Below are 55,341 nucleotides of genomic sequence, written 5' to 3'. Positions count from 1 at the left end.
CTTTTTTCCGTCCTCGCCCTGCTGGCCTTCCCTTTGCCCCCCCTCACCCGCTCGCGCTTCATAGCACTATGGTCGCGAATCATGCTGTGGTGGATGAAACTCACCTGCGGCCTGTCTTATCGGGTTATTGGAACGGAAAACATACCCGGTCATCCCTGCATCATTCTCGCCAAGCATCAGTCGGCATGGGAAACCATGGCATTCCAGTGTGTCTTCCCGCCGGTGGTATGGGTGATGAAAAGGGAATTGCTCAGAATTCCGTTTTTCGGCTGGGGCCTGGCCATGACCAGCCCGATCGCCATAGATCGCAGCGCCGGAAAAGAAGCGCTCAGGCAGATCACCGAGCAGGGCAAGGCACGGCTGGCAAAAGGCTTCTGGGTGGTGGTTTTTCCTGAAGGCACGCGGGTCAGGCCGGGCGTCAGCGGTAAATACAATATTGGCGGCGCCTTTCTCGCCACGCACAGCGACGCAACGGTCCTGCCGATAGCGCACAATGCCGGCGAGTTCTGGGGCAAGAATGCTTTCCTGAAACACCCTGGCACCATCACACTGAGCATTGGCAAACCCATTCAGGCAGGCGGGATGAAAGCCGGCGCGCTGAACAGCCAGGTGGAAACATGGATTGAACAGGAAATGCAGCACATCGCGCGCGACTTTGAACGTGGACCGCTTGCGCCACCGCCTCATTCTCGGTAACGAGGAAATATCCTACCTGCTGCTGCGCAGTTCGCGGCGGCGCAGCATCGGTCTCAGAATCGACCCCAGCGGATTGATCGTCAGCGTCCCCGCACGCCTGCCACAGCATGAAATGGAAAAAATTCTGGCGCAGAGATCCGCCTGGATTCTCGCCAGGCTCGATGCAATGCGCATCCGCGCCACCCCGCCCATCGTCTGGCAGACGGGCCAGATTCTGCCTTTCCTCGGCAGTCCGATCGAGTTGTCAGTCGAACATGGCGGCGCCAGGAGCAAATTGCTGCTCGCCGAAGGCGTGCTGCGCGTATTCATGCCGGAAAAGTGCGGCCCCGATGCGCTGGCAAGCAGGGTTCTGCAATGGTACCGGCGCGAAGCCCTGGCATTTTTTCAGCACCGGGTTAGCGCTTATGCCCGCCAGCTTGATGTCGAGGTGTCGAGGCTAAGCCTCAGCAACGCCCGTACCCGCTGGGGAAGCTGTACCAGCACAGGCGCCATCCGCCTCAACTGGCGCCTGATCAAGGCACCGCCGCCGGTCATCGATTATGTCGTGGTCCACGAACTGGCCCACCGCATCGAAATGAATCATTCGCCCGCCTTCTGGCGGACCGTGGAACAGGCGTGCCCGGATTTCAGCGAACTGCGCGGGCTCCTGAAAATTCATGGCTCGGACTACCACCAGTTCTGAACCTCACCCCCATCACCTTTACACCTGTTTACGACGGGGTTTTTTCTGCCCGCCAAGCGCGCTATGATGAAAAAAATCGCAGCGCACATCACCGTTACATCACCTGAGCGAGAACCCCTCACATGCGTCTCCTGCACACCATGATCCGCGTCGCCGATCTCGACAAATCCATTGCCTTCTATACCGAAGTCCTCGGCATGCGCCTGTTGCGGCGAAAAGACTATCCAGCGGGGCGCTTCACCCTGGCCTTCGTGGGCTATGGCGATGAAGCCGAAAACAGCGTGATCGAACTTACCCATAACTGGGACACAAGCGCTTATGATCAAGGTAACGCTTTCGGCCACCTGGCGATCGAGGTGGAAGACGCCACCCGGGCCTGCGAGGAAGCACGCGGGCATGGCGTCCGGGTGGTGCGCGAAGCCGGGCCGATGAACGCGGGCACCACCATCATCGCCTTCATCGAGGACCCGGACGGGTACCCGATCGAATTCATACAAAAAAGCAGTGCACACAAGTAACAACAGTTGGGGGGAGAATCAAAATGAAACCTAGCGTTCTGCGCAATCTGATGCTGTCATTCCTGGCACTTGGCCTGGTGATGGGCGGGGTGTTTCCGGTGTTTGCCAACCTGTTCGTGGAGTGGAAACCCGGCATGCTGGTGTGGTTCGTGGTCAGCGCACTGGCCGCGGGAGCCATTGTCGGGCTGGCCAATTACTGGCTGGTGAACTGGGTGCTGCTGTCCAAGCTGCGGCGCATCTCGCAAGTGGCCACGGCCATCAGCAACAAGGACATCAGCCATACCTGCGGCATGGAAAGCCACGACATGATCGGTGAAATCATCCATGGCTTCAACAAGATGGCAGAGAACCTGCGCGAGCTGATTGGCGAAGTGGCGACCATGAGCGGCCACGTCAACCGTGATGCCAACACCATTCAGGGACTCATGGCAGGGGTGCGCCAGCGCTTCGACGCCCAACAGCAGACCGTTGCCAGCATCAACTCCAGCACTGAAACCCTGTCGGAAACCGTGGCGCAAATTTCCGGTAGCGCCAGCCAGGTTTCCGAGGCAGCGCGCACAGCTTCCAATCTGGCCCAATCAGGCGGCAATATCGTGCAGGAAACCATTCAGGGCATGCGCCGGATCAACGAATCAGTCACCCTCGGTTCTTCAGCCGTGGATAGCCTGGGCCGCAAGTCCGATGAAATCGGCGCCATTGTAGCGGTGATCAATGGCATCGCCGAGCAAACCAATCTCCTCGCCCTGAATGCCGCCATCGAAGCAGCACGCGCTGGCGAGCAGGGCCGCGGTTTCGCGGTAGTGGCCGATGAAGTGCGCAAGCTGGCGGAAAAAACGGCCCAGGCCACCCAGGAAATCAGCGGCATGATCCAGAGCGTGCAGCAGGAAACCCAGAATGCCATTTCCACCATGCAAAGCGGCACCGAACAAGTGCGGGGCGGCGTGGAAAAGGCGACCGAAGCGGGCCGGGCATTACAGGAAATCGTTCTCAGCGTGGAACGGGTTTCGGAAATGATCGAACGTATCGCCACCGGAGCAGCATCGCAGAATCAGATGGTGTCCGAAGTTCGCGGCCATGTCGATGAGATCAGCCAGATGGTGCAGGACGCTTCCGTCGACACCATGAGCGGCGAGCAGGCCACGAGAGAACTGGCCAACCTCTCGGCGGAGCTAGATCAGGTGATCAAGCAATTCAAATTGCGCTAGCCCGGGCGGCAGGTCGCTGAAGAAGCAGACGTTGTTGCGGCCATTGCGCTTGGCCTGAAACATGGTGTGATCGGCGACGGCCATCAGCGACTCGGCGCTGCTGGCATCATCAGGGAATACGGCGAAACCGGCACTCAGCGTCGGCATGACTTCCTGCCCCTCCACCGCTATCGCCTGCCGCCCCGCCTCCATCAAGCGCTTGGCGATGTGCCGCACATCCGCTTCCTGTGCGGTATCCGGCAGTAGCGCCACAAACTCGTCCCCTCCCCAGCGGCAAAGCGTGTCCATTTCCCGCATGGCGCCCTGCAATCTTTGGCTCATGGTCAGCAATACGGCATCCCCGGCCTGATGCCCGAGCGTATCGTTGATCTGCTTGAAATGATCCAGATCGATAAAGCCCAGGGCAACTTTTGAACCGTTGCGCTGGGCACGGACAATCGCCTGCTGCAAGTGGTCATGCAGCAACACACGGTTTGGCAGGCTGGTCAGGGGATCATGCAGAGCCAGCCGGGTAATCCGCTTCTGCTCCAGATAGGATGCCGTGACATCGCGCAGGATGCCGCGCATGCAGGTGACCTGTCCCTGTGGCGAACGGTGCGCGAGCAGGCGCGCTTCGACCCACAAATATTCCCCGCTCTTTCTGCCCAGGCGGAATCGCAGGGTTTTTCCCGGCCCTTGCGGCGCGCCTTCCAGCTTGCCCAGCGTGGCGGTAACTTCCCCCTGGTCGTCGGGATGCACAAACTGCAGCAGCGACTGTTCATGCGGCACGCGCCCCGACTTCTCTCCGCCACGCAGTTTCTCCCAGCCGGCACTGACATTGGTCAGCTTGCCCTGTGGCGTCATATCAATAATCGCCTCTTCCAGCAGATCGAGCGTATCCAGCATGGTCTGGCGGCGTGCCTCGGCCTGCGTCTGAGCAGTCACGTCGCGGATCAGCGCGACCAGATGCATGTCCTGGCCGCTCTCGGAAGGAACGGTTTGCAGCCTGCCGGTAAAATACTGGTCGCCCAGCGCATCTTCGAGCGCAAAACTCACCACTTCGCTTTTACCGCTGCCCAGCACATCCGGAGCGGCATCCAGCAGGGTCCGCGCCATGCCGGCGGGCAAAGCCGAGCTCAGCGAGGTACCGGGCTGGCATGAAGAGGGCAACAGGCTGTGGTCAGACCAGAGATTGTGAATCTCTCCTCCGGCATTGAACTCGATCACGATATCTTCGGTGGCGCCCACCAGCACCCGCAAGCGCGACTCGCTGGCTCGCAGGCTATGTTCCATGCGCTGCCGTGCCAGCATGGCGGAGAAGTTGCTGGCCGCAACGCACAAGACATCGATCTCCATCGGCAGCCAGTCGCATTTCGCGCGCGGACTGAAGAAACCGAGAAATCCGGACATTTCTCCAGCCACCAGGAGGGGAATGCACATCACACTGCCGATGCGCATCCTTTTGAAAAGGTTGAACTCGGGCGCGGGCAGTTCAGACATGTTCTTGACCAGCACCATGCCGATATGCAGCGTATCGTTGAGCAGGTCATAATTTTCATAGTCCAGGCTCTGCAATCCGGTGCTGTCAAGCGGGCTGGCAGACCACAAGGAGCACAGCTGCGCCCGCGGGCTGCCATCCTCGCCAGGCTGGTTGAGATACAGGGCGCAATGGTTGATGCGCGCGGCGCCCGCCAATAGCCGCAGCACTTCCTCCCAGCTTTCTTCCCCCGGATCTTCGAGCAGCAGATTGGTGACACGCCCGAGGACATCGAGGTAAGAGCGGTACAATCCGAGCTCATCCGGCATGGCCTCGAAATCCAATGCATCCAGACCGGAAGGCCCGCTGCTCATGCCTTCCGGTCCAGGTGATTCACGATTCGCACATAATCCTGCACGCCCAGATTCTCGGCTCGCAACCCCGGGGCAATGCCTAACTGCTCGAAATCGGCTGGCTTCAAATAAGTGTGCAGCGTATTTTTCAGCGTCTTGCGCCGCATGGAGAATGCCGCAGTGACAACCTGCCCCAGCAGGCTTGCATCGCAAACCGGAAATGGCCGCTCGCTCCATGGAATCATGCGTACCACCGCCGAATCCACCTTGGGCGCGGGTGAAAAGGCCTGCGGCGGCACGTGCAGCAAATTTTCCATGGCAAAATAATATTGCAGCATCACCGACAGACGGCCATAGGCAGACGTGGACGGTTCCGCCACCATGCGCTCGACCACTTCCTTCTGCAGCATGAAGTGAAGGTCGCGAATTAAGGATACATGGTCAGCCAGATGGAACAGGAGCGGTGTCGAAATGTTGTAGGGCAGGTTGCCGGCCACACGCAGCCCGCCGCCCAGGCTGCCAAAGTCGAACTTGAGCGCATCGCAGGCATGCACCGTCAGACGTTCGGGCGCATATTCCCGATGCAGCCGCGCCACGATGTCACGGTCGATTTCCACCACGTGCAAGTGGCGCAAGGTCTTGAGCAGCGGCTGCGTGATCGCTCCCAGACCGGGCCCGATTTCCACCATCATGTCATCAGGCTGGGGCCGGATGAGCGCGACGATATCGGCAATGACCTGGCGGTCGATCAGGAAATTCTGGCCAAAACGTTTTCTGGGGATATGCTTCATTGCCGCACCATCGCACTTGCCATATCCAGCGCCGCCAGCAGGCTGCCCAGATCGGCCTTGCCGCTGCCGGCCAGGTCCAGCGCCGTGCCATGATCCACCGAAGTGCGGATGATGGGCAGACCCAGCGTCACATTCACGCCGCCGCCAAAGCTGGCGTGCTTGAGCACCGGCAGGCCCTGGTCATGGTACATCGCCAGCACGCAGTCGCATTCGGCCAGCATGCGGGGGGCAAACAGGGTATCTGCCGGCAATGGACCGCGCAGGTCCATCCCCTCTGCGCGCAAGGCTTCCAGCACGGGAGAAATGACCTCGATTTCCTCGCGCCCGAGATGTCCGCCTTCTCCGGCATGCGGATTGAGGCCCGCCACCAGGATGCGCGGGCGGGCAATGCCGAAGCGGGTAATGAGATCGTGATGCAGGATGCGAATGACCTCGGCCAGGCTTTCCCGCGTAATGGCGCCGGCAACGGCCCGGAGCGGCAAGTGCGTTGTCGCCAAGGCGACGCGCATCGCACCGCCGCAGGGCAGAGCAGGGGCCACACGAAGTGGGGATGCGACCCCGGAGGCGGCTGCAACGCCTGCGTCCGGCGGTGCCGAGCCATACTCGCGGACGCTCACATCCCGCTGCGCGGGGCCCTGCTCGCTGCTCGCAGGCGTCCCGCCCGCCAGCATCATCACCACCCGTGACGTGCCGGTTTTTTCAGCCAGAAACTCGGTATGCCCGGTAAAAGGGATGCCCGCATCGTTGATCACGCCCTTATGCACCGGTGCGGTCACCATGGCATCGAAAGAGCCGTTCAGGCATCCCTCCACCGCCAGGCGCAGGGTCTCCAGGACATAGGCGCTGTTGGCCGGATCAAGTTTACCGGGCTGGACTGGCGCAGCCATGGGGACATGCATCACCTCGAGTACGCCGGACGGAGCGGCCTGGTCGGCGAACGGCGCATAATCCATGATGGCCAGTGGCAATTTGAGCGCCTTGGCACGGGATGCCAGCAGGGCTTTGTCCGCCAGCACGATCACCCGCATCGGTACATGCTGCTGGGCGAGCAGCACGCACAGATCCGGGCCAATCCCGGCGGGTTCGCCTGCTGTGAGTGCAATAATCGGTGGGTTTGTGGCCAATGTTCGGGTTGCCCGGAATGTCTTTATTTCTCTTCCAGCCGGTACTCGACATAAGCCCGGTCACGCAACTGGCGCAGCCATTCCTGATAGGCCTCATCGGCCTTGCGGGCGCGAATTTCCTGGCGAGCCTGCAGGCGTTTGCGCTCCTTGCTGACATCTTCGTCGCGGCGTTCCTGCACCTGAATCAGATGCCAGCCGAAAGGAGAACGCACCGGCTCGGACAAAGCACCCAGCTTGAGGGCATTCATGGCCTTCTCGAACTCCGGCACCGTATCGCCGGGAGATAACCAGTTCAAGTCGCCGCCACGACTGGCCGATCCATCTTCGGAGTGAAGCCGCGCCTGTTCGGCAAAATCGGCTCCATTGTCCACGCGCTCCCTGATTTGCAGGGCGCGATTTTTGGCGTCCAGCTCGGACATGACTTCATTTACCTTGATCAGAATATGGCGGGCGCGGGTCTGCTGCACCACGAAAGGCGCATCCTTGCCGCGCTTGTCGAGTAGCTTCAGAATATGAAAACCGTTCGGGCTGCGCAGCACCTGGCTGCTATCGCCGGTTTTCAGCGCCTCCAGCGCCTCCACGAACAGGGCGGGCAACTGGCCGGCAGGACGCCAGCCGAGGACGCCACCCTGAATCGCATCGGCCGCATCGGAGTAGCTGGCGGCAACCTGCCTGAAATCCTTGCCTGCCCGCAGCTCATCCTGCGCCTGCTGCGCCTTTGCCTTGTATTTCTGCAACTGTTCCGGGCTTGCCTGTTCCGGCACCCGGATCAGGATGTGCGCCAGGTTGAACTCGTTGCCTCCGCCCAATGCTTCGCTGCGCGAGCTCAGGTAGTTTTCCACTTCCCCATCGCTTACTGCGATGCGGTTATCCACCTCCCGTTCCCGCAAGCGCGCCATGGTGATTTCCTTGCGGATTTCCTCGCGGAATTTGCCGAAATCCACGCCATCCTTTTCCAGGGCAGCGCGAAACTGCTCCTGGCTGAGCCGATTCTCCTGCGCGATACGCTGCAAGGCGGTTTCGAGTTGCGCGTCGTCCACCTTGACCCCGGTCTCCTGCGCGAACTGCAACTGTACGCGTTCCATGATGACGCGTTCCAGCAGTTGCTTTTCCAGCACTTCCCGCGGCGGCAGGGGCGTCCCCTGTTTCTGCAACTGTTGGGTCACCATGCGCAAACGCTCATTGAGTTCAAGCTGGGTAACGACATCACTGTTCACTACCGCCACGATGCGGTCGAGCGTGGTCACCCTGGCGGACACGGTGTCCGCGGCGGGGGAAAGCGCACTGGCCCCCAGCAGGGAAACGCCAAAATAGATGGAAAGCAGCTGTTTTCTAGTACTGTTCATAAGTTGTGGCCGGTGAAGAAAGTTGATGGGCCGGAGAAAATCCGGAAATGTTCCGTTTCAGTATATCCAGTGGATTGGAGCCGATTTTGCCCATGCCGAACAACTCAAGCTGGAACAAAATCGAATTGCTGGTCTCCGAAGTGGCGGTGGCAAACTGGTGTATCACCGCGCGTGCCGCCCAGCAACCGCCATTATATTCAAGCCCGGCCAGCCCCTCCAGAAGCCGGTTGTCGAGGAAGGAAAAATTTAAGCGTCCCACTCCATGCCAGCGGCCATGTATTGGCCATTGGGAGGAAATATCCACCTGCTCCAGCGCATCGCGGGTAAAGCGGTAGCCCAGATTAAGCACCTTGCCCACTTCAGGCTGGTAGCGCACGCCGATATTGCTCTTCTCGAATTGCTGCCGGCCAGTGTTGTACTGCAACCCGGTATCCACGCTCCAGGTTTGCGTCACCCGGCCGCTGAATGCGGCCAGGATATCGGAAGACTTGTCACTGCGCGCGACCCCGCCCGGCAAAACCACCTGCTGATCATTGAAGTAATAGCGCTGGCCGATGGTTGCGCGCATCCATTCCTGGCCGGAGGCCGGGTCGAGCAGGCGGGATGTCAGCGCGGCGGTCAGCTGGTTTGCGTCATTGATCCGGTCGCCGCCGATAAACTGGTTTTCCGAAAATATCTGCGCGTAGTTGAAATCCGCCAGCGCCGAGTCGAAATTGGGTAGCTGGCTTTGATCCTGATAGGGGACGTAAAGGTAGTACAGCCGAGGTTCCAGGGTCTGCAAATATTCGTTGCCGCGCAAAGCCCAATCCCGTTCCATGAAAAGTCCGCTATCAAGGCTGAGGATGGGCAGGGTACGGGTCAGGTCCGACACGCCACCGGGATTGTTTTCCGTCAGCGTATAGCGGGTATGGTGCACCCCGATCTTGGGTGTGACAAAGGCAAAGCTCTGATTCAAGGGCAGGCTGATGCTGGGATAGAAGGAAAAACGTTGGCCATTGAGCAGCGTGGGATGGCTAAAATCCGTCCACTCGCTGGCCAGGCCCAGATCCACTGCGGGAAAATTCCGCCACACACCATTGAGCAGCATCTGCGGCAAGCGGCTGTATGGCGGGGTAATGGGCGCCTCCGGATCCTGCAGGGTCTGGAAGCTCTGCACCCGCGTCAGGAAGCTCAGGCCATAACCGTTGTAAGCCAGCGTGCCCTCACGCGGCAGGTTGACCTGGGAAGTTGTGGCGATCGTACTATTCAGGTCGCGAAAATAATTGTCGTCCGAAACCTTCTGTATATTCAGCGCGCCCGACCAGCCCGCGCCCAGCGACTGCTGGTGATTGAGCAACAGATTGTAACGATCGGTTCCGCTCAGGCTGTCATTGGGCAGAAATTCGAGATTGCTTATGCCCGCATAGCGCTGATCCAGATAACGGTACTCGCCGCGCAGTTGCAGACCGCGCCTGCTCAGAATGCGCGGCGTCAGCGTGGCATCCCGCCCGGGTGCAATATTCCAGTAATAAGGGAGAGAAAACATGGCGCCGCTTTTGTCGCTGCTGCCAAAAGTGGGCGGCAAAAAACCCGACTTGCGTTGATTGTCGAGCGGAAACTCCATCCACGGCGTATAGAGGATCGGTACGCCCTTGAACACCACGCTGGCATGGTAAGCCGTTCCTACCTGGACAGTGCGGTCCAGTTCCATGGTGTTGCTGCGCATGAACCAGTCATTATTATCCGGGCTGCAAGTGGTGTAGGTTCCATCCGTAATGTTGTATTTGTTTTTCCCGGCGAATTCCAGGTTACCGGCTGCTCCGTGCGCATCAGGCTGTGTCATTTGATAAACCGGCTGACGCATGTAACCCTGGTGCGTACCCAGCTTCATCCTGAGCTCCGGCCCGGTCACCAGCGAATCTTCCTGTTCGATGCTCACATTGCCCAGGGCATGAACTTCGTCGTCCGCCTGGCGGTAGGTCAGGCGATCGGCATTCACCACCTGCCCCCGCTTGCGCAGTTCAACCTCGCCCTCCGCCTCGATCTCGACATCCTGCTGCCCCGACATGCGGTCGGCATCAAGAAAGACCGGCGTCTGCTCTTCTTGCGGAAAGACTGAAATGAGCGTGGTTTGCTGACGCAACTCAAGTGCGCCGTCTTCGGCATGAAGTGCGACAGGCACGGTCAGCAGGGCAATGACGGTAATAGGGAGGCGCGTGCGCATTATTATTGGAGTGCTTCGAAGAGGTGCTAAAATCGCACAATTTCACGAATTAAGCAAATCCACAAATGACGCGCACTGAACTCATGCAAGACTGGCTGCAGCAGCAATTTCCAGATGGCGGCTGGCGCATCGAACCGGCGTCGGCTGACGCCAGTTTTCGCCGCTACTTCCGCGTCACGGCCAATGGCGCCAGCCATATTGTCATGGATGCCCCGCCCCAGCACGAAGATTGCGCCCCATTCCTGCATGTGGCGCAGATTTTCGCAAGGGCCGGGGTGCATGTGCCGGAAATCATTGCCCAGAACCAGCAGCAGGGTTTTCTGCTGCTTTCCGATCTGGGGCACACCACTTACCTGGAGGCAATCGACGACAGCAATGCCGATAACCTTTACATGGATGCGATCGACGCCCTGATCAAAATCCAGTGCGCCAGCAGCCCAGGCATTCTGCCTGCCTATGACGATGCACTGCTGCGGCGCGAATTGCAGCTATTTCCGGAATGGTATGCAGGCAAACACGCCCGGATCGAATTGAGCAGTTCGCAGCGCGATGTGCTGGAGCGCAGCTTCTCCCTCATCGTGCTCAATAACCTGGCGCAGCCCCAGGTCTACGTCCACCGCGATTACCACTCGCGCAACCTGATGCAGTCCGCCCCCAACCCTGGCGTGCTCGATTTTCAGGACGCAGTGTACGGCCCCATCACCTACGACCTTGCCTCCCTGCTCAAGGACGCCTACATCCGCTGGGATGAAGAACACGTTCTGGACTGGTGCATCCGTTACTGGGAACGCGCCAGAAAAGCGGGCCTGCCGGTGAACACGGATTTCCATGATTTCTACCGCGATTTCGAATGGATGGGCGTACAGCGCCACATCAAGGTACTGGGCATCTTTGCCCGGCTCTGCCACCGTGATGGCAAGGACGGCTATCTCAAGGACATGCCGCTGGTCATGACCTACCTGCGCAAGGCGTGCGAACGTTACAGCGGCCTCGGCCCACTGCTGCGCCTGCTGGACGAACTGGAAAACCGCCAGGCAGCCGTGGGATACAGTTTTTGAAGGCCATGATTCTTGCCGCCGGGCGCGGCGAGCGCATGCGCCCGCTCACGGACATTACCCCCAAGCCGCTGCTGGAAGCCGGTGGCAAGCCGCTGATCGTATGGCACATCGAGAATCTCGCCCAAGCCGGGATTCGTGAACTGGTCATCAACCATGCCCATCTCGGCAGCCAGATCGAGGACTTTCTGGGTGATGGCAGCCGCTACAACGTAAGCATTCACTACTCCCCGGAAGCCGAAGCACTCGAAACCGCAGGCGGCATCGCAAATGCGCTGCCCCTGCTTGGCCACGCGCCTTTCCTGGTCGTCAACGGAGATGTGTTTTGCGATTTCGACTATGGAAAGCTGTGCCGCAAGGCAGCGCAGATGAATCAACAGACTGCCTGCCTGGTCATGGTGGATAACCCGCCCCACCACCCCGCGGGCGACTTTTTCCTGGATGGCGAAAAAATACGCGCGCAGGGCATGCCCCTGCTCACCTTCAGCGGCATTGGCCTCTATTGCCCGCAACTGTTCAGCGCCATTCCCCGTGGAAGCAAAGCCAAACTGGCACCTCTATTGCGCGAAGCCATGGACTGCGGCAAAGTGGGGGGCATGCACCATCATGGCCGCTGGGTGGACGTGGGCACGCCGCAGAGACTTGCCGAGCTGGATCAGGAAATAAGGGAAAATTGATGCAGGCCAGGAAACCCATTCTAATCACCATCAGCATCTTGGCACTGCTGGCGTGGTTAGCACTCACTCTGACCCAGAAGCCGGCAGCGCCATCCCTTTCCCTGACCACACTGGAAGGCCAGCAGATATCCCTCGACAGCTTGCGCGGCAAGGTGGTACTGGTCAACTTCTGGGCCACCAGCTGCCCCGGATGTATCAAGGAAATGCCTCAACTGGTTGAAACCTGGCGCCAGTACAACAAGCGCGGACTGGAGGTGATCGCTGTGGCAATGAGTTACGATCCGCCGGAATATGTGCGCAATTACACCCGCCGGAATGCCCTGCCTTTCAGCATTGTGCTGGATACAGACGGCAAGGCGGCTCATGCCTTCAATCAGGTTAAACTCACGCCTACCACCTTCCTTATCGGGAAGGATGGGCATATCCTCCAGCAAACCCTGGGTGAGCTGGATTTTGTCAAACTGCACGCGCTACTGGAACAACAGCTAGGAGCCTCTGATTAGTCAAACGCGGATCGTGTTTGACGCGACTGGAAGCCCAATCAGGAGAAGCCACATGATGACCACGTTGAAAAAGCATTTCGTTTACCAGGCCGATTACCAGCACTGGGCCAACGACGCCCTGTTCGCGACAGTAGACGTACTCGACGAAGCAGCGCGCCAGGGAAATCAGGGCATGATGTACGAAAACATCCACAAAACCCTCAACCACATCCTGCTGGTGACACGCAACTGGATGCTGCGTCTCAAGGGCGGCAGCCTGGACACAGGCCGGGAAGAGCTTTATGTGGCTGACTGGAAAGAACTCAAGAACGCGCTCCGGCTCGAGTTACGTGAAATGCAACGCTGGCTGGAAGCACAGCCGGAAGACTTCTTTGACGAGCAGATAAGCTATATCAACACGCAGGGCCAACCCCAACAGATCTGGGTACGCGATGCGCTCACCCACATCATGACCCACGCCGCCCACCTGCGCGGCCAGATCACCGCCGTGATTGTGCGCCTTGGCGCGCCAGCCCCGCAGATAGACTTTATTTTCTACAAACGCGAAATGGAAAAGAGTCTGGAAAACCTGCGCTCGGGCAACAAGCCCTGAATATCAATAGTCACTCTGCCAGCAAGGGTTCGACCAGCGCCTTGAGCCGGGCATAATGAACCTGGCCGCTGACCTTGTGACGCACCACGCCCCGTTTGTCGATCACGAAAGATGTCGGCAGACGGCTCACCCCGCCAAATGCCGCGGCGCTTGACGCATCCCCCATCGCCACCGGGAAGTGATAGTTCTCTCTGGCCATGAAATCAGCCACTGTGGCCGCATCATCATCCTGGCTCAAAGCCAGGATCTCGAACCCCTGAGCACGATAATCAAGATAGAACGCCTCCATCGCCGGCATTTCATGGCGGCAATATGGACACCAGGTTGCCCAGAAATTCACCAGCACCACCTTGCCGCGCAAATGCTCCATGCTCGCCACGCTTCCGTCCAGCAAATGGACCTGCAGTGCGGGGACCGGCTGATCGAGATCGCTGACCCAGGCCGGTGGCCGAAACCACACGTAAACAATGGCACCGAGCAGCAACAGGGTCCAGACATCCGGGCGCCATTTTCTGGCCGTGAAAAATGTACGCCAACTTTTCACAACAAAACCTGCTTGAGGCAGGAATCAGGCATCAGCACGAATGATGGCAGCGGCACTGCCAGAGCTGTCAGCAAGTCGGATTCAATAATCAAGAGGCGGGTTTGGAACATGTAAACCATCAGGGCGTATAATTTGCCCCCATCTTACCGCACAAGCGCATACCCCCCATGCTCTGGATTAAAGCCTTCCACATCATTTTTATTGTTTCCTGGTTTGCCGGACTGTTCTATCTTCCCAGGCTGTTCGTGAATCACGCCATGGACGTGGATGCCGCAACAGCAGAGCGCCTGACCCTGATGGAGCGCAAGCTGTACCGCTTCATGACCCCGCTGGCCATTCTGGCGCTGACACTCGGCACCTGGCTGTGGCTGGGTTATGGATTCAGTGGCGGCTGGCTGTATGCCAAGCTGGCGCTGGTGGTGGTTCTGATCATTTACCACCTCTACTGCGGCAAGCTGGTGGAGGATTTTGCCCGGCAGCGCAATCGCCGCAGCCATGTCTTCTACCGCTGGTTCAACGAATTACCCGTGCTGATACTGAGCGCATCGGTGATTCTGGTGGTGGTCAAGCCGTTTTAACCGAGACAATCCATTTAAGTCAAAACATTGCTGTAGGAGCGGCGCCCTCGCCGCGATTTGCGATTGCATTCGCGGCGAGGGCGCCGCTCCTACATGCACAAGCATTCCAATGGACAATCCGGGTTTAACGAACGGATTCCGCCACCCGTGCTTGTCAGGTCTGATAGAGCTGCTTGATTAGCTCCCCGTAGCGCGCCTCTACCGCGCTGCGCCGGACTTTCTGGGTCGGCGTGAGAAGCCCGTTCTCTATCGTCCATGGCTCCTTGACAGCAATCACACGGCGCACTCTCACGTAGCGGGGAAAGGCTTTCAATCGGGCGTTGGCGCGCCGGACGAGAATTTTCTCATCCTCCTCCTGGGTAACGGCCAGCAAGGAAAAGAAAGGTTTCCCTTCGCCAACCAGCATCACCTGCTCAAACAGCGGATCATCAAGAATGGCAATTTCCACATCCTGGGGCGATGCTTTCTCGCCGTTGGAAAGCACCAGAATATCCTTGCTGCGCCCCCTGATGATGATCTTGCCATCCTGCATTTCGGCCAGATCGCCGGTATTGAGCCAGCCATCGGCAGCAAGAATTTTTGCTGTCTCTTCCGGATTGTTCCAGTAGCCCAGCATGACAGAGGGTCCGCGTACCAGCAGTTCACCCGCTGCGTTGATGCAGGTTTCGACCTGTGACAGCGGCGCGCCAACGGTTACCGGATCATTGTCCCATTCACGATTTGCCGCCACCACTGGCGCCGCCTCGGTAAGGCCGTAACCTTGAATCATGTTGAGCCCAAGCCCAATGAACGTGCGTGCAATGCGCAACTCCACCTTTGCCCCGCCCACCACGGCAAGGGCCAGGCGCCCGCCCAGGCGTATCAGAACCGGCCTGGCCACCATATGGTGCAACAGGGCATACAGCATTTTTTCCAGCCGGCCGGCCCGGCCCTTGAAACGGCGCCAGCCGAGATGAACGGTAAGGCGGAACAGGACCCGCTTTACAAAGGATTCGGATAGCGATTTTTCCAGCCGCGCCAGAAAGCGCTCGAACACCCGGGGAACTGCAATCATCACCGTGGGCCGGTGATGAGCAAGGTCCTCGCCGATCTGCTGGATGCCACGCGCATAGGCCACTCTGATGCCCGCCGCCAGCGGCAGGTAATAGCCGCAAGTGCGCTCGAACATATGCGACAGGGGCAACAAGGAAAGCAGGCTGTCTTCACCATGCAGGTGCACCACCTCGCTTGAGGCCGAAACATTTGCCAGAATATTGCCATGCGAGAGCATGACCCCTTTCGGACGGCCGGAAGTGCCAGACGTGTAAACAATGGTGGCCAGCACCTCTGGTGCAACCGCCTGAACCTCGAAATCCGGCGTAGCCGCGGGCGGCAGCCAGTTTGCCAGCGCAATGCCACCTGCCGCCCCATCCAGCACGCATACGACAGGCGGCAATTCGGATGCACATGCCTGCAGCGCCTGAAACTGGCGCGCGTTCTCCAGCACCAGAAAACGCGCGCCCGAATCGCGCAGGCACCAGGCCATGTTTTCAGCGTTATCATCCAGATACAGCGGCACCACCACCAGCCCCAGCCCCAGGGCAGCCATATCCAGCGCCACCCAGTTCACGCCGTTTTTCAGGCACAGCGCCACCCGGTCACCGGCCAGCAAACCTTCCCGGCGCAGCGCCTGCTGCCAGCGCGCGGCTAACCGGACCACCTCAGCCGCAGAGTAATCGCGCCATGCGCCTTCCTCGAACTGGCTGTAGAGAATCCGGTCCGGCGTGGAAAGATGTTGGGCGAGTAGTTGAGCTAAATTCATAAAGCTTTTTACCACGGGGTACACGGGGGTAAGAAGCAATAAGTTTTCCCCGTGCTCCCCGTGTGTCCCGTGGTTGCATCGTCCTTGAAATCACAGGCAGCTGGATAGTGTATATTCCTGTTTCCTTCATCACCAGATTTTCGCATCATGTCTGAACATTTTTTTGCCCCTTGTCCACGTGGACTTGAAAGCGCGCTGGCAGCCGAACTGGAAGCGCTTGGCGCATCCGGGGTGCAAGCCACTGACGGCGGTGCCGGATTCAGCGGGCCATTCGAATTGTGCTACCGCGCCAACCTGGAAAGCCGCATCGCCAGCCGCATCCTGTGGCGCCTGGACAGTGGCCGCTACCGCCGAGAGGAAGACATTTACAAGGCTGCCTACGCGCTGCCCTGGCAGGACTGGTTCGACAGAACATGCACCATCATGGTCAAGGTCAGCGCCAAGCGCTGCCCCCTGCAAAGCCTGGACTTCATCACCCTGAAAATCAAGGATGCGGTTTGCGACAAGTTCCGCGACCAGACCGGCGAACGGCCAAGCATAGACACTCATGAGCCGGATCTGCGCATCCACGCCTTTCTCGAAGAGGAAAATTTTGCACTTTACCTCGACACCTCCGGCCCGGCGCTATTCAAGCGCGGCCTGCGCCGTTCATCCGTGGAAGCCCCGCTGCGCGAAAATCTTGCGGCAGGCATTCTGCACCTCTCAGGCTGGAAGCCGGGTGAAACCTTACTCGATCCAATGTGCGGCAGCGGCACTTTCCTCATGGAAGCGGCGCAAATGGCACTCGACATCGCCCCTGGCCTGGGACGCGAATTCGCCTTCAGCAAACTGCATCGCTTCGATGCCCAGGCCTGGGCAAAACTGCGCCAGGATGCCGAGGCACGACGCAAGCCGGTACAGTTCTGCCATATTTACGGCAGCGATTTATATGGCGACGTGCTGAAAGTGGCGCGCGAGAACCTTGAAACCGCCGGTCTGCTGGATGCAGTACAACTCAAGCAAGGCAATCTGCTGGAAATGCCTGCACCCGCACCAGAAGGCGTGCTGGTGACCAACCCGCCCTACGGCGTGAGAATCGGCGAACAGGAAGAACTGGCCGCCATGTACCCGGAACTGGGCCATGCATTGAAGCAGCGATTCACCGGCTGGCGCGCCTATTTTTTCACCGCTGATTTCCGCCTGGCGAAGCTGATCCGGCTTTCCGCGTCACGTCGCATACCGCTTTTCAACGGCCCGCTGGAATGCCGCCTGTTCGAATACAAGATGGTCGCGGGAGGAATGCGGCGGGAGAAACCGGTGAACGATAGGGGTGAGGGGTGAGGGGTGAGGGGTGAGGGGTGAGGGGCAAACCCAGGTTCGGTGCATGCTTGGGGGTTTGACTTTCCGCCTCACCCCTCACCTCTAACCCCTCACCTGATTTACACGATGCCAAGATGATCGATACCAGACATGAGATCCTTGTCCTTGGACTCCTGCCCATGCAGCTTGATCTTGAGGCGCAGGTCGTTGACCGAATCCGCGTTGCGCAAGGCGTCCTCGTAGCTGATCAGGCCTTCCTCATACAAAGTGAACAGCGACTGGTCGAAAGTCTGCATGCCCAGTTCGCGCGAGCGGCTCATGACATCCTTGATCTCGTGCACATCCCCCTTGAAAATCAGGTCCGAGATCAGCGGTGAATTGAGCATGATCTCGATCGCGGCGGCACGGCCCTTGCCCTCTTTCATCGGGATCAGGCGTTGCGAAACAAAGGCCTTGAGGTTGAGGGACAAATCCATCAGCAACTGGTCACGCCGCTCTTCCGGGAAAAAGTTGATAATCCGGTCCAGTGCCTGGTTGGTGCTGTTGGCATGCAGAGTGGAGAGGCACAGGTGGCCGGTCTCGGCGAAAGCAATGGCGTAATCCATGGTTTCGCGGTCGCGGATCTCGCCGATCAGGATCACATCCGGCGCCTGGCGCAGGGTATTTTTCAGCGCAGCAAACCAGTTATCGGTATCCACGCCGACCTCGCGCTGGGTCACGATGCAGTTCTTGTGGTCGTGCACATATTCCACCGGGTCCTCGATGGTGATGATGTGACCAAAGCTATTTTCGTTACGGTAACCCACCATCGCCGCCAGCGAGGTGGATTTACCGGAGCCCGTGCCGCCGACGAAAATCACCAGACCGCGCTTGGTCATGGCAACATCCTTGAGCACTTCGGGCAGGCCAAGCTCCTCGAATTTCGGAATCTTGGCCGTGATGGTGCGCAGGACAAGCCCCACGCGCGACTGCTGCACAAAAGCGTTAACCCGGAAACGGCCGATATCCGGCGGGCTGATGGCGAAGTTGCATTCCTTGGTGGACTCGAACTCGGAAGCCTGTTTGCTGTTCATGATCGCCATCGCCAGTTCCTGCGTATGCGCAGGCGTCAGGGTCTGGTTGGATACCGGCGTCACCTTGCCATCGACCTTGATGGCAGGCGGAAAACCGGCAGTGATAAACAGGTCGGATGCCTTCTTGCTGAGCATCAGCCGCAGCAGATCGTGCATGAATTTCTGTGCCTGTTCGCGTTCCATATTTTGTCCTCTTTATCGAACCCTCTCTCCCTGCTCTCTCCCGGGGGAGCACCCGGAAGGAGTGTCCCCGCCGGGATTGGCGGCAAAGCCGCTCAATCCGGCGAGAAGAGGGGCGCGGGATCGCTTTGTGATTCTGGTTATCAGCCGCCGAAACTGTCTTTGTTCATGGCCTTGGTGCGGGCTTCGTTCGGCGCCACGACATTGCGTCGCACCAGATCGGTCAGGCACTGGTCGAGCGTCTGCATGCCGAGGTTCTGGCCGGTCTGGATGGCGGAATACATCTGGGCGATCTTGTTTTCACGGATCAGGTTGCGGATCGCCGGCGTGCCGACCATGATTTCATGCGCGGCAACCCTTCCACTGCCATCCTTGGTTTTCAGCAGGGTCTGGGCAATGACCGCGCGCAGCGATTCGGACAGCATGGAACGCACCATTTCCTTTTCCGCGGCAGGGAACACGTCGATGATCCGGTCGATGGTCTTGGCCGCAGAGCTGGTATGCAGGGTACCAAACACCAGGTGGCCGGTTTCGGCCGCGGTCAGGGCCAGTCGGATCGTTTCCAGGTCGCGCATCTCACCCACCAGGATGATGTCCGGGTCTTCACGCAGCGCCGAGCGCAGTGCATTGGAAAATGACAGGGTATGCGGCCCGACTTCGCGCTGGTTGATCAGGCAACGCTTGCTTTCATGCACGAATTCGATCGGGTCTTCCACCGTCAGGATGTGGCCGTACTCGTTTTCGTTGATGTGGTTGATCATCGCCGCCAGGGTGGTGGACTTGCCGGAACCGGTTGGCCCGGTCACGAGCACGATACCGCGCGGCTGGTCAGCGATGTCCTTGAAGATGGGCGGACAATTGAGCTGTTCGAGCGTCAGCACCTTGGAGGGAATGGTACGGAAGACCGCTGCCGCACCCCGGTTCTGGTTGTAGGCATTGACGCGGAAGCGGGCCAGGCCGGGAATCTCGAAGGAAAAATCGACCTCGAGGTTTTCCTCGTAGAACTTGCGCTGGCCGTCGTTCATGATGTCGTACACCATGCCATGCACGCCCTTGTGATCCAGCGAATCGACGTTGATGCGCCGGACATCGCCGTTGACGCGGATCATCGGGGGCAGTCCCGCGGAGAGGTGCAGGTCGGAGGCCTTGTTCTTGACCGAGAAGGCGAGTAGATCCGAGATTTCCATTTATAATCCCCCAAGTGCGGCCACATGACCGCATGACCGAATAGAATAAGGTCATTATGACAACAATCATAAGCGCCTTGCAAGCCGTTAAACAGCGCATTGAAAGCACGGCCTTGCGGGCAGGAAGAGTACCACAGGACATCCGTCTGCTTGCGGTCAGCAAAACCTTTCCCGCGGAAGCAGTACGGGAGGCTTTCCGGGCCGGGCAAAACGCGTTCGGCGAGAGTTACGTGCAGGAAGCCGTGGGCAAAATCGCGGCGCTCTCCGATTTGCCGCTGGAATGGCATTTCATCGGCCCCTTGCAGAGCAACAAGACACGCCTGGTTGCCGAACATTTCAGCTGGGTGCACAGCGTGGACCGGGAAAAAACCGCCGACCGCCTGTCCTTCGCCAGACCCGCGCAACTCCCCCCGCTGCAAGTGTGTCTGGAAGTCAACGTAAGCGGCGAGGCCAGCAAAGGCGGGGTTGCCCCACAGGAGCTGGAAGCCCTGGCAGCCCATGTACGCACCTTGCCGCGCCTGCAACTGCGCGGGCTGATGGCCATTCCCGCAGCGACGGAAAATGCCGCTTTGCAACGCCAGCAATTCCGGGCAGTGCGCGAATTGCTCGACCAGCTGAATCGCAAGAACTTCCAGCTCGACACCCTGTCCATGGGCATGTCAAATGATCTGGAAGCCGCGATTGCCGAAGGCGCCACCATCGTCAGGATAGGAACGGCGATATTCGGCGCCCGGAATATGCGCAGATAGATAGAACCTTAGCCAGTGCCACCACTATAATAACCCCTTCATTGCCATAAGCAGCCGAACCCGCCATGTCAGATAGCCACCAAAACGCCCCGCGCGAAAGCGTTCAGGAAAGCCTGAAGCGCGTGGTCGAGCTTTTGCACAAACATGAGCTGGTGGAGTCGCTGGTGAACAAGCAGGATATGCCGCGCCACGATCTGGTGCAGCAACTGGTGCACAAGCAGAATCTGGCGGAATTGCAGAATACGCTGGACGCACTGCACCCAGCCGACGTCGCCTACATTCTCGAAGCGCTGCCGCTCGATCAGCGGCTGGTGGTTTGGGAACTCGTGCGGGCGGACCGCGACGGCGACATCCTGCTGGAAGTATCGGACGCGGTTCGCGAATCGCTCATCGCCACCATGGACACCGCCGAATTGCGGGCTGCGGCGGAACAGCTGGATACCGACGAGATCGCCGACCTTGCCGCCGACCTGCCGCGCGAAGTGATCGAAGAGCTGTTCAAATCGCTGGACAAGGAAGAACAGGCTCAACTGCAATCAGCCCTGTCCTATTCGGAAGGCACCGTGGGTTCGCTGATGGATTTCGACATGGTCACCATACGCGAAGACATCAGCCTGGAGCAGGTGCTGGCGGATTTGCGCAAACTTGGCGAACTGCCCAGCCATACCGACAAACTGTTCGTCGTGGACAACAAGGAAAAGCTGCGCGGCATACTGCCCCTGAAACGCCTTTTGCTGCACAACCCGGAAGCGCTGGTCTCGGCAGCCATGTCGGACGTCCCGGTGGTTTTCAACGGCAACGACAAGGCAAGCGATGCCGCGTCCGCCTTCGAGCGCTATGATTTGGTGACGGCGCCGGTGGTGAATTCCTACAACAAGCTGGTGGGGCGCCTGACCGTTGACGAAGTGATGGACTTCATCCGCGAAGAGGCGGAGAGCGATGTACTTGCCATGGCCGGCTTGCGCGAAGAGGAAGACATGTTCGCCTCGGTATGGAAATCCATGCAAAACCGCTGGACCTGGCTGGCCATCAATCTGGTGACCGCCTTTATCGCCTCGCGGGTGATCGGCGTGTTCGAAGGCTCGATCGAGAAAATTGTCGCCCTCGCGGCGCTGATGCCCATTGTCGCGGGCATTGGCGGAAACTCCGGCAACCAGACTATTACCATGATCGTGCGCGGCCTGGCGCTGGGGCAAATCCACCCCAGCAGCATGCGTAAACTGTTTATCAAGGAAATTGGCGTCAGCCTGGTCAACGGCCTGATCTGGGGCTCCATCCTTGGCCTGCTGGCCTACGCCCTGTACCAGAATGCGGCACTGGGCGCGGTCATGACTGGCGCCATGATTCTCAACCTGCTGCTGGCGGCCAGCATGGGCGTTTTCATCCCCCTGGCGATGCACAAATTCGGGCGCGACCCCGCTGTGGGGTCAAGCGTGCTGATTACCGCCGTCACCGATAGCGGGGGCTTCTTCATTTTCCTCGGCCTCGCCACCCTATTCCTGCTGTAGCGCATTGTTGCGCTTGTCGCAGCCAAAAGAACCGCCGGGTTGCCCCGATGCCGGGTGCGGCTCAGCCTTCATCCACCATTTCCGGGGTAAGATTGCACATCATCCCGCGAATCGCCTTTTCCATCAGCACCATGCCGGCGTGCGGCTGATCGAGGCCCGCATTGAAATAAAGAAATTCAAATACCTCATCCGCCTGCGCCACTGGCGCCAGCACGGTGATCACCTCTCGTTCCACATAGAACGGCGCATTATTGCCGCGCCTGCTGTCGACACCCGCGCCTCGTGCGTGATGCACAAAGCCGCTGTACACCCCTTTTTGCTTGCGCAGATCATCGAGCACCTCCTTGCCCTTGCCCGCAGGCAGGAAACAGGTGATCACCTTGTAAGATTGCAGCAAACCGGCATCACTCATGGCTGGCAATCCGGGCAACCAGATCATGCGGCACATGCGTTGCCATTTTTTCCAGATGGGTCATGTAAATCATTCCCATGCCGGGCGTATCGAGCTTGGCGGCAACGAATATCCGTTCGAAAATCCGGTCGGCCTGGTCAGTGGAAGCCACGATATACACCACTTCCTTTTCCGCATTGACCGCCACGCCAAGCACGCCCAGGTGGCGCTGGCGCACCCCGGTGCCGCGCGCATAGAAAATCGTCGCGCCCTGCGCCCCGGCCTTCTGGGCGGCCTGCACCACCGTATCCGCCACGCCACGCTGGACGATGACGGTAATCAGCACGACATCGGTCAATACAATGATGTCTTCATTCATCCGTGATTATCCATTTGTGACAAAACACCGCTGTGGGAGCGGCGCCCTCGCCGCGATTTGCGGCCAAATTCGCGCCGGGGGCGGCGCTCCTGCATGCCCATGCATTTAACCTAGAAACCTCAGTTCGATAACCACGGAGGGCACGGAGGGCACGGAGAAAGGCAGTTTGCGGTCATTTATGGCCTCACCCAACGGGTGAATGCCAAATATCATGCAATCTATGGTTTTTACTCCGTGTGCTCCGTGAACTCCGTGGTTAATTGCTTTTTATAGGTTTAATGGCCGATCTGGGTTCACCCGTGGTTTGTCCTTTCCATAGCCATACGACGCCTCTTCACCCGCCAGCGAATCCACAGCCCGGTCAGGAGCACGCTTAGAATCGGCCCGACCGAAGCCATCGCCAGGATGCCGAACCCATCCTGTGCGCCAACCGCCTTGCCCAATCCCAGTCCCAGGGCCAGAACCAGTGGCACGGTCACCGGGCCGGTGGTCACCCCGGCGCTATCCCAGGCCAGATTGACAAATTCCTCACTGGAAATCACCGTCAGGGCGAGGGCCAGCAGATAGGACGGGAGAATGAGCAGCACAATCGGGATTGCAAAAATCACCTTTGCCACGCCCAGGGCCACACCCAGGCCCACCCCCACCGCCACCGCATGCATCAGCAGTGTTTTGGTAAAAGCGCCATCGGTCAGGTTCTGTACCGTGACGCCCATGGCATTCAGCGCAGGTTCCGCCAGCGTGGCGCCAAAGCCGAGCAGCAGGGCAAACAGCAGGGCAAGTCCGATGCCCATCCAGTATGGATACAGCGGCGAACCCTGAATGTCCGGGAAAGTGGCAAAAGCGGCCGGCACCATCCCGCCCGCCTGTCCGCCCAGGGGCGTCAGGCCGTAATCCAGGCCAATATTGAAAAGCATCATGCCCAATACCGCCAGGGCGATGCCGTACAGCAGGATTTTTCCTTCCTTCACCGGGCTCTTCAGCCACCAGTGCTGCACCAGCCAGAGGAACAGGGTCAGCGGCAGAATGGCGCGCAGCGCAGCGATGATGTCATCAAAAGGGGAACGCTCATACCATGCCGTCTTGGCGGTAATTTTCAAAGCGCTATCCAGCACCGGAAAATCGCCCAATGAAAGCGCCAGGCCAAGCGACATCACCGCGATGGGCGGGAACAGCGAGGCCAGGGTGACAATACCGAAACCGGAAAGCGGGTTGTCTTCCTTGCTGGTGGCGGCAGACACGCCAATCCCGATGGCCAGTACCAGCGGCACCGTCACCGGTCCCGTGGTGATCGCACCGCAATCCCAGGCCAGCCCGATGATCGGCTCCAGCCGGCCATCCAGGGAGAAAAACAGGGTCATGCCGAGACATGGCACCAGGGTGGCGATAATCAGGGATTTGAGGCTCCAGCCGAAAATGAAACGCAGCACCCCGGCCAGAACGGCCAGGCCGACCCCGAAGCCCACCGATAACACCAGCAAATCCGAGCGCTCATTGAGCAAAAGATGCAAATATGGCGTTTCATCGCGGCTCACCAGACTGCCGGCCGCCCTGAGCGCACCGATGGCCGGCTCGGCAAGCGTGGCCATGAAACCCAGCACGAAGGCTACACCCAGGACCATCGGGGTGGAAAACTTGCCCGGCATGGTATAGCCGATATTCTCGCTGAATGGCATGAGGCCGCGCTTGACCCCTTCCATGAACAGCATCAGGCCAAGGATCACCGCCGCCATGCCCAGGGCAATGCCTTCCCAGCCGCTCACCGCCGAATCCAGCACAGCAACCTCGAAGAACACCAGAAACGCTGCCAGCGGCACGACTGCCATCAACTGTTCGGCAAAACGCACGCCAATATAGGGGGCAAGGAGACGATAAAAATCGCGCGGACGCAATTTGGTTTTACGCGGAGAGCGCCGGGTATGCGCGACAACTTCGTTGTAGCTGAGCTTGCGCTGCCGGTGCCGCACTGCGCCGAGATAATCACCGTAACGGAGTTTTTTCGCCATGAGTCTGATTATCCCGGATTATCTCCATTAGGGAGACGCTGATTTATTTCACAGTCCCGTCATCTCCCCACTGGGATTCCTGGCGCCAAAACACCGCCGTGGGAGCGGCGCCCTCGCCGCGATTTTTGCTTACATTCGCGCCGGGGGCGGCGCTCCTACCGCACATGCATTCCAATAAACAATCCGGGATTATAGCCAGAGCAAGGCGGAAGATTAAACCGGAATTGCAGGTCCGGTATTAATTCGGGGGTTGCTTACTTTACCTTTGCCGCGTTGACCTCGCTGGCCCGCTCGCTGGCAGCCAGCTTGTCGAGCACGCCGTTGACGTACTTGTAACCATCCGTTCCGCCAAAACACTTGGCCAGTTCGATGGCTTCGTTGATCACCACGCGGTAGGGGATTTCCAGGTGATGCACGAACTCGTAGGTCGCCACCAGCAGGACGGCGCGCTCAACCGGGCTCAGGCTTTCCATGGGCCGGTCGAGGCAGGGCTGGAGCTTGCTTTCCAGATTGGTCACATCCTTGATTGCGCCATGGAGTATGGCGGAAAAATGTTCCCCATCGATCTTTTCGAATTCTTCGTGCTCGCGCAGCTGAGCTTCGATTGTTTCCACTGCGTCGCCAGTAAGCTGGCGCTGGTAAAGCCCCTGAACAGCGAGTTCGCGCGCTTTGCGGCGGTTTTTTTTCATGTAGAGCCTATTTAAATTTTCTTCAGCAGATTAACCATCTCAACCACCACCCGCGCCGAATCGGCGCCTTTTTCCGCCATGCGGGCCAAGGCCTGTTCCTCGTTTTCCACAGTCAGGATAACGTTGGCGATGGGCATGCCGCTGTCCAGCATAATGCGGGTCACGCCGCTGCCGGATTCGTTGGCCACCAATTCAAAGTGGTAGGTCTCGCCGCGAATGATCGCGCCAAGGGCCACCAACGCGTCGAATTTGCCGCTTTTCGCCATCTTTTGCAGCGCCAGCGGAATTTCCAGCGCACCGGGCACGCTCGCCAGGTAAATATCTTCCTTGGCCACGCCCAGCTTGAGCAACTCGGTCACGCAGGCGCCCAGCAACCCCTCGCACACGTCGATATTGAAGCGGCTCATGGCGATGCCGATTTTCAGGCCGGCACCGTTCAGGTCGGGATGGAATTCAGGCAGTTTGTTGGAAATTCCCATTATCAGTTTTCCTGTTTCGGTTCGTAATAGCCAGTCACTTCCAGGTCGAAGCCCGTCATGCTCGGCATCTTGCGCGGCAGCGAGAGCAGACGCATTTTGGTGACATTGAGGTCGCGCAGGATCTGTGCGCCGATACCATAATTGCGCAAATCCACCTTGGCAGGGGCTTTGGGTTCGCTGCGCTGGATGCGCGCCAGCAGGCTGGCAGGGGACTCACCGCCGCGCCGCATCAGCACGATCACGCCCTTGCCCGCATCGGCCACGGCCTGCATTGCCTGGTGCACGCTGAAGGAATGCTCGAAACTGGTGGTGTCGATAAAATCCATCACCGACAGCGGCTCATGCACGCGCACCAGGGTTTCCTCTCCAGCCTTGATCTCGCCTTTCACCAGCGCCAGATGCACTTCGTTGGCGGTCTTGTCGTGATAGGTGACCAACTGGAATTCACCGTAGGCTGTCTGCACGGCTTTCTCCGCCACGCGCTCCACCAGGCTTTCGGTCTGGCTGCGGTAGTGAATCAGGTCGGCGATGGTACCGATCTTGAGATCATGTTTTTTGGCATATTCCAGCAGGTCGGGCAGACGAGCCATTTCGCCGTCTTCCTTGAGAATCTCGCAAATCACCGCGGCTGGTTCCAGCCCGGCCAGCGCAGCCAGATCACAGCCCGCCTCGGTATGCCCGGCACGCACCAGCACGCCGCCATTCTGCGCCTTGAGCGGAAAAATGTGTCCGGGCTGCACGATGTCATTCACGCTTGCATCCTTCTTCACCGCCGCCAGCACGGTCTTGGCGCGGTCGGCGGCGGAGATGCCCGTGGTTACGCCTTCCGCCGCCTCGATTGAAACGGTGAAATTGGTGCCCAGCGGCGCCTTGTTGCTCGACACCATGAGCGGCAGGTCGAGCTGGCGGCAGCGCGCCTCGGTCAGGGTCAGGCAGATCAGGCCACGGCCATGCCTGGCCATGAAATTGATGGCTTCCGGGGTGACGAATTCGGCCGCCAGCACCAGGTCGCCCTCGTTCTCGCGGTCTTCCTCGTCCACCAGGACGACCATCTTGCCGATTTTGAAGTCGGCGATTATGTCTTGTATCGGGCTTATATTCATATATTTATCCTTAAAACTAAATCTTAACCACGGGGATCACGGGGAAGGCAAGAGCGTTTGAGCCTGGGAATCCGTTCTCATAACGAATATTTACCCAATACTTCATAGTCCTCGATTTTACCCTGTGTACCCTGTGTGCCCCGTGGTTAACTGATTTTTCCAGGTTTATTCGTCCTTGCCGTAACTCAGCATGCGTTCCAGATAGCGCGCCACCAGGTCGACTTCCAGGTTGACCGGTTTGCCGGCGCGCAGATGTTTGAAATTGGTGGCTTGAATGGTGTGGGGAATCAGGTTGATGCTGAAGTCCTCGTCTTTCACCCAGTTGACCGTCAGGCTCACCCCGTTGACCGTGATCGAGCCCTTGTGGGCGATATAGCGTGCCAGGGCTTTGGGGGCGCGGATCACCAGTTCGTGCGACTCGCCCACTGGCGCGAACTTCACCACTTCGCCCACGCCATCCACGTGGCCGCTCACCAGGTGCCCGCCCAGCCGGTCGGACAGGCGCAGCGCCTTTTCCAGGTTGACTTCGCCGGGCTCGCCCAGCCCTGCGGTGCAGTTCAGCGTTTCGCGCGAGACATCGACCTGGTAGCCATTGGCGGTTTTCTCGATCACCGTCAGGCATACACCGTTGGCTGCGATGCTGTCGCCCAGCGCCACGTCGCTCATATCCAGGCCGCCCGCGTCGATGGAGAGGCGCACGCCCTGCTGCAAGGGTTCGATGGCGGTGATTTTCCCCACCGCCTGAATGATGCCGGTAAACATTATGATTTTTCCTTAATAAAACTCGCGCAGCGATACAGCGTCCCTCTCTCCCTCTGGGAGAGAGTTAGGAGAGAGGGGAACGGCCTTGGCCGTCAAACGCGCCGTAACGCGCATATCGCACCCGAGCATGCGTACATCCCTGAGGTCCAGTTCCAGGCGCTGCTCCATCGCCCCGATTTCCGGCAGGCCGAACATGCCCTGTGCCTTGTCGCCAAACAGCATGGGCGCCAGATACATCACCAGCTCATCCACCACACCGGCCTGCAGCAGCGCACCGTTGAGCCCCTTGCCCGCTTCCGCAGTCACTTCGTTGCAGCCCCGCCTGCCCAGTTCGCGCAGCAGTTGCACCAGGTCGATCCGGCCCTGCTGCGCCGGCAGCACCAGCACCTCGGCGCCGGCATCCTGCAAGGGCCGGATCAGAGCCTCGTCTGCGCAACCGGTCACGACCAGCGTTTTCGCGCCCTGCAAAATCTTCGCGTTCGGCGGCATGCGCAGTCCGGCGTCCACCACCACCTTGAGCGGCTGGCGCGAAGTCTCGACCTCGCGCACATTGAGCGCGGGGTCGTCCGCCAGCACCGTGCCGATCCCGGTCAGCATGGCGCAGGAACGGGCGCGCAGGCGGTGCGCATCGCGCCGCGCATCCGGCCCGGTGATCCATTGGCTGACGCCGTTATTCAGCGCCGTCTTGCCGTCCAGCGTGGCGGCCACCTTGAGCCGCAGCCAGGGCCGGCCACGCTCCATGCGCGAGATGAAACCGGCATTCAGTTCGCGCGCCTCGTTTTCCAGCAGCCCGCAGGCGGTGGGAATCCCCGCCAGTTCCAGCATGGCGATGCCCTGCCCGGACACCATGGGGTTGGGGTCGCGCATCGCCACCACCACCCGTCCCGCGCCCGCCCTGATCAGCGCCTCCGCGCAGGGCGGGGTACGGCCGTAATGGCTGCACGGCTCAAGCGTGACATACACCGTCGCGCCCCGCGCGGCTTCTCCGGCCCGTTTCAGGGCATGGACTTCGGCGTGCGGCTCGCCCGCGCGCTCGTGCCAGCCTTCCCCCACTACCTTGCCGCCTTGCACGATCACGCATCCCACGCGCGGATTGGGCGTGGTGGTGTAAAGCCCCTGCTGCGCCAACTGCAGTGACTGGGCCATATAAGCATGGTCGGCGGCGGAAAACACGGAAGCTATTTGTCCAGGTCCTTGATCACGTCGCGGAAGTCGTCCACGTCCTCGAAGCTGCGATACACCGAGGCAAAGCGGATATAGGCCACCTTGTCGAGCTTGCGCAGTTCGTTCATCACCATTTCACCCACCTTCAGGGAAGGGATTTCGCGCTCACCCAGGCTGAGCATTTTCTGCTCGATATGCTGGATGGCACCATCCACCAGACTGGTGGAAACCGGACGCTTGTTGAGGGCGCGCATGAAGCTGGTGCGGATCTTCTCGCGGCTGAACTCCTCGCGGCTGCCATTCTGCTTCACCACCGCCGGCATCCTGAGCTCCGCTGTTTCGTAGGTGGTAAAACGCTTCTCGCAGCTCGTGCAACGACGGCGGCGGCGCACGCTGACGCCTTCCTCGCTGATGCGCGAATCAATGACCTGGGTATCGGCTTCGCCGCAGAAGGGGCATTTCATTGAGCGGGTGAGGAGTGAGGGGTGAGGAGTGAGGAGTAAACCCCAGCCTCCTCACACCCCACGCCTATCTCGTCAAGCGCCATACACCGGAAACTTCGCGCACATCGCCTTGGCTTCGCTGGCCACGCGTGACAGCACGGCTTCATCGGTGGGGGCGGCCAGCACATCGGCGATCAGATTGGCCAGATGCTCGGCTTCGATCTCCCTGAAGCCGCGCGTGGTCATGGCCGGGGTGCCGAGGCGGATGCCGCTGGTGACGAAAGGTTTTTCCGGGTCGTTGGGGATGGCATTCTTGTTTACCGTGATGTGTGCCTTGCCCAGCGCAGCTTCGGCTTCCTTGCCAGTCAGCTTCATGGCACGCAGATCGACCAGGAAAACATGGGACTCGGTGCGGCCCGAGATGATGCGCAAGCCACGTTCGGTAAGCACCTTGCACATCACCAGCGCATTGGCGAGCACCTGCTCCTGGTAATGCTTGAAGTCCTTGCCCATGGCCTCGCGGAAAGCCACCGCCTTGCCGGCGATGACGTGCATCAGCGGCCCGCCCTGCAAGCCGGGGAAAATGGCCGAGTTGATGGCTTTTTCGTGCTCCGCCTTCATCAGGATAATGCCGCCCCTCGGGCCCCGCAGTGTCTTGTGGGTGGTGGAAGTGACCACGTCGGCATGCGGCACCGGGTTGGGGTAAACGCCGGCGGCGATCAGCCCTGCATAGTGCGCCATATCCACCATGAAAATTGCACCAACAGTCTTGGCCACCTTGGCGAAACGTTCGAAGTCGATCTTCAGTGAATAAGCCGATGCGCCGGCGATGATCAGTTTCGGCTTGTGCTCATGCGCCAGCGCTTCCATGCGGTCGTAGTCGATTTCTTCCTTTTCGTTCATGCCATAGGCGACGACATTGAACCACTTGCCGCTCATGTTGAGCGCCATGCCGTGGGTAAGGTGACCGCCCTCGGCCAGGCTCATGCCCATGATGGTGTCGCCGGGTTTGAGGAAAGCCATGAATACGGCCTGATTAGCCTGGGAGCCGGAGTTGGGCTGCACGTTGGCTGCCTCGGCGCCGAACAGTTTCTTGACGCGATCAATCGCAAGCTGCTCGGCAATGTCGACATACTCGCAACCGCCGTAGTAGCGCTTGCCGGGGTAACCCTCGGCGTACTTGTTGGTCAGCACCGAGCCCTGTGCTTCCATCACCGCCGGGCTGGTGTAGTTTTCGGAGGCAATCAGTTCGATGTGGTCTTCCTGGCGCTGGCGTTCCTGCTCGATCGCCTTCCACAGATCGGGATCATCCTTTGCAAGGGTATTTTTTGCGCTGAACATGGTGGCCTTTCACTCGGCTTTGGAAAAAACGGGAATTTTAGCATGACCGACAAGGGTTTATCCAATTACGGCAAACGCCCGATGAAACAGATGGTTCACTGGGGCCGTGACGATGAATTATGCTCTGTCACTTCCTTCGCCAGCAGTTCGGATAGTTCTGGTTTGCCAAATGGAGGGGTCTCTGTTGCCATGAAATACCGCCAAGACAACGATGCGGCTTTCCTCCGCACGAAAATAAACGCTGTACGGAAAATGATTGGCGACAACACGCCGAATGTCCTCACGAACAACGGCAAACTGGAGAGGGTGTTCAGATGCCAGCGACACGCAACGGTCAATCTCGGTCATGAAGTCAAGAGCAAGGCCAACTCGTTTGGTCTCATACCACGCACTTGCTTCGATGAACTCTGCACTGGCGGCACGATGAAAAGTGACGGGCAGGCTCATTGCCTGATTTTGGCAAGAGCGGCTGCTTTTACTTCGCCCCAGGAAACCACATCGTTTGGATTTGCCAGGTGATCTGCGAGGCGTCGGTCAAGTTCCGTTTTCTGCGCTTCGGTCAACGATGGCGCGGCACCACGACTAACGATACCGTCCCAGATGGCTTCAGCCAGTTCGATCTGCTCGTCGATGTCGAGCACACGAGCTTGCTGCAAGAGTGGCGTGTTCATGATCTGGACTCCATTCAAAACTAACGAGGCAATTCTAGCTCGCATCGCTACTCTATGTCGAACGTATGGGGCGCGCTTTTGCGCAACCCCGCTTGAGCACAGGGTTGGCGTCATTGGTGGGACTCCAATTGGCCGCACCAGTCAATGTAGGGGGTGATACACAAACGTCGTTCAGTCAGCTTCTTTTTTTGTCGCGCCCTGAACCGCGCCACCCGACTGTAGCTCCGAGCGCAACATCCCGATCTCCCTGCGCAGTTCCTGTATATCGTGATGCATTTCGTGGCGCAGCTTTTTTTCATCCTCGCCCACGAAAAAGGCGGAAATGCTCGCGGTGACCAGAGAAAGCACGGAAAACCCGACGATCACCATGATTACGGCCAAAAAGCGCGCGGGTGTGGAAGTCGGAACAAAATCTCCATAACCCACGGTCGCGCCGGTAATGAAGGCCAGCCACAAGCCTTCGCCGAAGCTGTGTATCGTCGGCTCCAGCCAGTAGAATCCTGCACCAGCGACGGTCAGGGCGATAATGCCGAGGATAAACGCGTAGGGAATGGCGTTGGTGGAGAGCAGGGTGCGCACGGATGTCAGCAGACGCGCCACGACCAGGGCCACGTAGGCAATTCGCAACAGACGCACCAGCGGCAGCCAATCGCTGGGCAGGCCGGCCAGGCCAAGTCCTGAGGCGCCGATAATCAGGGCATTGAGCCAGTTGTATTTCAGATAAGCCAGCTAGTCATGGCACAGGTACAGCATCCATGTCGTTTCAAGGCTGAAGGCCAGGAAAATGAACATGTCCAGTTCCCAGCCGATGTGTTGCAGGGGCGCATTGCTTTGCAGCACCTCCAGATAAAAGGCTGGCAAGGCGAGCAGCGCGACGACCACCATGATCCAGTGCAGGCGATGCTCCCAGACGTAGGCGCGTGGATTGTCGTGGGGCGGCACGCCCCCCATACCGAACCAGCGGCGCAAATCCATAGCCATGCAAACTCCTTACCTTCCCAGTTTCTCCGGATTTTACTATGGATCGCCCCCTCAACGCGCTCCCAAGTTGCCCACGCTATTGCTATCATTCGCCTGGTCTGGTTCCGGAAACTGTCCGCATGAACAATATTGCCGTGCGCGCTCTGGGATGGCTGCTGGTCGCCATTCTGGGCGCCTTTGCCCTGAGCGGCATCGCCCTTAACCGCGGCGAATCGATCAACGCCATCTGGCTGATCACCGCCGCCGCCTGCGTCTTTGCCCTGGCTTACCGCTTCTACGCCGCCTGGATTGCCGCCACCGTCCTCACCCTGGACGAAACCCGCGCCACCCCGGCGGAACGCTTCGACGACGGGCGCGATTTCGTTCCCACCAACCGCTGGATCGTGTTCGGCCACCACTTTGCCGCCATCGCCGGCCCCGGCCCGCTGATCGGCCCCACCCTCGCGGCGCAGTTCGGCTACCTGCCCGGCACCCTGTGGATTCTCATCGGCGCGGTGCTGGGCGGCTGCGTGCAGGACATGACCACGCTGTTCTTCTCCACCCGGCGCAATGGCCGCAGCCTGGGCCAGATGGCCCGCGACGAACTCGGCCCCATCGGCGGCATCGCGGCGCTGGTGGGCACCCTGATGATCATGATCATCCTCATCGCCGTGCTCGGGCTGGTGGTGGTCAACGCCATGAAACACAGCCCCTGGGCCACTTCCACCGTGGCCGCCACCATCCCCATCGCCATGCTGGTCGGCCTTTACATGCGCAGCATCCGCCCCGGCCGGGTGCTGGAAGGTTCGCTTCTCGGGCTCGTCCTGCTCCTGCTGGCCGTGGCCGGAGGGGGATGGATCGACGGCAACCCTGTACTGCGCCCGCTCTTCGATCACCCCGGCCTGACCCTGGCCTGGTTCGTCATCGGCTACGGTTTTCTCGCTGCCATCCTGCCGGTATGGATGCTGCTGGCGCCGCGTGACTATCTTTCCACCTTCATGAAACTGGGTACCATTCTGCTGCTGGCCATCGCCATCATCGTCATGCAGCCGGAAATCAGGATGCCCGCCGTGACCCAGTTCATCGACGGCAGCGGCCCGATCTTCGGCGGCAGCGTGTTCCCCTTCGTGTTCATTACCATCGCCTGCGGCGCGGTTTCCGGCTTCCATTCTCTGGTGGCTTCCGGCACCACACCCAAGCTGCTGGCCAATGAAAAAGATATCCGCATGATCGGCTATGGCGGCATGCTGCTCGAATCCTTCGTCGCCATCATGGCCATGATCGCCGCGACCGTGCTCGACCCCGGCGTATTCTTCGCCATCAACAGCCCGGCGGGCGTGGTCGGCAAGACGGCCGCCGAAGCCGTCGCCACCATCTCCTCCTGGGGCTATCCGGTCAGCGTGGCACAGATGGAACAGCTGGCGCGCGACATGGGCGAAACCACCCTGTTCGCCCGCACCGGCGGCGCGCCCTCGCTGGCGGTCGGCATGGCCAGTATTTTCGGCAGCGCCTTCGGGCAGGGTATGCTCGCCATGTGGTACCACTTTGCCATCATGTTCGAGGCGGTGTTCATCCTCACCACGCTGGATGCCGGCACGCGTGTCGGGCGCTTCATGCTGCAGGATTTCCTCGGCAACCTGTGGCCGCGCCTGGGCCAGACTTCGTGGTATCCCTCGGTGATTCTCAGCTCCGCCGTCATCGTTGCCGCCTGGGGCTATTTCCTCTATATCGGCGTGATCGACCCCAACGGCGGCGTCAACATCCTGTGGCCGCTGTTTGGCATCTCCAACCAGATGCTGGCGGCCATCGCCCTGTCGGTGGGCACCGGCATCCTGGTCAAATCCGGCAAACTCCGCTTCGCCTGGGTCACCGGCATTCCCCTCACCTGGCTCGCCATCATCACCAGCAGCGCCGCATGGGAAAAGCTCACCAGCGCTGACGTGCGCATCGGCTTCTTTGCCGCAGCCAACGACCTTGCAGCCAAACTGGCATCCGGCAAACTGCCGCCGGAGAAAGCCGCCGTCGCACCCCAGCTTATCTTCAACCAGCAACTCGACGCCTGGCTGACGCTATTCTTCGTCATCCTGCTATGGGTCATCATCTTCGACATGCTGCGCGTCTGCGGCCGGCATCTGCGGGGCAAGCCGGTGCCCCCCTCCACCGAATCTTCACATGAGCCCAGCCGTCTGGTGGAAAACTGGGTGCGCGACTGATGTGGCGTAAATTCTGGCCGACACTGCGGCGGCTGAGCGGCGACGATGCTTATGAGCGTTACCTTGCCCATCACGCCCAAGCCCACCCAGACGAACCGGCGTTAAACCGGAAAGAATTTTTTCAGCGCGAGCAGGAAAGAAAATGGAGCGGAGTCCGGCGATGCTGCTGAAACAGACGCCCGATTATTTGACGCCTTTATGTATAAAAGGCATAATTTGCGCCCTCGGTGGACCATTCCATGGTCCATTTTGGGCGGTTAGCTCAGCGGTAGAGCACTGCCTTCACACGGCAGGGGTCACTGGTTCGAACCCAGTATCGCCCACCAAATCACCAAGGGGTCAGGACTTTCCTGACCCCTTTCTCGTTGCGTCGGCTCTTTCGCGGAAAAGCTGGAATAGATCTAGTTCAATTGCGGGAGAAAAGCATGACTGATTCTGCCTGGCACGAACTGGCGCTGCTGCTGTGTTACTGGCTGGCTTATTTTGTCCTGCATTCCGTTTTGGCCTCGCTCGGGGCAAAACGCCGTGTAGCCGCCGTTCGCCCTGCACTGATGCCGATTTACCGGTTGGCATTCAATGGCCTGTCCGTGCTGCTGCTGTTGCCGATCCTGTGGCACATGTTTCAGCATCCTGGCCCGATGCTATGGCAGTGGCAAGGGGCCGAGGCATGGCTGGCGAATGGGCTCGCGCTTCTGGCCTGCCTGGGTTTTGTCCGCTCACTGAAATATTACGATACCCAGGAGTTTCTGGGCCTGCGCCAGTTACGCTCGCACACGCGGAACGTGGAAGACCAGGAGCATTTCCATCTCTCCCCTTTCCACCGCTTCGTCCGCCACCCCTGGTATTTCTTCGGGCTGGTTCTGGTCTGGACGCGCGACATGAATGCTTCGCTGCTGTTGTCCGGCGCAATGATCACGCTTTACTTCATCATTGGCTCCAGGCTGGAGGAGAAAAAACTGCTGATCTACCACGGGGACATTTACCGGCGCTATATGGAACGCGTGCCCGGCCTGCTCCCCCTGCCGTGGAAATTCCTCAGCGCCGGGGATGCGCAGGAACTGCTGGAGCAGCACTCAAGCAAATAATCCTATTAAAAAGCAGTTAACCACGGAGTTCACGGAGAACACGGAGTAAAAACAACAGATTGCATGATGTTTGGCAATCACCCGTTGGGTGAGGCCTTAAATGACCGCAAACTGCCTTTCTCCGTGCCCTCCGTGGTTATCGAACTGAGGTTTCTAGGATAATTCCAGGCTCTACCCTGCCCCCCCAGACCAGCAATCTGGTGGTCAGTTTCTCCGGCCGCCCAGTGGGGTACGGCCCAGAACAGGGGATGCGGGGACATGCTTGAATTCGTGCGTTTCTGCCTGACTTGGCAGCGCTTTCAGCGGCTCGGCAATGGGCATCGTTTTGGCATTTTGCGCATCCCTGATTATCGCGGCCACATCACCCGAAAGAACACCGCCTTCTTCTATGGTTAATGCGCCGTAGCGAATTTTTCCGATAACCCTTCCTGAAGCATAAATTACCAATTTCTTGCTTGCGGTCAACTCTCCCTCGAACAGCCCCCTTATTTCTGCCACCTCTATTTCAGCCTTGCCCGAGAACACCCCGCCTTCAGCGATGCGAATGTCACGGCTGTTCATGGATGCCTCGACGCTGCCTTCAACCACCAGAATTTCGCAATCGGTAATTTCCAGGCCTTTAAGCTTGATATTCGGACCCACGATCAGTTTATTGCCTTCTTCACCCGGTGCCGGTTTTTTGGGGGGCGCCGGAGTCTCTGGCTTGATTTCCAGCGGCGCCTTGGGAGGTTCCGCAGCCTGATTGTCAATTTCGTTGAAATTGTTTTTGGCCGTAGCGTGCATAAAAGTTTTAAACATGATTTATTCCTTCTTGAAATTTGCGTCCCGATAAGTGCCGCCAAGCCGTCCTGGTTGTTGAATCAAACAGCCGGTGATCAACGGGATATCGGGTTAATGCGAAATTGCGCAGCCAGCTGCACAGTAAAGGCATTCCGGCGCATTGGAGGCAACAGCTCTGGGTTCCTTGCGAACCTTCGCGGTCTTGCGGTGAAATGCCGTTTTTACGTTAAAAAAAGCTTTGGGCGCGGGCGTTATTGCACTGGGTAAAACCCAACCACGTGTCTGGAATATAGCGCTCTATTTATCCATTGCGGATGAAGAATAGTTAACCATCAGTTTAATTGGGGGGGGAGAAAAACGTGACAGCGGCGCGCAGGGCGGCCGAACAGGGCACCTGCTTGAATTACATTTCGGTTTCTTTATCTGCCGGGTACCGGTTGTAAATCGCCACAAACTCATCGATATTGGCGAGGAATATATCTACCAGCCGTGGATCAAAATGTATGCCGCGCTGTTCGCCAAACCAGTCAACCACTTTCTCGGCTGACCATGCTTCCTTATAAACGCGTGGCGAATAAAGCGCATCAAAGACGTCGGCCAGCGCCACGATGCGGCCAAAGACATGGATATTTTCACCGGCCAATCCCTGCGGATAGCCGGTACCATCCCACTTCTCCTGATGCTGGTGGGCAATAATGCCGGCCGCGACCAGCGTGTCGCGCTGCGAGTGCTTCAACATGGCGTAACCGATGGCGGGGTGGTTCATCATGATATTCCGCTCTTCTTCGGTGAAGCGCCCGGGCTTCATCAATACATCATCGGGAATCCCGAGTTTGCCAATATCATGCAGAGGTGACGCTGCGGCGATCAACTCCACCTCTCTCGGCGTCAACTCCGCCTTCTGCGCCAATAGCTGGCTGTAGAGCGAAACGCGCCGGGTATGATTGGCGGTCTCATGGGATCGTTTCTCTTCGATCACGCCCATGGTGTAGATGGTCTCCCGCAGCGTGCTTTCGATTTCGTCATTGAGGGCGAGCAGTTCCTCATTCTTTTTTTGCAGCATGTCCTGATGGGCAATAATCTCTGTATTGAAGAGGTTAATCTCATCGGCGACATTGGAAAACTCGCGGCTATCGAATTGATCCGGACTCACCGGCTGATGCTGCATGTAAGCAGTCTTGGCGTTATCAATAAGCGTCTCCAGCGGCTGCTGAACATGATTCCGGATGGTGCGGGCAGTGTTCACGAAGACCAGCGCAAAAGCCACTATGGATAGCGCCAGCAAACCCACCATTACCCATAAAGCATGATTTCGATACTCTTTGACATCAAGCTCAATATCTATCCCGCCAAGCACTGTACCCTCGGCAACATTATGGCAGGTGAGGCAGTTGAGCCCTCCCTGTTGCGATGCGATGTAGGGCACGATGACGCGGGCAGTTGGCTGGAGCGAAAACTCATTAAGGATAAATACCGGTTGTTTGGTATCAAAAGCCTGTTTGGCGATGCCATCCGCGACCTGCTCCTGGGCCTTTCCCGGACCAAACTGCCTCGTAACCACATCTCCACGAATAATGTTCAGGGTATTAACATGGAGCAGGTCCTTGATCTCGTCCAGATAGTAATCTCGCCGGTCCATAATGCCCGCCTTCATGTGGGCGGTCAGACCGGCCTTGACCAGTTCGGCATGCGCCAGCGCCTGGTTTTCGATGGCTTGAGTAGAGAGAGAACGGAAATTAAGTCCTGTGATCAGCAGCAATACCAGCGCCAGAACCGACAGCACATTGACCAGACTCTTGACCGTGATGGTTTTAATGCTTGGTTTTATTAACATCAATGACTGCCTTGCGCTCAAATGTCGGAATCCCCCTGAGGCAATGACCACTTGTTCAGTGGCTCCTTAACAGGGGTCAGTTGGAGCACTGCAATAAAACAAACTACTTCGCTTCAGGAGAAAAAACCCCACTCCAGCCACTGGTCGCTATTTTCAGCTGATCAGAGCCGATCCTTGTCAGGGTGAATTTTCCACCGTTGCCTAGCGCATAGCGCAAAACCCAGTTGGCCGCCGGCCCCAAGCGAATATCCTTTCCGCTGAAACGGGTTTCGATATCCGTTCCTGTTTTGCAAATGACCCCCGTGCTCTCCGCCCAAAGGCCTTCTCTGGTTTTGATGAATTCAAGAAGGAGATTTCCCTTGTTTTCACGGATTGAAACCACCAGGGGCTTCCCATCATCCATCGAGGTCTCTTCCCATTTCAGGGGGAAAGCCTGATCGGAAAGCATAACTCTCAATTCACTGATCGTAGTGGCGCATGTTTGCGACTCACGAGCTTCACTATTCAAGGGCAGCAGCAAGGGCAGCAAAAGCAAAACAAATTTTCGGCACATGGCAAGGCTCATATGATTTGGTGCGCGGAGAGTGAAGGGCATTCTACCCACATTAAAAGAAAACGGCCTAGCGAATTAGCTCTAAGCCGTTGTTTTTTCGGCAGTCGGCGTGACAAATCAATTTAGAAATGTAGCCTGGATTTCGCCACCCGAAAGCAGACAGACTCAAAGGACAATCATCGACAGACCGACACCATGCGATCACTCTGGTGCATCTGGATGCCACCGGCAGCAATGGCCGAGGAGCGGTCATTCCCTGCGGCAGCCTTGATCGACCGTTCATGGCGCAATGCTCTCTGACCGGCTTGGATTCACCCAAAAACCACGCAACGTCACCTTTTGATGAAGTACCAGTTTTATGTAAAATCACAAAGATTCTGGAGTGTCTGGCGCAAATAAGTTGATCCCCTCATCTTTGGCGATTGCGATGATTTTCTGTTCCATTTGCGGTAAATTCTGTTCGACGATGTTCCAGATGAGTGTCAAATCGACGCCTAGATATTGGTGTGCCAGAAAGTTCCTGGTAGCGGCGATTTGCGGCCAGGGTGTTTCGGGGTGTGAGGCCGTCAGGCTATCGGTTCCCAAATCCTTGACGGCTTGGCCGATGACTTCGAGGTTGCGGATAACGGCGTCTTGGGTTTTGCGGTCTTGAAAGAAGGCTTCCTTGCCTGCCTGCACGTATTCATTGATCCAGCCGATGCAATCGTAAATGTGGCGGATATAGACGGAGCGGTCTTTGGTCACAGAGGTGCAGCCTCGTGGAGGATGCGATCCTTTAGGTAGCGATTGATGCCGTTGGGGGTGAGCACGTCCACTTTCCTGCCGATGGCCTTCTCGATGTCCTGCTGCAGGCCGATCAAGTCGAACAGGCTGCGTGTTTCCTGCATGTCCACCAGAAAATCCACGTCGCTGTCTTCCCGGTCTTCACCGCGAACAACTGAGCCGAACAGGCGGACATTGCTTGCCCCGTGCTTGGCAGCAAGCGCCAGGATTTCGGCCCTTTTGCTTTGTAGGATATTGAGTGTACTGATCATTTTCTTATTGTAGTTTAAATCATATCGTTGAACACTCATTGCGACAGATTTATGCTGCCACGAGTATTTAGGAGCGCCTGATGCGAGAGACGACGCGTACCGAGAGACGGTGGCCAGCTTCGAGTACATCGAGGCTTCCTACAACCGGAAACGGTTGCATTCGACCCTCGGCTACAAGTCGCCAGCTCAGCTCTTGAATGACTGGGTCAGTGCTCCGAATGAGGAAAAACTGGTAGCATGAAACCCACCTCTTGGAAGACGAAAAACCGGGGAAACGCTTTTGAACTCCTTCGCGTTTCATTGCGCTCCTTGCGGTTCAACTGTTTTTCCCAGGATAAAATGAAAAATACGGATTACCTGCAGCGCAGCCTGCATTCGGTCTGGCACCCGTGCAGCCAGATGAAACAGTTCGAGACGCTACCGCTCATTCCCATCGCCCGGGGCGAGGGCATGTGGCTGTATGATTTCGAGGGCGGGCGCTATCTCGACGCCATCAGCTCGTGGTGGGTCAACCTGTTCGGCCACTGCAACCCGCGCATCAATGCAGCGCTCAAGGACCAGCTCGACCGGCTGGAGCATGTCATCCTGGCTGGCTTCACGCATGAGCCGGTGATCCAGCTTTCGGAACGCCTGTCGACTCTGACCGGCCTGGGGCACTGCTTTTACGGCTCGGATGGCGCTTCGGCGACCGAGATTGCGCTGAAGATGAGCTTCCATTACTGGCGCAACAGCGGTCAGCCGGAAAAGACCCGCTTCATCAGCTTGCAGAACAGTTACCACGGGGAAACGATTGGCGCGCTTTCGGTGACGGATGTCGCGCTGTTCAAGGACACTTACGCCCCGCTGCTGCGCCAGAGCACCCAGGTGCCAACGCCGGACTGGCGCCACGCCGAAACCGGGGAATCGCCCCGGGATTATGCCATCCGCTGCGCCGGCCACCTGCGCACCCACCTCGAACAGCACCATGCCGAAACGGCTGCCTTCATCATCGAACCGCTGGTGCAGGGTGCGGCGGGAATGGGCATGTACGACGCCGAATATCTGCGCCAGGCGCGGGCAATCTGCGACGAGTTCCAGGTCCACCTGATCGCCGACGAAATCGCCGTGGGTTTCGGCCGCACCGGAACAATGTTCGCCTTTGAGCAAGCCAATGTGCCTTCATCGGCAGATACGCATGCCGAAACCGCGTCCCCTTCCCGCACCCGGCGCTCCGCGCCCACCGAGTCCGGGGACAGCGTTTCTTGCCGCACCGGAACAATGTTCGCCTTTGAGCAAGCCAACGTGCCTTCATCGGCAGATACGCATACCGAAACCGCGTCCCCTTCCCGCACCCGGCGCTCCGCGCCCGCCGAGTCCGGGGACAGCGTTTCTTGCCGCACCGGAACAATGTTCGCCTTTGAGCAAGCCAACGTGCCTTCATCGGCAGATACGCATGCCGAAACCGCGTCCCCTTCCCGCACCCGGCGCTCCGCGCCCGCCGAGTCCGGGGACAGCGCTTCTTGCCGCACCGGAACAATGTTCGCCTGCGAACAAGCCGGCATCCGGCCCGATTTCATGTGCCTGTCGAAAGGTATCAGCGGCGGCTACCTGCCGCTCTCTGCCGTGCTGACGACGGATACTGTGTTTCAGGCCTTTTATCACGACGAAACCGCAAAAGGCTTCCTGCATTCCCATTCCTACACCGGCAACGCGCTGGCCTGCCGCGCCGCGCTGGCGACGCTGGACATTTTCGAGCAGGATGGCGTGATCGAGGCCAACCGCGCCAGGGCCGCTTACCTGACCCAGGCGGCACAACCGCTGCGCGACCACCCCAGGGTAAAGAATTTCCGCCACACCGGCATGATCTGGGCGTTTGAAGTCGAGAGCGGCACGCCGCACTTTTCGCGCGCTTTCTACCAGCAGGCGCTGCAACACGAATTGCTGCTGCGCCCCATGGGCAACACGGTGTATTTCATGCCGCCCTATATCATCAGCGAAGCTGAAATCGACCTGCTGATTGCCCGCACCCTCAAGATTGTGGATTGCGTATAATCACAAGCCTAAAAACCGCCACAGAGAACACAGAGAGTCCTTATCGGCGCGACAGGCGACGCCCCGCCAATCTCTGGTTTTTTCTCTGTGAACTCTGTGTTCTCTGTGGCTAAGTAAGTTTTCAGGATAATCCGCCCCATGCTAGTCCTCGGCATCGAATCCTCCTGCGACGAAACCGGCGTCGCGCTCTACCACACCGAACGCGGCCTGCTCGCCCACGCCCTGCATTCCCAGGTGGCGATGCATGCCGAATACGGCGGCGTGGTGCCGGAACTGGCCTCGCGCGACCATATCCGCCGCGTGCTGCCGCTCACCCGCCAGGTGCTGACCGAAGCCGGCTGCACCCTGCAGGACATCGAGGGCATCGCCTACACCGAAGGACCGGGGCTAGCCGGCGCGCTGCTGGTGGGCGCGAGCATTGCCGCCGCGCTGGCTTTCGCGCTCAAGGTGCCGACCGTCGGCGTGCATCATCTCGAAGGGCACCTGCTGGCCCCGCTGCTGGAGGAGAATCCACCCGAATTTCCCTTTATTGCCCTGCTGGTCTCCGGCGGCCACTCGCAGCTGATGGAAGTGACCGGCATCGGCCAGTATGCCACCCTGGGCGACACGCTCGACGATGCCGCTGGCGAAGCCTTCGACAAGACCGCCAAGCTGCTGGGACTGGGTTATCCGGGCGGCCCTGCGCTATCGAAGCTGGCGCTGCAGGGCACGCCGGGGCGCTTCACCCTGCCGCGCCCGATGCTCAAGAGTGGCGACCTGAACTTCAGCTTCAGCGGCCTCAAGACCGCAGTCCTGACCCTGGCCAGGCAACAGACGATGGACGGGAAACTTGATGAACAGACCCGCGCCGATATTTGCCTGGCCTTCCAGGAAGCCATCGTGGAAGTGCTGACCAAAAAGGCCGTTGCAGCACTCAGGCAAACCGGCCTTTCGCGCCTGGTCGTGGCGGGCGGCGTGGGCGCCAACAAACAGCTCAGGGACAGCCTCAGCCATGCCGCGGCCAAAAAGCGGTTCGAGGTGTTTTACCCCAAGCTGGAATTCTGCACCGACAACGGCGCCATGATCGCCTTTGCCGGCGCGATGCGTCTGCGGCATGAAGGCCGCCGCACCATGAACTTCCCCATCAAGCCAAGATGGGATCTGGAAACGCTGGAAGCGCCGAGCTAGTTATTTGGATGTAGGTCGGGCTTCAGCCCGGTATGTGTCGGGTTAAAACCCGACCTACATTTCAGGAAACGCCGAACTAACGCTTCAACTGTGCCGCCCAGTGCAACAGGGTTTCGCTGCCCAGCCAGCGCCCGAGATATTCCGGGAAGAACAGCAGCGCCCCAAAGACGAGCAGAACCACCGCCACCAGCGCGTGGCTGAACAAGCTCTCCGGCCGCAGGATGCCCCAGTATTTCATGGTGAGAAAGACGAAATCCTTGCGGTGCTCGGACATGCGGCGGTACTTGATCACCATGTTGACCAGCAGATACACCAGATAGCCGCCGCCAAGCGAGGCGAACACGATGCGGAAGATGCCCAGCATGTCCACGCGGCCTTCTCCGACACGGTGAAACATCAGCGACAGAATGCCCATCGCCAGAGAGGCCGTCACCGCGATCAACACGTTGGCGATCAGGCGGCGCCGCTCGCGCGCCAGGTCCTGCTGACGCTGAATAAAAAACGCATCTACTTCATGCTTGAGGTACTCGACCTTTTCCTGAATCAGGGAGGTGATTTCGGACTTCATCACACGGGTGCGTTCGTCCATGGCGACGCCCAGGCGATCCGCCGCGTAATCCACCATTTCCCTCACGTCCGACTTGGTGAACTGACGCTGGCTGTGCAGTTCGGCTGAAATCTTGTCGAGCTTGGCATCGACCTCCCGGCTCGCGCCCAGCACCACTTCGCGCATTTCGCCGCTCGCCTGGGCAATGCCTTCTCGTACCACGCCATCCAGCTTATCGCTGGCGTGGTCAATCGCAGTGCGGGAAACCTGCTCCAGGTTTTCCCGCGCATAGTCCATTTCTTTCTGGAACCAGGTCATGGCTGTACCTTTACTCCGGCGGAGAATCACCCGGTTTCGGCTTCCCGCCCAGACGGGTTTCCTTGCCGGACAACAGGTTCTGGATATTGGATTTGTGGCGCCACACCAGCAGCAACGAAAGCAGCAGGACCGCCAGGCTATAACTGTTGGCCCCGAGTATCGTGATGCCATAGAGCGGCGCAAAACCCGCTGCAATCAGCGCGGAGAGGGATGAAGTCCGCCACATGTAAGTCGCCAGCAGCCAGGTAGCAAGCACCGCCAGCCCCATCCACACATTGAGCGCCAGCAGGATGCCCAGCGCCGTGGCAACCCCCTTGCCGCCGTGGAAGCCAAAAAATACCGGGTACACATGCCCCACGAACACCGCCAGCGCCACGGCGGCAATCCCTGCCTCCCCGACACCATAATCAGCGCCGAATTTGAATGCCAGGAATACCGCCAGCCAGCCCTTGGCCGCATCGCCCAGCAAGGTCAGCGCCGCGGCCAGTTTTTTCCCGGTGCGCAATACGTTGGTAGCCCCCGGGTTCTTCGAACCAAACGAGCGCGGGTCGGCCAGGCCAAATGCCTTGCTGACAATGACGGCAAAGGAAAGCGAACCGATCAGGTAGGCGGCAACAACAAAAACTATCGAGGGCATAACAAATCACTTAAAATCGCAAGCTTCGAATTTTACGGCAAAACAGGGCGCACGCGTAATGGGCGCGCCCACATACCATGGACATCATTTTTCTTAGCGAATTCAGGGCCGAGACCATTATCGGCGTTTACCCATGGGAACGGGAAGTGCCGCAGACCATTCAGCTCGACCTGGAAATCGGCCTGCCTCACAGCCGTGCCGGCATCAGTGACGATGTGGCGGACACCATCGATTATGGCAAGGTGGCGGAGCGTATTCAGCAGGTGCTGGCCGAGAAACATTTTCTGCTGGTAGAGGCGCTGGCGGAACATATTGCGCAACTCGTGATGCAGGAATTCGGCACCCCGTGGATCAGGGTCAGCATTACCAAGCTCGGCCTCATTCGCGGCGTCAAGCGCCTGGGCATTACCATTGAGCGGGGCTCGAAATCCTGAGCGGATTTTTTCCCGATGTACCGAATACCGTACTTATCGCCGCGTTACTGATACTTTCGCTGGCCTATTTCATCCGCGGTATTTCAGGTTTTGGCTCGGGTCTGATAGCGGTACCGTTACTGGCGCACCTGCTGCCTTTGCAATTTGTTGTACCGTTCATTCTGCTGCTCGATTTCACCGCTTCGGCGGTGATGGGCCACAAGGCCAAACAGCACGTCAACTGGAAGGAAATCCGCCCCCTGCTCCCCTTCAGCCTGATCGGAATCGGGCTGGGCGTGGCACTCTTGATCAAGCTGCCCATGGAGCCCTTACTGACCGGGCTGGGCCTGTTCGTGATGGTCTTCGGGGTGCGCAACCTCCTCAATCTGCATGGCGACAAACCCGCTTCGCAATGGTGGGCGATCCCCGCGGGGCTGACCGGCGGCACGGTGGGCGCGCTGTTCGGCACCGGCGGGCCGCCTTTCATCATTTATCTTTCCCATCGTCTGCGCGACAAGGTCGAGCTGCGCGCCACGTTCTCGGGCTTGTTTCTGATCGACGGCGGGGTGCGCCTGATCATGTTCCTCGTCACCGGCTTGTTGCTGCAACCCGGCCTGCTGCTGGCTTACCTCGGCGCCCTGCCGATCATGGCCCTTGGCCTGAAAATGGGCCACAAGATCCATCTTGGCCTTTCCAACGAGCAGATGCTCAGGCTGATCGGCACTTTGCTGCTGGGAAGCGGGGTTTCGCTGCTGTGGAAGGCCTGGGCGTAGCCGCGCAAAAATGAAGAGAAGCTGCGGGGAATAAATAACGGCAGATAATGCCATGACCGCAACCCCCCTCAATCCCCCCTTGTCAGGGGGGAGGGCTCCATTGCCCCTCCCCGATCTGCTCCTCCCCTGACAAGGGGAGGCCGGGAGGGGTTAGGAGTTCAGGCAATGCCGGGATTGCCCTTCACGCCCACCAGCTTGGGCATGTTGAGTTTGCGCGGCGTGATCACTTTCTTGTCGCGCAGCCACGTTGACACCACATCCCAGACCGGTTCGCCCGTGACGCCTTCGCCCACTGGCGCCCAGCCAGCCACTTTGTAGGTTTTATTCGGGCTGACAGGCTTGCCCTTGAGCATCATGTTGCTGATGCGCTTGCCGATTTTCTGGCGCGGATCACAGGTGTACTGGATACCGCCCACGCGCACCATGTCGCCGCCCTGCTGGTAGTAGGGGTCCTCGTTGAAGAGGTTGTCGCACACGTCTTCCATGATGGTCTTGATGGTTTCGCCGCTCATTTCGGTCAGGGTGGTGGCCGGATAGGTGATGGCGGTCTGGTCCATCAGGCGTTCCATGGTAATGGCTTCGCCCGGCAGCAGCGTGGTGCCCCAGCGGAATCCGGGCGAGAAGGCCGCATCGGCGCCCTTCACATCCATCAGCGCGTCCAGGATCAGCTGGTCGAATGTGCCGTTGAAGTTGCCGCGGCGGTAGAGCAGGTCCTCGGTGACTGCCAGTTTCTCGTTCAGTTTGGCTTCGTAAGGCGCGCGGTGCTTGTTGATCAGCGCCGTCATGGCCGGATCGGCCTCAAGCAGGTTGGAGAATATTGGCAGCAGCTTGTAGCGGTAATCCACCACCTTGCCATTCTTTACATCGAAATCCAGCACGCCGAGGAACTTGCTGTTGGAGCCGGCGTTGGTCACCAGGGTCTGCCCCTTGGCGTTCTTGACGATGGAGGGCGCGGGGATGCCGTCGTGGGTATGGCCGCCCATGATGGCGTCGATGCCGGTGACGCGGCTGGCCATTTTCAGGTCCACGTCCATGCCGTTGTGGGACAGCACCACCACCACCTGGGCGCCCTTGGCACGCACTTCGTCCACGACCTTCTGCATGTTCTCGTCCTGGATGCCGAAGCTCCAGTCCGGCACCATCCAGCGCGGGTTGGCGATCGGCGTGTAGGGGAAGGACTGGCCGATGATGGCCACCGGCACGCCGTTGATTTCCTTCATGGTGTAGGGCTGGAAGACCTGGTCGCCGAAGTCGGTGGTCTTGATGTTCTGCGCCACGAAATCAATCTTGCCCTTGAAATCGTTGTCCACGATCTGCTTCACCCGCTCGGCGCCGAGGGTGAATTCCCAGTGGCCGGTCATCACGTCCACGCCCAGCAGCTTGCAGGCATCGACCATGTCCTGGCCGTTGCTCCACAGCGAGGTGGCCGAGCCCTGCCAGGTATCGCCGCCGTCCAGCAGCAGCGCGCCGGGGCGCGATGCGCGCAGCTTCTTCACCAGGGTGGAAAGATGCGCGAAGCCGCCGACTTTGCCGTAGGTTTTAGCAGCAGCGGAGAAATCGAGATAGGTAAAGGCATGCGCCTCGGAGGTGCCGGGACGGATACCAAAATTCTTGAGCAGTTTCTCACCCACCAGATGCGGCGCCCTGCCCAGACTGGAGCCCAGGCCGATGTTCACGTTCGGCTCGCGAAAATAAATCGGCGTCAGTTGCGCATGACAATCGGTGAAATGCAACAGGCTGACGTTACCGAATTTGGGCACATCATAAAACTGGCCGCCTTGTGCCGAGGCCAGTGCAAATTTGCTGTTGAGTGCAAATCCGGTGGCACTCGCTGCAGCCAGCAGTTGCAGAAATTCGCGGCGGTTCATGGACATGCAACGCTCCTATGCCTTTGTTTATACTATTTTTTTATATACCCAGAGATGACGGGCAAAAAAGAAGCCGCAGCACGAACGCGCCGCGGCCCACTGCGATTACTTGCGGAATACGGAAGCCTTGAGCGGCAAACCGTTGTCCAGATAGGACAGGAAATATTCCAGGTTGTTGAACTCTTCGCTGCCGGGTTCGAACGGTGTTGCGCGCACCTGGCTGTTGCAACCCTTGTAGCGCACCTGTAGCGTCGTCAGGCGCTCGCCGGCACGAAACACCGGCCAGTGAGTGGTTTGACCCAGAGTGGGGGATAATATTTCGGCGCGAATACGGTTGCCGGCATTATCCACATGGCAGGTAGCACAGGAGAAATTCAACTGGCCACGGCGCTGAAAGTAGAAATTCTTGCCATCCTCGTAAGCGGCCTGTGCCGCGGCGCCTTCAACCTTGACATTCATTTTCATGCCATCGGACAAGGTACGCGCATAGGCAGTCAGAATTCCCATGGTATTCACGTCCGCGAATTTGAACTCGGCTTCACCGTTGGCCTTGAGGCACTGGTTGATGTCCGCCTCGAACGTCACCACCTTGTTAAGGGATGCGTCGAAACGGGGGTAGTTCCCGGCCACGTTCTTTCCGCCATTCGGGAAACAGCTGGCAAAGGTCTTGCCATTCTTGAACGGCTTGTTCCACATCTCCTTGCCGGCTTCAATCACGCCTTCAAATGGAGGGAATTCCATAATGCTGTCATATTGCGACTTGCTGTCTTTATCCAGCGCCAGCGCGCCATAAATGTAATCCTGATGCTTGACCCCAGGCAACTTGCTCTTGAAATGGGCAATCATCTGCTTGCGGTCATCTTCGGGTCCGGCCTGCGCCGTTGCGCTTACCACCAAGCCCGCGCCCAGCAAGGCCAATGCGATTCTTTTCATACCATTCCTCCATCGGATGGGATAGGCCGGGAACCCCCGGCCCGCAGCTTGAATTAGCTGATTGCCGCTTCGTCCGTACGCTTGTCGCCCGTGTTGTCCACCCAGTTGATCACCACCATGTCTCCGGCCTTGACACCCTTGACCCTGAAGCCGAGGAAGGGGTTCTTGGCCACGGCGTAGCCCCACTGCGCGTCGAGCACCATCTTGCCGCCCACAGTGACGTTCACGGATTGAATGTGGTGTGCCGGAATCATTTTTCCGGTCTTCGCGTCCTTGCGCAAACCAGTTTCCATAATGTGGTTCATCAGCACTTTGATGTCTGCGGTATCACCCTTCATCTGGGCGCGGATTTTCATCGCTTCAGCCATTTTGATATCCTTTTAAATTTAGTAATTCAGTAATTCAGATCGCGGTTGCCAGTTTAATCACGTGGCCGCCAGGCCTGTAGCGCTGGCCGATCACGGGCAAACCGGCGGTCCGCATCAACCGCCGCAGCCACCGATCGTGACCTTCACTTCCTTGGATGCCATGTAAGACTTTCCGCCCGCCTTCACCACCACGGTGACGTTGGAGGTCTTGGCCATCTTGATGCGGGTGGATACAAAACCCTCGGCACCATTGGCGAAAGTAAAATCGGCGATCAGCGGATTGACGTTCTGATCCACAAATATCGCGATGTCGGTGGTGCCGGCAAGCTTGCTGGTCACTTCCACTGGCACCACGGCACCGTTTTCGGCAATTTCCGGCGCCTTGATCAGAATATCCGCGCTCTTTGCGGCGCCGGCGGCATGGATACCCTTCAAGGCATCATCAATATTCTTGGCTTCAAAGGCATTTTTGTTCCACTCGGCAGCCAGCACCTGGCCCGGTTTGAGCAGACCGGCTGCAATCGCCACTGCGACCGTACCGGCAGCGCCGGTGCTTTTCAGAAAAGTTCTACGCAACTGGTTCATGTTTGGAGCTCCTTACTAGATGTTAGAGAGTGTAAATAAAGTCCACGACCTGATCGATTTCCTGTTCGCTCAGGATCTTGTGCTTGCCCATGGGCGGCATGGAAGTATGTGGGTTTGCCACGGTAGCGTCCCATATCTGAGCACGCAACTTGGCACGATCCGGCCAGCGCAGCTTCATGGCAATCAGGGGCGGCGCAATCGACCCGGCCATTTCACCCTTGGTGCCGGGCATGGCATGGCAGGCAAGACAGTTGCCTTGTTTGTTGCTAAAGGCAATCTCCTGACCCGGCATGCCTGCTGTTGCTTCGGCCTTTTTTTCTTCAGCCCAGGCCGGAGCCGCCACGCTGACGCCCAGTACAAGTGCACCCATTAAAAGGGTAATGCGTTGACGCATCGTATCCTCCTCCATTCAGCTTTTTTATCCCATAGCGGATGCCGCCTAGCATACCGATTTTTTTTTGGGATGCAAACTAATAAAACATAAAATGTCTATATATTTCAATAAGTAGTATGAATGTACCAATCGCATGGGTACATTCCTGCGATATATTTCCAGTCGTCATGCCCATCACCCCGAGACGGCAAGCCCGCCACTTCGGCCAAACCACCAAACTGCTTAAAATATGTTTGTCAAACTCATGATTTTCCGTCAGAATTGTGCCAATTTTTCGCCCGCGTCAAGCGCAACCGCAAGGTTTTTTTAGCCCGCATCACAAAGGCTGTCCAGTTACATGATTAGCTACGACTATCCTCTTAACGAACGGGTTCGCACTTTATTGCGGCTTGAGGATTTGTTCGCCAAAGCGGAATTCTTTGCCTCCCAGGCGGAGACACTGGACCACCACGCCGCCCTGCTTTCCCTGTTTGAAATTCTCGAAGTTTCCTGCCGTGCTGACCTGAAAAGCGACCTGCTGCAGGAACTGGAACGGCAGAAACACGTGCTGGAAGCCCTGCGTCACAACCCCGCCATTTCGCAGGAAGCGCTGGACAGCTTTCTGGCGGACATCAGCCAGACAGCCGCCAAACTGCACGAACTGTCCGGCAAACTGGGGCAGCATATCCGCGATAACGAGTGGCTGATGAGCATCAAGCAACGCACCACCATTCCGGGCGGCGTGTGCGAGTTCGACCTGCCTTCCTACCACTTCTGGCTCAGCCAGGATGCAGAGACGCGGCGCATCGACCTGCATGAATGGCTCGCACCATTGCTACCGGTCTACAGGGGCTTGCAACTGGTGCTCAACCTGCTGCGTGACAGCGGCAAAACAACCCATCAGGTTGCCCAGCAAGGCGCATTCCAGCAAATGCTGGCGGGCCGCGTGGCACAACTGATACGCATCACGCTGAGCCGCGACATTCCATGCTTTCCCGAAATCAGCGCCAACAAATATGCCATCAATATCCGCTTTACCACGCTCGGCGGCATACAGAAGCCACGGGCCTGCGACCTCAGCGTCGAGTTCGACCTGACCTTGTGTAACTTCTAAGCAATATGCCTTCAGCACCCGCAAAACAACGCACCGCCCCCTGCCCGGTCTGCGGCAAGGCTTCGCCTTTTACAGCCGAAAACCCGTTCCGTCCCTTCTGCAGCCAGCGCTGCAAGCTGATCGACCTGGGACAGTGGGCCAACGAGGAATACCGCGTACCGGAACAGGAAAAACCGCTGCCCGACGACGACTATTGATACGGTTCGAAATTATCCAAGAAATCTCAGTTCGATAACCACGGAGGGCACGGAGAACACGGAGAACACGGAGAAGCGGGGTAGGCGGGGATGGGCGACTTGTCGCCCAACTCGCAAAGGCAGTTTGCGGTCATTTATGGCCTCACCCAAGGGGTGAATGCCAAACATCATGCAATCTATGGTTTTTACTCCGTGTTCTCCGTGAACTCCGTGGTTAACGGCTTTTTATAGGATTATCCAAGAATGTGTGTCGGGCTTTCTCGCCGGAACGAGATGCGAAGCATCCATTCCCGGCGGGGATGCCCTTAACGGGTACAGCCCGAGATGTCGGGCTGAAGCCCGACCTACATTCCTGAAAAAACTTGCCGGATCAATAGACTAGATTTCGGCCCGGCGGCGGGTCAGGGAGTGAAATCCAGATCTTCCGACCATGCCGTGCGCAGCATGGCAATCCCGTGCGCACCCATCTCCCTTGCCATGCCCAGCTGCTCCGCGCCCATCCCGCCCAGGGCATAGACCGGCAGCGGATAATCCCGGACCAGCGCGGCGAAACCATCCCACCCCAGCGTAGCCGCGCCCGGGTGGCTCCTGGTGGGCAAGACCGGGCTCAGCTGCACGAAATCCAGCCCGAGCTGCACCGCCCGCTCCAGCTCGGCGGCGGAATGACAGGACGCCCCCACCAGCTCGACCGGGGGGCGCGCATCCAGCGCCATCAGCGCCGCAGCGGTCAGATGCACCCCATCCGCCCCCACATTTATGGCCTGATCCACCCCGCCATTCAGCACCACGCGCGCGCCGTGCGCGCGTGCCAACGTCACGACCCCCTGCGCCACGCTCTCCAGCTGCGCCGGGGACAATGCCTTCTCGCGCAGCTGGATCAGCTTCAGGCCGCGCCCCAGCGCCCCTTGCAGCCGCACCATAAAAACCTCTTCGCCCAGCTCGGCAATCTGGCTGATGGCCAGGATGGGCGGCAATTCCAGCGCACTCAGAATCGGCCCGTTGGCGGGCAGCAGGGGCGCCACCTCGACCTGCTCCGGCGTCTGCCACGCCAGCAACTGGCCTTCCCGCCCATGCGGTTCGCCGCGCCAGTCCACGACACGGAAGAAGTGCAGCTTCACGCTGGCATGCTCATAGTCGAAATGCCGCACCAGCCATGGCCAGGCGCGCTCCACCTCGATCCCCAGCTCTTCGTGCAATTCGCGCTTCAGGGCGTGAGCAAGGGATTCCCCTGCTTCCACCTTGCCGCCGGGGAATTCCCAATAACCGGCATAAGGCTTGCCATCCGGCCGCCGCGCCAGCAGAAAGCGGCCATCCGGCTGCTGGATCACTGCCGCGACCACATCCACGATCTTTTTCTTGTTCATCACTTCGTCCTCAGCCCCATGCGCCCCGCCCAGTCGCGCGCGAACTGCCAGGCCGAACGGCCGCTGCGCGAACCACGCCCCAGCGCCCATTGCAGCGCCTCGCGCCTTATCACCTCGGAACCCACATCCTTCACGCCCAACTGGGCCAGCCAGTAGCGCGCGATCATCAGATACTCGTCCTGATCAAAGGGATAAAAGGACAGCCACAGGCCGAATCGCTCCGAAAGCGAAACCTTCTCCTCGGTGGTCTCACCCGGGCGGATGTCCCCCTCCACCGTGGTGGTTTCAAGATTTTCCGCCATGTATTCCGGCATCAGGTGGCGGCGGTTGGAAGTGGCATAGATCAGCACATTCTCGGATGGCGATGCCACCGAGCCATCCAGCGCCACCTTGAGCGCGCGGTAGCCCGGCTCGCCGGCATCGAAGGAAAGATCGTCGCAGAACACGATGAAACGCTCCGGCCGCAGGCACAGCAGCTCCACGATATCTGGCAAATCGGCCAGCTCCACGCGCTCCACCTCGATCAGGCGCAGCCCCTCGGCTGCATACTGGTTCATCACCGCCTTGATCAGCGAAGACTTGCCGGTGCCGCGCGCCCCGGTCAGCAAAACATTATTGGCCGGCAGCCCCTGCACGAACTGGCGCGTATTGCGGTCGATCTGCTTCTTCTGCTCCTCCACGCCCTGCAGATCGGAGAGGTGGATGTGATGCGGGTGCGCCACCGGCTGAAGAAAGCCCAGCCCGCCCCGCTTGCGCCAGCGAAATGCCACCGAGGCACCCCAGTCCGGCGCGGGCGGAGGGCTGGGGAGCACTTGCTCCACGCGCTGCAACAGGGATTCGGCGCGATTCAAAAATCGTTCAAGATCATTCATCAAATCGTATCCAAAGGGCTGGTGACGCCTCGGCCACCACGGTTCAAAACATGGGTGTAGATCATTGTGGTGGAAACATCGCTATGGCCGAGCAACTCCTGCACGGTGCGGATATCGTAGCCGCCCTCCAGCAAATGCGTGGCAAAGGAATGGCGCAGGGTATGGGGCGTGGCAGGCTTGACCAGATTGGCATCGCGCACCGCCTGCTTTACCGCACGCTGAATGGACTGTTCCAGCACATGGTGACGGCGCGCCTCGCCGGTACGCGGGTCGGTCGAAATGCCCGTCGCCGGAAACACATATTGCCAGCCCCAATCCCGTGCCGCGTTCGGATATTTGCGTTCAAGCGCATAGGGAAGATAAACACTCCCCATCCCCACCTCGCAATCCTGAGCGTGCAAGGCTTTTACATTAAGCAAATGCTCGCGCAAAGGATTCGCCAGAGCAACGGGCAACATCGTTACACGATCCTTAAACCCCTTGCCATCGCGGATCAGAATTTCCCTGCGAGAAAAATCCACATCTTTTACCCGCAACCGCAGGCACTCCATGATTCTCATACCGGTGCCATAAAGCAAGCTGGCAACCAGCCACTGCGTGCCGCTCAAGCGTGAAAGCACCGCCTGCACCTCTTGCCGGGTCAACACCACAGGCAGGCGCTTCGGTGCCTTGGCACGTTCCACGTTATCCAGCCAGGGCAACTCGACCTCAAGCACCTCGCGATACAGAAACAACAACGCGCTTTTGGCCTGGTTCTGCGTCGAAGCCGCCACCTTGCCCTCAACAGCCAAATGCGTCAGAAACGCCTCCACATCCGCCGCACCCAGTTCGCGCGGATGGCGCTTGTCAAAGAACAGGATAAAGCGTTTAATCCAATCCGCATAAGCCTGTTCGGTGCGGATACTGTAATGTTTGAGGCGTATCTTTCCCCGCACCTGATCAAGCAATTTAGGAGAAGAATTCTCTGATGTTTTTTCTGGCACCTTTAGGCCTTACTAAAATTGAATAACAGCATGATAATATGTATTTAATAAACAATCAAAAAGCCATGAATAAACGTTTGACGCAATATCTTGCGTCAAATAGGATGGCTATTTTACGTTCGGCGTCATCACCAAATCACAGTGATATGGCGTGTCCCATCCGCAAGAAATCGTGTACCCCGTTTGCTTGGCAAGCGCGGCTTCATCCAGAGGGCACAGGCAGTTGTTATCGGGCAATCCGTCCAGGCTAGGTATGTAGCACCCCATGCGCTGCATCAGATCGGACACAGTGCAAACGTAATCCGCTGTCCCGTCCGCTTTCAAAATCGCTATCTCTTTACACATTTCCACCCCCCAAAAACGCCGAACCCTACAATCAACCTGACCAGCCGATAAGGCCCGGCTGTCAGGTTATTTCCACGTTAGAGCGCATCCGAATGGACTCAACGCAGTTGTCACCAATACACTCGGCGGCCTTACCGTACCTGCTCCCTCGGTACGACTCCGCAACCTCCTCGCACGCCTTAGCGCACGCATCACGTTCTGATAATTGAGCAGCATCCCAAATTACACGGGCATTATCTTTTACGTCAACGTACATCCAGTTATCTTTTTCCCATTCATTAAATGTCATAAATTCTCGCTCCGTTGTAAAATGCGCTCTAACGATTAAGGTTAGATCGTGATCGCGAAGCGAGCCACGATCTGAACCGGTTGTTGGACAAGCCCGGTCCAGTCGTCAGCAAGAATTCCCTGGAAATATCTATTTGCATTTCACCGCGCCCAAGGGT

59 protein-coding genes, 1 tRNA gene and 1 pseudogene (1 of these 61 only partly in view) are annotated in these 55,341 nt (G+C 58.7%); 23 read left to right on the top strand and 38 right to left on the bottom strand.

Going from position 1 to position 55,341, the window contains the following annotated elements:
• The 4 genes from WC392_12535 to WC392_12520 all read left to right on the top strand — a co-directional run.
• On the top strand, window positions 1-696 hold the 3' portion of the coding sequence (locus WC392_12535) for a lysophospholipid acyltransferase family protein (protein ID MFA5243192.1). 54 nt of this gene lie to the left of the window's left edge; 696 of the gene's 750 nt are visible here — the last part of the coding sequence; its start codon lies off the left edge, out of view; the stop codon is at window positions 694-696.
• The gene (locus WC392_12530) at window positions 623-1,378 is read left to right on the top strand and encodes a SprT family zinc-dependent metalloprotease (GenBank protein ID MFA5243191.1); all 756 of its coding nucleotides are present in this window, start codon (window positions 623-625) and stop codon (window positions 1,376-1,378) included. Before WC392_12535 ends, WC392_12530 begins: the two co-directional genes overlap by 74 nt.
• Before the next feature lie 122 nt (window positions 1,379-1,500).
• Window positions 1,501-1,896 carry a lactoylglutathione lyase gene (gene gloA, locus WC392_12525; GenBank protein ID MFA5243190.1) on the top strand — a complete coding sequence of 132 codons (396 nt, stop codon included), beginning with the start codon at window positions 1,501-1,503 and terminating at the stop codon, window positions 1,894-1,896.
• Window positions 1,897-1,919: 23 nt separating this feature from the next.
• Window positions 1,920-3,101, top strand: coding sequence for a methyl-accepting chemotaxis protein (locus WC392_12520; protein MFA5243189.1), 1,182 nt, complete (start codon window positions 1,920-1,922; stop codon window positions 3,099-3,101).
• Here WC392_12520 and WC392_12515 read toward each other — a convergent pair.
• The 5 genes from WC392_12515 to WC392_12495 are packed head-to-tail and all read right to left on the bottom strand — an operon-like array spanning window position 3,066 to window position 10,374.
• A complete protein-coding gene (locus tag WC392_12515; protein MFA5243188.1) occupies window positions 3,066-4,931 on the bottom strand; it encodes a diguanylate cyclase in 1,866 nt (621 codons plus the stop codon). The genes WC392_12520 and WC392_12515 overlap by 36 nt on opposite strands.
• The gene (gene rsmA / locus WC392_12510; protein MFA5243187.1) at window positions 4,928-5,701 is read right to left on the bottom strand and encodes a 16S rRNA (adenine(1518)-N(6)/adenine(1519)-N(6))-dimethyltransferase RsmA; all 774 of its coding nucleotides are present in this window, start codon (window positions 5,699-5,701) and stop codon (window positions 4,928-4,930) included. Before rsmA ends, WC392_12515 begins: the two co-directional genes overlap by 4 nt.
• Entirely contained in the window at window positions 5,698-6,825 is a 1,128-nt protein-coding gene (locus tag WC392_12505; protein MFA5243186.1) for a 4-hydroxythreonine-4-phosphate dehydrogenase PdxA, read from the bottom strand. Before WC392_12505 ends, rsmA begins: the two co-directional genes overlap by 4 nt.
• 23 nt (window positions 6,826-6,848) lie before the next feature.
• The gene (locus WC392_12500) at window positions 6,849-8,171 is read right to left on the bottom strand and encodes a peptidylprolyl isomerase (GenBank protein ID MFA5243185.1); all 1,323 of its coding nucleotides are present in this window, start codon (window positions 8,169-8,171) and stop codon (window positions 6,849-6,851) included.
• Window positions 8,158-10,374, bottom strand: coding sequence for an LPS-assembly protein LptD (locus tag WC392_12495; GenBank protein ID MFA5243184.1), 2,217 nt, complete (start codon window positions 10,372-10,374; stop codon window positions 8,158-8,160). The genes WC392_12500 and WC392_12495 overlap by 14 nt, the downstream gene beginning before the upstream one ends.
• 65 nt (window positions 10,375-10,439) lie before the next feature.
• Here WC392_12495 and WC392_12490 point away from each other — a divergent pair, with 65 nt between their 5' ends.
• From WC392_12490 to WC392_12475, 4 genes are read left to right on the top strand one after another with little or no spacing between them, the layout of a single operon-like run.
• Window positions 10,440-11,432 (top strand): phosphotransferase, encoded by a 993-nt coding sequence (locus WC392_12490; GenBank protein ID MFA5243183.1) that lies wholly within the window; start codon window positions 10,440-10,442, stop codon window positions 11,430-11,432.
• Window positions 11,433-11,437: 5 nt separating this feature from the next.
• A complete protein-coding gene (locus tag WC392_12485; GenBank protein ID MFA5243182.1) occupies window positions 11,438-12,106 on the top strand; it encodes a nucleotidyltransferase family protein in 669 nt (222 codons plus the stop codon).
• Complete coding sequence (locus WC392_12480; GenBank protein ID MFA5243181.1) at window positions 12,106-12,609, top strand: TlpA disulfide reductase family protein; 504 nt, start codon at window positions 12,106-12,108, stop codon at window positions 12,607-12,609. Before WC392_12485 ends, WC392_12480 begins: the two co-directional genes overlap by 1 nt.
• A 52-nt stretch (window positions 12,610-12,661) precedes the next feature.
• The gene (locus WC392_12475) at window positions 12,662-13,201 is read left to right on the top strand and encodes a DinB family protein (GenBank protein MFA5243180.1); all 540 of its coding nucleotides are present in this window, start codon (window positions 12,662-12,664) and stop codon (window positions 13,199-13,201) included.
• Window positions 13,202-13,211: 10 nt separating this feature from the next.
• Here WC392_12475 and WC392_12470 read toward each other — a convergent pair whose 3' ends face one another.
• The gene (locus WC392_12470; protein MFA5243179.1) at window positions 13,212-13,745 is read right to left on the bottom strand and encodes a TlpA disulfide reductase family protein; all 534 of its coding nucleotides are present in this window, start codon (window positions 13,743-13,745) and stop codon (window positions 13,212-13,214) included.
• 167 nt (window positions 13,746-13,912) lie between these two features.
• Between WC392_12470 and WC392_12465 the strand changes: the two genes are divergently transcribed.
• Entirely contained in the window at window positions 13,913-14,323 is a 411-nt protein-coding gene (locus WC392_12465) for a CopD family protein (GenBank protein ID MFA5243178.1), read from the top strand.
• A 154-nt stretch (window positions 14,324-14,477) separates the two neighbouring features.
• Here WC392_12465 and WC392_12460 read toward each other — a convergent pair whose 3' ends face one another.
• Window positions 14,478-16,124 carry an AMP-binding protein gene (locus tag WC392_12460; protein ID MFA5243177.1) on the bottom strand — a complete coding sequence of 549 codons (1,647 nt, stop codon included), beginning with the start codon at window positions 16,122-16,124 and terminating at the stop codon, window positions 14,478-14,480.
• Window positions 16,125-16,271: 147 nt separating this feature from the next.
• Here WC392_12460 and WC392_12455 point away from each other — a divergent pair, with 147 nt between their 5' ends.
• Window positions 16,272-17,444 (top strand): THUMP domain-containing protein, encoded by a 1,173-nt coding sequence (locus WC392_12455; protein ID MFA5243176.1) that lies wholly within the window; start codon window positions 16,272-16,274, stop codon window positions 17,442-17,444.
• A gap of 98 nt (window positions 17,445-17,542) precedes the next feature.
• Here WC392_12455 and WC392_12450 read toward each other — a convergent pair whose 3' ends face one another.
• Together WC392_12450 and WC392_12445 are read right to left on the bottom strand one after the other, a co-directional pair.
• Window positions 17,543-18,679, bottom strand: coding sequence for a PilT/PilU family type 4a pilus ATPase (locus WC392_12450; protein MFA5243175.1), 1,137 nt, complete (start codon window positions 18,677-18,679; stop codon window positions 17,543-17,545).
• 140 nt (window positions 18,680-18,819) lie between these two features.
• Window positions 18,820-19,863 (bottom strand): type IV pilus twitching motility protein PilT, encoded by a 1,044-nt coding sequence (locus WC392_12445; protein MFA5243174.1) that lies wholly within the window; start codon window positions 19,861-19,863, stop codon window positions 18,820-18,822.
• Window positions 19,864-19,919: 56 nt separating this feature from the next.
• Here WC392_12445 and WC392_12440 point away from each other — a divergent pair, with 56 nt between their 5' ends.
• Both WC392_12440 and mgtE read left to right on the top strand, forming a co-directional pair.
• Complete coding sequence (locus WC392_12440) at window positions 19,920-20,612, top strand: YggS family pyridoxal phosphate-dependent enzyme (GenBank protein MFA5243173.1); 693 nt, start codon at window positions 19,920-19,922, stop codon at window positions 20,610-20,612.
• Between the two features lie 65 nt (window positions 20,613-20,677).
• Window positions 20,678-22,120, top strand: coding sequence for a magnesium transporter (mgtE, locus tag WC392_12435; protein ID MFA5243172.1), 1,443 nt, complete (start codon window positions 20,678-20,680; stop codon window positions 22,118-22,120).
• Between the two features lie 61 nt (window positions 22,121-22,181).
• Here mgtE and WC392_12430 read toward each other — a convergent pair whose 3' ends face one another.
• The 14 genes from WC392_12430 to WC392_12365 all read right to left on the bottom strand — a co-directional run bounded on the left by WC392_12430 (window position 22,182) and on the right by WC392_12365 (window position 32,529).
• Entirely contained in the window at window positions 22,182-22,532 is a 351-nt protein-coding gene (locus tag WC392_12430; protein ID MFA5243171.1) for a hypothetical protein, read from the bottom strand.
• On the bottom strand, window positions 22,525-22,890 hold the full coding sequence (locus WC392_12425; GenBank protein MFA5243170.1) for a P-II family nitrogen regulator: 366 nt from the start codon (window positions 22,888-22,890) through the stop codon (window positions 22,525-22,527). Before WC392_12425 ends, WC392_12430 begins: the two co-directional genes overlap by 8 nt.
• Window positions 22,891-23,183: 293 nt before the next feature.
• Window positions 23,184-24,896, bottom strand: coding sequence for a DUF1538 domain-containing protein (locus WC392_12420; GenBank protein MFA5243169.1), 1,713 nt, complete (start codon window positions 24,894-24,896; stop codon window positions 23,184-23,186).
• A 254-nt stretch (window positions 24,897-25,150) separates the two neighbouring features.
• Window positions 25,151-25,585 (bottom strand): transcription antitermination factor NusB, encoded by a 435-nt coding sequence (gene nusB, locus WC392_12415; GenBank protein MFA5243168.1) that lies wholly within the window; start codon window positions 25,583-25,585, stop codon window positions 25,151-25,153.
• Between the two features lie 11 nt (window positions 25,586-25,596).
• Window positions 25,597-26,064, bottom strand: coding sequence for a 6,7-dimethyl-8-ribityllumazine synthase (gene ribH / locus WC392_12410; protein MFA5243167.1), 468 nt, complete (start codon window positions 26,062-26,064; stop codon window positions 25,597-25,599).
• A 2-nt stretch (window positions 26,065-26,066) separates the two neighbouring features.
• Window positions 26,067-27,167: a bifunctional 3,4-dihydroxy-2-butanone-4-phosphate synthase/GTP cyclohydrolase II gene (gene ribBA / locus WC392_12405; GenBank protein ID MFA5243166.1), complete on the bottom strand. Its 1,101-nt coding sequence runs from the start codon at window positions 27,165-27,167 to the stop codon at window positions 26,067-26,069.
• Window positions 27,168-27,332: 165 nt separating this feature from the next.
• On the bottom strand, window positions 27,333-27,929 hold the full coding sequence (locus WC392_12400; protein ID MFA5243165.1) for a riboflavin synthase: 597 nt from the start codon (window positions 27,927-27,929) through the stop codon (window positions 27,333-27,335).
• A gap of 12 nt (window positions 27,930-27,941) precedes the next feature.
• A complete protein-coding gene (gene ribD / locus WC392_12395; GenBank protein MFA5243164.1) occupies window positions 27,942-29,102 on the bottom strand; it encodes a bifunctional diaminohydroxyphosphoribosylaminopyrimidine deaminase/5-amino-6-(5-phosphoribosylamino)uracil reductase RibD in 1,161 nt (386 codons plus the stop codon).
• A gap of 5 nt (window positions 29,103-29,107) precedes the next feature.
• Window positions 29,108-29,557: a transcriptional regulator NrdR gene (gene nrdR / locus WC392_12390; protein ID MFA5243163.1), complete on the bottom strand. Its 450-nt coding sequence runs from the start codon at window positions 29,555-29,557 to the stop codon at window positions 29,108-29,110.
• A 72-nt stretch (window positions 29,558-29,629) separates the two neighbouring features.
• Window positions 29,630-30,877 carry a serine hydroxymethyltransferase gene (glyA, locus tag WC392_12385; protein ID MFA5243162.1) on the bottom strand — a complete coding sequence of 416 codons (1,248 nt, stop codon included), beginning with the start codon at window positions 30,875-30,877 and terminating at the stop codon, window positions 29,630-29,632.
• 117 nt (window positions 30,878-30,994) lie between these two features.
• Window positions 30,995-31,324: a type II toxin-antitoxin system RelE/ParE family toxin gene (locus WC392_12380; GenBank protein ID MFA5243161.1), complete on the bottom strand. Its 330-nt coding sequence runs from the start codon at window positions 31,322-31,324 to the stop codon at window positions 30,995-30,997.
• A complete protein-coding gene (locus WC392_12375) occupies window positions 31,321-31,548 on the bottom strand; it encodes an addiction module protein (protein MFA5243160.1) in 228 nt (75 codons plus the stop codon). Before WC392_12375 ends, WC392_12380 begins: the two co-directional genes overlap by 4 nt.
• Window positions 31,549-31,719: 171 nt before the next feature.
• Window positions 31,720-32,268: a potassium channel family protein gene (locus WC392_12370; GenBank protein ID MFA5243159.1), complete on the bottom strand. Its 549-nt coding sequence runs from the start codon at window positions 32,266-32,268 to the stop codon at window positions 31,720-31,722.
• 9 nt (window positions 32,269-32,277) lie between these two features.
• Window positions 32,278-32,529 carry a hypothetical protein gene (locus WC392_12365; protein ID MFA5243158.1) on the bottom strand — a complete coding sequence of 84 codons (252 nt, stop codon included), beginning with the start codon at window positions 32,527-32,529 and terminating at the stop codon, window positions 32,278-32,280.
• Window positions 32,530-32,648: 119 nt separating this feature from the next.
• Between WC392_12365 and WC392_12360 the strand changes: the two genes are divergently transcribed.
• From WC392_12360 to WC392_12345, 4 genes are all read left to right on the top strand, one after another.
• Window positions 32,649-34,721 carry a carbon starvation CstA family protein gene (locus WC392_12360; GenBank protein ID MFA5243157.1) on the top strand — a complete coding sequence of 691 codons (2,073 nt, stop codon included), beginning with the start codon at window positions 32,649-32,651 and terminating at the stop codon, window positions 34,719-34,721.
• Window positions 34,721-34,891, top strand: a complete 171-nt coding sequence (locus WC392_12355) for a YbdD/YjiX family protein (GenBank protein MFA5243156.1) — start codon at window positions 34,721-34,723, stop codon at window positions 34,889-34,891. Before WC392_12360 ends, WC392_12355 begins: the two co-directional genes overlap by 1 nt.
• Window positions 34,892-34,972: 81 nt before the next feature.
• Window positions 34,973-35,047 (top strand) — tRNA-Val (locus tag WC392_12350).
• A 99-nt stretch (window positions 35,048-35,146) separates the two neighbouring features.
• Complete coding sequence (locus WC392_12345) at window positions 35,147-35,806, top strand: hypothetical protein (GenBank protein ID MFA5243155.1); 660 nt, start codon at window positions 35,147-35,149, stop codon at window positions 35,804-35,806.
• Between the two features lie 204 nt (window positions 35,807-36,010).
• Here the strand turns inward: WC392_12345 and WC392_12340 are convergent, their stop codons facing one another.
• The 5 genes from WC392_12340 to WC392_12320 all read right to left on the bottom strand — a co-directional run bounded on the left by WC392_12340 (window position 36,011) and on the right by WC392_12320 (window position 40,007).
• Complete coding sequence (locus tag WC392_12340) at window positions 36,011-36,604, bottom strand: polymer-forming cytoskeletal protein (protein ID MFA5243154.1); 594 nt, start codon at window positions 36,602-36,604, stop codon at window positions 36,011-36,013.
• A 385-nt stretch (window positions 36,605-36,989) separates the two neighbouring features.
• Window positions 36,990-38,345, bottom strand: coding sequence for an HD domain-containing phosphohydrolase (locus tag WC392_12335; GenBank protein MFA5243153.1), 1,356 nt, complete (start codon window positions 38,343-38,345; stop codon window positions 36,990-36,992).
• 178 nt (window positions 38,346-38,523) lie between these two features.
• Window positions 38,524-38,985 carry a hypothetical protein gene (locus WC392_12330; protein MFA5243152.1) on the bottom strand — a complete coding sequence of 154 codons (462 nt, stop codon included), beginning with the start codon at window positions 38,983-38,985 and terminating at the stop codon, window positions 38,524-38,526.
• Window positions 38,986-39,339: 354 nt separating this feature from the next.
• Window positions 39,340-39,717, bottom strand: a complete 378-nt coding sequence (locus WC392_12325; GenBank protein ID MFA5243151.1) for a DUF86 domain-containing protein — start codon at window positions 39,715-39,717, stop codon at window positions 39,340-39,342.
• Window positions 39,714-40,007, bottom strand: a complete 294-nt coding sequence (locus WC392_12320; protein MFA5243150.1) for a nucleotidyltransferase family protein — start codon at window positions 40,005-40,007, stop codon at window positions 39,714-39,716. The genes WC392_12325 and WC392_12320 overlap by 4 nt, the downstream gene beginning before the upstream one ends.
• Before the next feature lie 118 nt (window positions 40,008-40,125).
• Between WC392_12320 and WC392_12315 the strand changes: the two are divergent.
• From WC392_12315 to tsaD, 3 genes and pseudogenes are all read left to right on the top strand, one after another.
• Window positions 40,126-40,248: pseudogene (locus WC392_12315) on the top strand (IS3 family transposase).
• 98 nt (window positions 40,249-40,346) lie between these two features.
• On the top strand, window positions 40,347-42,038 hold the full coding sequence (locus WC392_12310) for an aminotransferase class III-fold pyridoxal phosphate-dependent enzyme (protein ID MFA5243149.1): 1,692 nt from the start codon (window positions 40,347-40,349) through the stop codon (window positions 42,036-42,038).
• A 138-nt stretch (window positions 42,039-42,176) separates the two neighbouring features.
• Window positions 42,177-43,205, top strand: a complete 1,029-nt coding sequence (gene tsaD / locus WC392_12305) for a tRNA (adenosine(37)-N6)-threonylcarbamoyltransferase complex transferase subunit TsaD (GenBank protein ID MFA5243148.1) — start codon at window positions 42,177-42,179, stop codon at window positions 43,203-43,205.
• Window positions 43,206-43,281: 76 nt separating this feature from the next.
• Here the strand turns inward: tsaD and WC392_12300 are convergent, their stop codons facing one another.
• Entirely contained in the window at window positions 43,282-44,070 is a 789-nt protein-coding gene (locus WC392_12300; GenBank protein ID MFA5243147.1) for a hypothetical protein, read from the bottom strand.
• 10 nt (window positions 44,071-44,080) lie between these two features.
• Window positions 44,081-44,707, bottom strand: coding sequence for a glycerol-3-phosphate 1-O-acyltransferase PlsY (gene plsY / locus WC392_12295; GenBank protein ID MFA5243146.1), 627 nt, complete (start codon window positions 44,705-44,707; stop codon window positions 44,081-44,083).
• A gap of 77 nt (window positions 44,708-44,784) precedes the next feature.
• Between plsY and WC392_12290 the strand changes: the two genes are divergently transcribed.
• Window positions 44,785-45,141: a dihydroneopterin aldolase gene (locus WC392_12290; GenBank protein ID MFA5243145.1), complete on the top strand. Its 357-nt coding sequence runs from the start codon at window positions 44,785-44,787 to the stop codon at window positions 45,139-45,141.
• Window positions 45,135-45,893 (top strand): sulfite exporter TauE/SafE family protein, encoded by a 759-nt coding sequence (locus WC392_12285; protein MFA5243144.1) that lies wholly within the window; start codon window positions 45,135-45,137, stop codon window positions 45,891-45,893. The genes WC392_12290 and WC392_12285 overlap by 7 nt, the downstream gene beginning before the upstream one ends.
• Window positions 45,894-46,051: 158 nt before the next feature.
• Here WC392_12285 and soxB read toward each other — a convergent pair whose 3' ends face one another.
• From soxB to soxX, 5 genes are all read right to left on the bottom strand, one after another.
• Entirely contained in the window at window positions 46,052-47,767 is a 1,716-nt protein-coding gene (gene soxB, locus WC392_12280; GenBank protein MFA5243143.1) for a thiosulfohydrolase SoxB, read from the bottom strand.
• A gap of 99 nt (window positions 47,768-47,866) precedes the next feature.
• Window positions 47,867-48,694 carry a sulfur oxidation c-type cytochrome SoxA gene (gene soxA, locus WC392_12275; GenBank protein ID MFA5243142.1) on the bottom strand — a complete coding sequence of 276 codons (828 nt, stop codon included), beginning with the start codon at window positions 48,692-48,694 and terminating at the stop codon, window positions 47,867-47,869.
• Window positions 48,695-48,747: 53 nt separating this feature from the next.
• Window positions 48,748-49,062, bottom strand: a complete 315-nt coding sequence (soxZ, locus tag WC392_12270) for a thiosulfate oxidation carrier complex protein SoxZ (protein MFA5243141.1) — start codon at window positions 49,060-49,062, stop codon at window positions 48,748-48,750.
• A gap of 114 nt (window positions 49,063-49,176) precedes the next feature.
• Window positions 49,177-49,647 carry a thiosulfate oxidation carrier protein SoxY gene (gene soxY, locus WC392_12265; protein ID MFA5243140.1) on the bottom strand — a complete coding sequence of 157 codons (471 nt, stop codon included), beginning with the start codon at window positions 49,645-49,647 and terminating at the stop codon, window positions 49,177-49,179.
• Between the two features lie 22 nt (window positions 49,648-49,669).
• A complete protein-coding gene (soxX, locus tag WC392_12260; GenBank protein MFA5243139.1) occupies window positions 49,670-50,041 on the bottom strand; it encodes a sulfur oxidation c-type cytochrome SoxX in 372 nt (123 codons plus the stop codon).
• Window positions 50,042-50,378: 337 nt separating this feature from the next.
• On the opposite strand from soxX, the gene zapD reads away from it, so the two are divergent.
• Complete coding sequence (gene zapD / locus WC392_12255) at window positions 50,379-51,134, top strand: cell division protein ZapD (GenBank protein MFA5243138.1); 756 nt, start codon at window positions 50,379-50,381, stop codon at window positions 51,132-51,134.
• Between the two features lie 5 nt (window positions 51,135-51,139).
• Window positions 51,140-51,331: a DNA gyrase inhibitor YacG gene (locus WC392_12250; protein ID MFA5243137.1), complete on the top strand. Its 192-nt coding sequence runs from the start codon at window positions 51,140-51,142 to the stop codon at window positions 51,329-51,331.
• 401 nt (window positions 51,332-51,732) lie between these two features.
• Here the strand turns inward: WC392_12250 and WC392_12245 are convergent, their stop codons facing one another.
• The 3 genes from WC392_12245 to WC392_12235 are packed head-to-tail and all read right to left on the bottom strand — an operon-like array spanning window position 51,733 to window position 54,514.
• The gene (locus tag WC392_12245; protein ID MFA5243136.1) at window positions 51,733-52,695 is read right to left on the bottom strand and encodes a Nudix family hydrolase; all 963 of its coding nucleotides are present in this window, start codon (window positions 52,693-52,695) and stop codon (window positions 51,733-51,735) included.
• Window positions 52,695-53,567: an ATP-binding protein gene (locus WC392_12240; protein ID MFA5243135.1), complete on the bottom strand. Its 873-nt coding sequence runs from the start codon at window positions 53,565-53,567 to the stop codon at window positions 52,695-52,697. The genes WC392_12245 and WC392_12240 overlap by 1 nt, the downstream gene beginning before the upstream one ends.
• Window positions 53,567-54,514 carry an integron integrase gene (locus WC392_12235; protein MFA5243134.1) on the bottom strand — a complete coding sequence of 316 codons (948 nt, stop codon included), beginning with the start codon at window positions 54,512-54,514 and terminating at the stop codon, window positions 53,567-53,569. The genes WC392_12240 and WC392_12235 overlap by 1 nt, the downstream gene beginning before the upstream one ends.
• Window positions 54,515-55,341 lie beyond the last annotated feature (827 nt).

The organism is Sulfuricella sp., from assembly GCA_041651995.1.
Taxonomy (GTDB): domain Bacteria; phylum Pseudomonadota; class Gammaproteobacteria; order Burkholderiales; family Sulfuricellaceae; genus Sulfurimicrobium.
Note: the sequence above shows the minus strand (reverse complement) of the source record. Positions and strands in the feature narration are given on the sequence as shown.

What these genes read in the sequence shown, in the direction of transcription:
- WC392_12300 (MFA5243147.1), bottom strand. Translation starts at nt 44,070, where the DNA reads ATGACCTGGTTCCAGAAAGAAATGGACTATGCGCGGGAAAACCTGGAG.
- rsmA (MFA5243187.1), bottom strand. Translation starts at nt 5,701, where the DNA reads ATGAAGCATATCCCCAGAAAACGTTTTGGCCAGAATTTCCTGATCGAC.
- nrdR (MFA5243163.1), bottom strand. Translation starts at nt 29,557, where the DNA reads ATGAAATGCCCCTTCTGCGGCGAAGCCGATACCCAGGTCATTGATTCG.
- tsaD (MFA5243148.1), top strand. Translation starts at nt 42,177, where the DNA reads ATGCTAGTCCTCGGCATCGAATCCTCCTGCGACGAAACCGGCGTCGCG.
- WC392_12345 (MFA5243155.1), top strand. Translation starts at nt 35,147, where the DNA reads ATGACTGATTCTGCCTGGCACGAACTGGCGCTGCTGCTGTGTTACTGG.
- WC392_12450 (MFA5243175.1), bottom strand. Translation starts at nt 18,679, where the DNA reads ATGGAACGCGAACAGGCACAGAAATTCATGCACGATCTGCTGCGGCTG.
- glyA (MFA5243162.1), bottom strand. Translation starts at nt 30,877, where the DNA reads ATGTTCAGCGCAAAAAATACCCTTGCAAAGGATGATCCCGATCTGTGG.
- soxB (MFA5243143.1), bottom strand. Translation starts at nt 47,767, where the DNA reads ATGTCCATGAACCGCCGCGAATTTCTGCAACTGCTGGCTGCAGCGAGT.
- WC392_12485 (MFA5243182.1), top strand. Translation starts at nt 11,438, where the DNA reads ATGATTCTTGCCGCCGGGCGCGGCGAGCGCATGCGCCCGCTCACGGAC.
- WC392_12375 (MFA5243160.1), bottom strand. Translation starts at nt 31,548, where the DNA reads ATGAACACGCCACTCTTGCAGCAAGCTCGTGTGCTCGACATCGACGAG.
- WC392_12290 (MFA5243145.1), top strand. Translation starts at nt 44,785, where the DNA reads ATGGACATCATTTTTCTTAGCGAATTCAGGGCCGAGACCATTATCGGC.
- WC392_12340 (MFA5243154.1), bottom strand. Translation starts at nt 36,604, where the DNA reads ATGTTTAAAACTTTTATGCACGCTACGGCCAAAAACAATTTCAACGAA.
- soxA (MFA5243142.1), bottom strand. Translation starts at nt 48,694, where the DNA reads ATGAAAAGAATCGCATTGGCCTTGCTGGGCGCGGGCTTGGTGGTAAGC.
- WC392_12475 (MFA5243180.1), top strand. Translation starts at nt 12,662, where the DNA reads ATGATGACCACGTTGAAAAAGCATTTCGTTTACCAGGCCGATTACCAG.
- ribH (MFA5243167.1), bottom strand. Translation starts at nt 26,064, where the DNA reads ATGGGAATTTCCAACAAACTGCCTGAATTCCATCCCGACCTGAACGGT.
- WC392_12355 (MFA5243156.1), top strand. Translation starts at nt 34,721, where the DNA reads ATGTGGCGTAAATTCTGGCCGACACTGCGGCGGCTGAGCGGCGACGAT.
- WC392_12330 (MFA5243152.1), bottom strand. Translation starts at nt 38,985, where the DNA reads ATGAGCCTTGCCATGTGCCGAAAATTTGTTTTGCTTTTGCTGCCCTTG.
- WC392_12320 (MFA5243150.1), bottom strand. Translation starts at nt 40,007, where the DNA reads ATGATCAGTACACTCAATATCCTACAAAGCAAAAGGGCCGAAATCCTG.
- WC392_12480 (MFA5243181.1), top strand. Translation starts at nt 12,106, where the DNA reads ATGCAGGCCAGGAAACCCATTCTAATCACCATCAGCATCTTGGCACTG.
- WC392_12360 (MFA5243157.1), top strand. Translation starts at nt 32,649, where the DNA reads ATGAACAATATTGCCGTGCGCGCTCTGGGATGGCTGCTGGTCGCCATT.
- gloA (MFA5243190.1), top strand. Translation starts at nt 1,501, where the DNA reads ATGCGTCTCCTGCACACCATGATCCGCGTCGCCGATCTCGACAAATCC.
- WC392_12445 (MFA5243174.1), bottom strand. Translation starts at nt 19,863, where the DNA reads ATGGAAATCTCGGATCTACTCGCCTTCTCGGTCAAGAACAAGGCCTCC.
- soxZ (MFA5243141.1), bottom strand. Translation starts at nt 49,062, where the DNA reads ATGGCTGAAGCGATGAAAATCCGCGCCCAGATGAAGGGTGATACCGCA.
- WC392_12240 (MFA5243135.1), bottom strand. Translation starts at nt 53,567, where the DNA reads ATGAATGATCTTGAACGATTTTTGAATCGCGCCGAATCCCTGTTGCAG.
- ribBA (MFA5243166.1), bottom strand. Translation starts at nt 27,167, where the DNA reads ATGAATATAAGCCCGATACAAGACATAATCGCCGACTTCAAAATCGGC.
- WC392_12500 (MFA5243185.1), bottom strand. Translation starts at nt 8,171, where the DNA reads ATGAACAGTACTAGAAAACAGCTGCTTTCCATCTATTTTGGCGTTTCC.
- WC392_12455 (MFA5243176.1), top strand. Translation starts at nt 16,272, where the DNA reads ATGTCTGAACATTTTTTTGCCCCTTGTCCACGTGGACTTGAAAGCGCG.
- WC392_12400 (MFA5243165.1), bottom strand. Translation starts at nt 27,929, where the DNA reads ATGTTTACCGGCATCATTCAGGCGGTGGGGAAAATCACCGCCATCGAA.
- soxY (MFA5243140.1), bottom strand. Translation starts at nt 49,647, where the DNA reads ATGAACCAGTTGCGTAGAACTTTTCTGAAAAGCACCGGCGCTGCCGGT.
- WC392_12520 (MFA5243189.1), top strand. Translation starts at nt 1,920, where the DNA reads ATGAAACCTAGCGTTCTGCGCAATCTGATGCTGTCATTCCTGGCACTT.
- WC392_12245 (MFA5243136.1), bottom strand. Translation starts at nt 52,695, where the DNA reads ATGAACAAGAAAAAGATCGTGGATGTGGTCGCGGCAGTGATCCAGCAG.
- WC392_12440 (MFA5243173.1), top strand. Translation starts at nt 19,920, where the DNA reads ATGACAACAATCATAAGCGCCTTGCAAGCCGTTAAACAGCGCATTGAA.
- WC392_12465 (MFA5243178.1), top strand. Translation starts at nt 13,913, where the DNA reads ATGCTCTGGATTAAAGCCTTCCACATCATTTTTATTGTTTCCTGGTTT.
- soxX (MFA5243139.1), bottom strand. Translation starts at nt 50,041, where the DNA reads ATGCGTCAACGCATTACCCTTTTAATGGGTGCACTTGTACTGGGCGTC.
- WC392_12310 (MFA5243149.1), top strand. Translation starts at nt 40,347, where the DNA reads ATGAAAAATACGGATTACCTGCAGCGCAGCCTGCATTCGGTCTGGCAC.
- zapD (MFA5243138.1), top strand. Translation starts at nt 50,379, where the DNA reads ATGATTAGCTACGACTATCCTCTTAACGAACGGGTTCGCACTTTATTG.
- mgtE (MFA5243172.1), top strand. Translation starts at nt 20,678, where the DNA reads ATGTCAGATAGCCACCAAAACGCCCCGCGCGAAAGCGTTCAGGAAAGC.
- WC392_12490 (MFA5243183.1), top strand. Translation starts at nt 10,440, where the DNA reads ATGACGCGCACTGAACTCATGCAAGACTGGCTGCAGCAGCAATTTCCA.
- WC392_12430 (MFA5243171.1), bottom strand. Translation starts at nt 22,532, where the DNA reads ATGAGTGATGCCGGTTTGCTGCAATCTTACAAGGTGATCACCTGTTTC.
- WC392_12425 (MFA5243170.1), bottom strand. Translation starts at nt 22,890, where the DNA reads ATGAATGAAGACATCATTGTATTGACCGATGTCGTGCTGATTACCGTC.
- WC392_12380 (MFA5243161.1), bottom strand. Translation starts at nt 31,324, where the DNA reads ATGAGCCTGCCCGTCACTTTTCATCGTGCCGCCAGTGCAGAGTTCATC.
- nusB (MFA5243168.1), bottom strand. Translation starts at nt 25,585, where the DNA reads ATGAAAAAAAACCGCCGCAAAGCGCGCGAACTCGCTGTTCAGGGGCTT.
- WC392_12460 (MFA5243177.1), bottom strand. Translation starts at nt 16,124, where the DNA reads ATGAATTTAGCTCAACTACTCGCCCAACATCTTTCCACGCCGGACCGG.
- WC392_12250 (MFA5243137.1), top strand. Translation starts at nt 51,140, where the DNA reads ATGCCTTCAGCACCCGCAAAACAACGCACCGCCCCCTGCCCGGTCTGC.
- plsY (MFA5243146.1), bottom strand. Translation starts at nt 44,707, where the DNA reads ATGCCCTCGATAGTTTTTGTTGTTGCCGCCTACCTGATCGGTTCGCTT.
- WC392_12495 (MFA5243184.1), bottom strand. Translation starts at nt 10,374, where the DNA reads ATGCGCACGCGCCTCCCTATTACCGTCATTGCCCTGCTGACCGTGCCT.
- WC392_12365 (MFA5243158.1), bottom strand. Translation starts at nt 32,529, where the DNA reads ATGGCTATGGATTTGCGCCGCTGGTTCGGTATGGGGGGCGTGCCGCCC.
- WC392_12515 (MFA5243188.1), bottom strand. Translation starts at nt 4,931, where the DNA reads ATGAGCAGCGGGCCTTCCGGTCTGGATGCATTGGATTTCGAGGCCATG.
- WC392_12420 (MFA5243169.1), bottom strand. Translation starts at nt 24,896, where the DNA reads ATGGCGAAAAAACTCCGTTACGGTGATTATCTCGGCGCAGTGCGGCAC.